The sequence below is a fragment of the Streptomyces sp. 4F14 genome (assembly GCF_048159485.1).
In the GTDB taxonomy this organism is placed as follows: domain Bacteria; phylum Actinomycetota; class Actinomycetes; order Streptomycetales; family Streptomycetaceae; genus Streptomyces.
In genome coordinates, this window is record NZ_JBLRVY010000032.1 from 1 (window position 1) to 55,966 (window position 55,966).

The 55,966-nt window shown below is 71.6% G+C and carries 52 protein-coding genes and 1 pseudogene (1 of these 53 cut by a window edge); 21 read left to right on the forward strand and 32 right to left on the reverse strand.

What is annotated here, in order from left to right; genetic code table 11:
- Positions 1 to 135: hypothetical protein (locus ACLZOT_RS39650; protein ID WP_416974139.1), on the forward strand; the 135-nt coding region annotated here is incomplete at its 5' end.
- Positions 136 to 206: 71 nt separating this feature from the next.
- On the opposite strand, the gene ACLZOT_RS39655 is transcribed toward ACLZOT_RS39650, so the two are convergent.
- Positions 207 to 1,298, reverse strand: a complete 1,092-nt coding sequence (locus ACLZOT_RS39655) for an epoxide hydrolase family protein (protein WP_416974033.1) — start codon at positions 1,296 to 1,298, stop codon at positions 207 to 209.
- A gap of 61 nt (positions 1,299 to 1,359) precedes the next feature.
- Between ACLZOT_RS39655 and ACLZOT_RS39660 the strand changes: the two genes are divergently transcribed.
- Positions 1,360 to 2,319, forward strand: coding sequence for a helix-turn-helix transcriptional regulator (locus ACLZOT_RS39660; protein ID WP_416974034.1), 960 nt, complete (start codon positions 1,360 to 1,362; stop codon positions 2,317 to 2,319).
- 56 nt (positions 2,320 to 2,375) lie between these two features.
- Here the strand turns inward: ACLZOT_RS39660 and ACLZOT_RS39665 are convergent, their stop codons facing one another.
- The 3 genes from ACLZOT_RS39665 to ACLZOT_RS39675 are packed head-to-tail and all read right to left on the reverse strand — an operon-like array spanning position 2,376 to position 4,268.
- Positions 2,376 to 3,161, reverse strand: a complete 786-nt coding sequence (locus tag ACLZOT_RS39665) for a thioesterase family protein (protein WP_416974035.1) — start codon at positions 3,159 to 3,161, stop codon at positions 2,376 to 2,378.
- A 53-nt stretch (positions 3,162 to 3,214) separates the two neighbouring features.
- Positions 3,215 to 3,541 (reverse strand): branched-chain amino acid transporter permease, encoded by a 327-nt coding sequence (locus tag ACLZOT_RS39670; protein WP_416974036.1) that lies wholly within the window; start codon positions 3,539 to 3,541, stop codon positions 3,215 to 3,217.
- Positions 3,534 to 4,268, reverse strand: coding sequence for an AzlC family ABC transporter permease (locus tag ACLZOT_RS39675; RefSeq protein WP_416974037.1), 735 nt, complete (start codon positions 4,266 to 4,268; stop codon positions 3,534 to 3,536). Before ACLZOT_RS39675 ends, ACLZOT_RS39670 begins: the two co-directional genes overlap by 8 nt.
- Before the next feature lie 79 nt (positions 4,269 to 4,347).
- Here ACLZOT_RS39675 and ACLZOT_RS39680 point away from each other — a divergent pair, with 79 nt between their 5' ends.
- Together ACLZOT_RS39680 and ACLZOT_RS39685 are read left to right on the forward strand one after the other, a co-directional pair.
- Positions 4,348 to 4,788 carry an Lrp/AsnC family transcriptional regulator gene (locus ACLZOT_RS39680; RefSeq protein WP_416974038.1) on the forward strand — a complete coding sequence of 147 codons (441 nt, stop codon included), beginning with the start codon at positions 4,348 to 4,350 and terminating at the stop codon, positions 4,786 to 4,788.
- A gap of 16 nt (positions 4,789 to 4,804) precedes the next feature.
- The gene (locus tag ACLZOT_RS39685; protein WP_416974039.1) at positions 4,805 to 5,518 is read left to right on the forward strand and encodes a hypothetical protein; all 714 of its coding nucleotides are present in this window, start codon (positions 4,805 to 4,807) and stop codon (positions 5,516 to 5,518) included.
- An 8-nt stretch (positions 5,519 to 5,526) separates the two neighbouring features.
- Here the strand turns inward: ACLZOT_RS39685 and ACLZOT_RS39690 are convergent, their stop codons facing one another.
- The 3 genes from ACLZOT_RS39690 to ACLZOT_RS39700 all read right to left on the reverse strand — a co-directional run bounded on the left by ACLZOT_RS39690 (position 5,527) and on the right by ACLZOT_RS39700 (position 10,259).
- A complete protein-coding gene (locus ACLZOT_RS39690) occupies positions 5,527 to 7,527 on the reverse strand; it encodes a non-reducing end alpha-L-arabinofuranosidase family hydrolase (protein WP_416974040.1) in 2,001 nt (666 codons plus the stop codon).
- Between the two features lie 70 nt (positions 7,528 to 7,597).
- Complete coding sequence (locus ACLZOT_RS39695; protein ID WP_416974140.1) at positions 7,598 to 9,196, reverse strand: glycoside hydrolase 43 family protein; 1,599 nt, start codon at positions 9,194 to 9,196, stop codon at positions 7,598 to 7,600.
- Between the two features lie 259 nt (positions 9,197 to 9,455).
- Positions 9,456 to 10,259, reverse strand: coding sequence for an IclR family transcriptional regulator (locus ACLZOT_RS39700; RefSeq protein WP_416974041.1), 804 nt, complete (start codon positions 10,257 to 10,259; stop codon positions 9,456 to 9,458).
- A 242-nt stretch (positions 10,260 to 10,501) separates the two neighbouring features.
- Between ACLZOT_RS39700 and shiA the strand changes: the two genes are divergently transcribed.
- The 3 genes from shiA to ACLZOT_RS39715 are packed head-to-tail and all read left to right on the forward strand — an operon-like array spanning position 10,502 to position 14,670.
- A complete protein-coding gene (gene shiA / locus ACLZOT_RS39705; protein WP_416974042.1) occupies positions 10,502 to 11,866 on the forward strand; it encodes a shikimate transporter in 1,365 nt (454 codons plus the stop codon).
- A gap of 28 nt (positions 11,867 to 11,894) precedes the next feature.
- Entirely contained in the window at positions 11,895 to 12,917 is a 1,023-nt protein-coding gene (locus tag ACLZOT_RS39710; RefSeq protein ID WP_416974043.1) for a zinc-dependent alcohol dehydrogenase, read from the forward strand.
- Positions 12,910 to 14,670, forward strand: a complete 1,761-nt coding sequence (locus tag ACLZOT_RS39715; RefSeq protein ID WP_416974044.1) for a bifunctional sugar phosphate isomerase/epimerase/4-hydroxyphenylpyruvate dioxygenase family protein — start codon at positions 12,910 to 12,912, stop codon at positions 14,668 to 14,670. Before ACLZOT_RS39710 ends, ACLZOT_RS39715 begins: the two co-directional genes overlap by 8 nt.
- A 3-nt stretch (positions 14,671 to 14,673) precedes the next feature.
- Here the strand turns inward: ACLZOT_RS39715 and ACLZOT_RS39720 are convergent, their stop codons facing one another.
- From ACLZOT_RS39720 to ACLZOT_RS39765, 10 genes are all read right to left on the reverse strand, one after another.
- Positions 14,674 to 15,183, reverse strand: coding sequence for a hypothetical protein (locus ACLZOT_RS39720; RefSeq protein ID WP_416974045.1), 510 nt, complete (start codon positions 15,181 to 15,183; stop codon positions 14,674 to 14,676).
- Between the two features lie 82 nt (positions 15,184 to 15,265).
- A complete protein-coding gene (locus ACLZOT_RS39725) occupies positions 15,266 to 16,057 on the reverse strand; it encodes an SAM-dependent methyltransferase (RefSeq protein ID WP_416974046.1) in 792 nt (263 codons plus the stop codon).
- Between the two features lie 87 nt (positions 16,058 to 16,144).
- Complete coding sequence (locus tag ACLZOT_RS39730) at positions 16,145 to 18,907, reverse strand: family 78 glycoside hydrolase catalytic domain (RefSeq protein ID WP_416974047.1); 2,763 nt, start codon at positions 18,905 to 18,907, stop codon at positions 16,145 to 16,147.
- Positions 18,904 to 20,196, reverse strand: a complete 1,293-nt coding sequence (locus ACLZOT_RS39735) for an MFS transporter (RefSeq protein WP_416974048.1) — start codon at positions 20,194 to 20,196, stop codon at positions 18,904 to 18,906. Before ACLZOT_RS39735 ends, ACLZOT_RS39730 begins: the two co-directional genes overlap by 4 nt.
- 110 nt (positions 20,197 to 20,306) lie before the next feature.
- Positions 20,307 to 21,341 (reverse strand): LacI family DNA-binding transcriptional regulator, encoded by a 1,035-nt coding sequence (locus ACLZOT_RS39740; RefSeq protein WP_416974141.1) that lies wholly within the window; start codon positions 21,339 to 21,341, stop codon positions 20,307 to 20,309.
- Positions 21,342 to 21,409: 68 nt separating this feature from the next.
- The gene (locus ACLZOT_RS39745; protein ID WP_416974049.1) at positions 21,410 to 22,432 is read right to left on the reverse strand and encodes an ABC transporter permease; all 1,023 of its coding nucleotides are present in this window, start codon (positions 22,430 to 22,432) and stop codon (positions 21,410 to 21,412) included.
- 3 nt (positions 22,433 to 22,435) lie between these two features.
- Entirely contained in the window at positions 22,436 to 23,956 is a 1,521-nt protein-coding gene (locus ACLZOT_RS39750; protein WP_416974050.1) for a sugar ABC transporter ATP-binding protein, read from the reverse strand.
- A gap of 54 nt (positions 23,957 to 24,010) precedes the next feature.
- A complete protein-coding gene (locus ACLZOT_RS39755) occupies positions 24,011 to 25,054 on the reverse strand; it encodes a sugar ABC transporter substrate-binding protein (protein ID WP_416974051.1) in 1,044 nt (347 codons plus the stop codon).
- 166 nt (positions 25,055 to 25,220) lie between these two features.
- Positions 25,221 to 26,543: an amidohydrolase family protein gene (locus tag ACLZOT_RS39760; protein WP_416974052.1), complete on the reverse strand. Its 1,323-nt coding sequence runs from the start codon at positions 26,541 to 26,543 to the stop codon at positions 25,221 to 25,223.
- Positions 26,540 to 27,772 carry a CoA transferase gene (locus ACLZOT_RS39765; RefSeq protein ID WP_416974053.1) on the reverse strand — a complete coding sequence of 411 codons (1,233 nt, stop codon included), beginning with the start codon at positions 27,770 to 27,772 and terminating at the stop codon, positions 26,540 to 26,542. Before ACLZOT_RS39765 ends, ACLZOT_RS39760 begins: the two co-directional genes overlap by 4 nt.
- A 47-nt stretch (positions 27,773 to 27,819) precedes the next feature.
- Here ACLZOT_RS39765 and ACLZOT_RS39770 point away from each other — a divergent pair, with 47 nt between their 5' ends.
- Positions 27,820 to 28,875, forward strand: coding sequence for an enoyl-CoA hydratase/isomerase family protein (locus tag ACLZOT_RS39770; RefSeq protein WP_416974054.1), 1,056 nt, complete (start codon positions 27,820 to 27,822; stop codon positions 28,873 to 28,875).
- Here ACLZOT_RS39770 and ACLZOT_RS39775 read toward each other — a convergent pair.
- The 6 genes from ACLZOT_RS39775 to ACLZOT_RS39800 are packed head-to-tail and all read right to left on the reverse strand — an operon-like array spanning position 28,823 to position 34,392.
- On the reverse strand, positions 28,823 to 29,698 hold the full coding sequence (locus ACLZOT_RS39775; RefSeq protein ID WP_416974055.1) for an SDR family oxidoreductase: 876 nt from the start codon (positions 29,696 to 29,698) through the stop codon (positions 28,823 to 28,825). The two genes, ACLZOT_RS39770 and ACLZOT_RS39775, sit on opposite strands and share 53 nt — an antisense overlap.
- An 11-nt stretch (positions 29,699 to 29,709) precedes the next feature.
- Positions 29,710 to 30,642, reverse strand: a complete 933-nt coding sequence (locus ACLZOT_RS39780; RefSeq protein ID WP_416974056.1) for an acyl-CoA dehydrogenase family protein — start codon at positions 30,640 to 30,642, stop codon at positions 29,710 to 29,712.
- A gap of 4 nt (positions 30,643 to 30,646) precedes the next feature.
- The gene (locus ACLZOT_RS39785; protein ID WP_416974057.1) at positions 30,647 to 31,771 is read right to left on the reverse strand and encodes an acyl-CoA dehydrogenase family protein; all 1,125 of its coding nucleotides are present in this window, start codon (positions 31,769 to 31,771) and stop codon (positions 30,647 to 30,649) included.
- Positions 31,771 to 32,508 carry an enoyl-CoA hydratase family protein gene (locus ACLZOT_RS39790; RefSeq protein ID WP_416974058.1) on the reverse strand — a complete coding sequence of 246 codons (738 nt, stop codon included), beginning with the start codon at positions 32,506 to 32,508 and terminating at the stop codon, positions 31,771 to 31,773. Before ACLZOT_RS39790 ends, ACLZOT_RS39785 begins: the two co-directional genes overlap by 1 nt.
- 10 nt (positions 32,509 to 32,518) lie before the next feature.
- Positions 32,519 to 33,595, reverse strand: coding sequence for an NAD(P)H-dependent flavin oxidoreductase (locus ACLZOT_RS39795; RefSeq protein WP_416974059.1), 1,077 nt, complete (start codon positions 33,593 to 33,595; stop codon positions 32,519 to 32,521).
- 14 nt (positions 33,596 to 33,609) lie between these two features.
- A complete protein-coding gene (locus tag ACLZOT_RS39800) occupies positions 33,610 to 34,392 on the reverse strand; it encodes an SDR family oxidoreductase (protein ID WP_416974060.1) in 783 nt (260 codons plus the stop codon).
- A gap of 101 nt (positions 34,393 to 34,493) precedes the next feature.
- Between ACLZOT_RS39800 and ACLZOT_RS39805 the strand changes: the two genes are divergently transcribed.
- Entirely contained in the window at positions 34,494 to 35,351 is an 858-nt protein-coding gene (locus ACLZOT_RS39805; protein ID WP_416974061.1) for a CoA transferase subunit A, read from the forward strand.
- The gene (locus ACLZOT_RS39810) at positions 35,348 to 36,091 is read left to right on the forward strand and encodes a CoA-transferase subunit beta (RefSeq protein WP_416974062.1); all 744 of its coding nucleotides are present in this window, start codon (positions 35,348 to 35,350) and stop codon (positions 36,089 to 36,091) included. The genes ACLZOT_RS39805 and ACLZOT_RS39810 overlap by 4 nt, the downstream gene beginning before the upstream one ends.
- Here the strand turns inward: ACLZOT_RS39810 and ACLZOT_RS39815 are convergent.
- From ACLZOT_RS39815 to ACLZOT_RS39825, 3 genes are all read right to left on the reverse strand, one after another.
- Positions 36,081 to 36,713, reverse strand: a complete 633-nt coding sequence (locus ACLZOT_RS39815; protein WP_416974063.1) for a TetR/AcrR family transcriptional regulator — start codon at positions 36,711 to 36,713, stop codon at positions 36,081 to 36,083. The two genes, ACLZOT_RS39810 and ACLZOT_RS39815, sit on opposite strands and share 11 nt — an antisense overlap.
- A 76-nt stretch (positions 36,714 to 36,789) precedes the next feature.
- Positions 36,790 to 37,536, reverse strand: a complete 747-nt coding sequence (locus tag ACLZOT_RS39820; RefSeq protein WP_416974064.1) for an SDR family oxidoreductase — start codon at positions 37,534 to 37,536, stop codon at positions 36,790 to 36,792.
- A 51-nt stretch (positions 37,537 to 37,587) separates the two neighbouring features.
- The gene (locus tag ACLZOT_RS39825) at positions 37,588 to 39,732 is read right to left on the reverse strand and encodes a beta-glucosidase (RefSeq protein WP_416974065.1); all 2,145 of its coding nucleotides are present in this window, start codon (positions 39,730 to 39,732) and stop codon (positions 37,588 to 37,590) included.
- 230 nt (positions 39,733 to 39,962) lie between these two features.
- Between ACLZOT_RS39825 and ACLZOT_RS39830 the strand changes: the two genes are divergently transcribed.
- On the forward strand, positions 39,963 to 40,328 hold the full coding sequence (locus ACLZOT_RS39830; RefSeq protein WP_416974066.1) for a DUF6479 family protein: 366 nt from the start codon (positions 39,963 to 39,965) through the stop codon (positions 40,326 to 40,328).
- A 76-nt stretch (positions 40,329 to 40,404) separates the two neighbouring features.
- On the opposite strand, the gene ACLZOT_RS39835 is transcribed toward ACLZOT_RS39830, so the two are convergent.
- Entirely contained in the window at positions 40,405 to 41,265 is an 861-nt protein-coding gene (locus ACLZOT_RS39835) for a fructosamine kinase family protein (protein ID WP_416974067.1), read from the reverse strand.
- Between the two features lie 80 nt (positions 41,266 to 41,345).
- Between ACLZOT_RS39835 and ppk2 the strand changes: the two genes are divergently transcribed.
- Both ppk2 and ACLZOT_RS39845 read left to right on the forward strand, forming a co-directional pair.
- The gene (ppk2, locus tag ACLZOT_RS39840) at positions 41,346 to 42,143 is read left to right on the forward strand and encodes a polyphosphate kinase 2 (protein WP_416974068.1); all 798 of its coding nucleotides are present in this window, start codon (positions 41,346 to 41,348) and stop codon (positions 42,141 to 42,143) included.
- Between the two features lie 145 nt (positions 42,144 to 42,288).
- Positions 42,289 to 43,809 carry a long-chain-fatty-acid--CoA ligase gene (locus ACLZOT_RS39845; protein WP_416974069.1) on the forward strand — a complete coding sequence of 507 codons (1,521 nt, stop codon included), beginning with the start codon at positions 42,289 to 42,291 and terminating at the stop codon, positions 43,807 to 43,809.
- Positions 43,810 to 44,188: 379 nt separating this feature from the next.
- Here ACLZOT_RS39845 and ACLZOT_RS39850 read toward each other — a convergent pair whose 3' ends face one another.
- Positions 44,189 to 44,761: a histidine phosphatase family protein gene (locus tag ACLZOT_RS39850; RefSeq protein WP_416974070.1), complete on the reverse strand. Its 573-nt coding sequence runs from the start codon at positions 44,759 to 44,761 to the stop codon at positions 44,189 to 44,191.
- Between the two features lie 106 nt (positions 44,762 to 44,867).
- Here ACLZOT_RS39850 and ACLZOT_RS39855 point away from each other — a divergent pair, with 106 nt between their 5' ends.
- Positions 44,868 to 46,046: an acyl-CoA dehydrogenase family protein gene (locus tag ACLZOT_RS39855; protein ID WP_416974071.1), complete on the forward strand. Its 1,179-nt coding sequence runs from the start codon at positions 44,868 to 44,870 to the stop codon at positions 46,044 to 46,046.
- Between the two features lie 116 nt (positions 46,047 to 46,162).
- Here the strand turns inward: ACLZOT_RS39855 and ACLZOT_RS39860 are convergent, their stop codons facing one another.
- Positions 46,163 to 46,537: a winged helix-turn-helix transcriptional regulator gene (locus ACLZOT_RS39860; protein WP_416974072.1), complete on the reverse strand. Its 375-nt coding sequence runs from the start codon at positions 46,535 to 46,537 to the stop codon at positions 46,163 to 46,165.
- A gap of 100 nt (positions 46,538 to 46,637) precedes the next feature.
- Between ACLZOT_RS39860 and ACLZOT_RS39865 the strand changes: the two genes are divergently transcribed.
- Positions 46,638 to 47,291, forward strand: a complete 654-nt coding sequence (locus ACLZOT_RS39865; protein ID WP_416974073.1) for an FMN-dependent NADH-azoreductase — start codon at positions 46,638 to 46,640, stop codon at positions 47,289 to 47,291.
- 92 nt (positions 47,292 to 47,383) lie between these two features.
- On the opposite strand, the gene ACLZOT_RS39870 is transcribed toward ACLZOT_RS39865, so the two are convergent.
- Positions 47,384 to 48,355 carry a hypothetical protein gene (locus tag ACLZOT_RS39870; RefSeq protein WP_416974074.1) on the reverse strand — a complete coding sequence of 324 codons (972 nt, stop codon included), beginning with the start codon at positions 48,353 to 48,355 and terminating at the stop codon, positions 47,384 to 47,386.
- 93 nt (positions 48,356 to 48,448) lie between these two features.
- Entirely contained in the window at positions 48,449 to 48,673 is a 225-nt protein-coding gene (locus ACLZOT_RS39875) for a hypothetical protein (RefSeq protein WP_416974075.1), read from the reverse strand.
- Positions 48,674 to 49,448: 775 nt separating this feature from the next.
- Here ACLZOT_RS39875 and ACLZOT_RS39880 point away from each other — a divergent pair.
- The 4 genes from ACLZOT_RS39880 (at position 49,449) to ACLZOT_RS39895 (ending at position 54,804) form a co-directional block, all read left to right on the forward strand.
- A complete protein-coding gene (locus ACLZOT_RS39880; protein ID WP_416974076.1) occupies positions 49,449 to 49,880 on the forward strand; it encodes a MarR family winged helix-turn-helix transcriptional regulator in 432 nt (143 codons plus the stop codon).
- Positions 49,881 to 50,146: 266 nt separating this feature from the next.
- Positions 50,147 to 50,926: an SDR family NAD(P)-dependent oxidoreductase gene (locus tag ACLZOT_RS39885; protein WP_416974077.1), complete on the forward strand. Its 780-nt coding sequence runs from the start codon at positions 50,147 to 50,149 to the stop codon at positions 50,924 to 50,926.
- A 295-nt stretch (positions 50,927 to 51,221) separates the two neighbouring features.
- Positions 51,222 to 54,581, forward strand: coding sequence for a type 2 lanthipeptide synthetase LanM family protein (locus ACLZOT_RS39890; RefSeq protein WP_416974078.1), 3,360 nt, complete (start codon positions 51,222 to 51,224; stop codon positions 54,579 to 54,581).
- An 82-nt stretch (positions 54,582 to 54,663) separates the two neighbouring features.
- Positions 54,664 to 54,804 carry a hypothetical protein gene (locus tag ACLZOT_RS39895; protein WP_416974079.1) on the forward strand — a complete coding sequence of 47 codons (141 nt, stop codon included), beginning with the start codon at positions 54,664 to 54,666 and terminating at the stop codon, positions 54,802 to 54,804.
- Positions 54,805 to 54,846: 42 nt separating this feature from the next.
- Here ACLZOT_RS39895 and ACLZOT_RS39900 read toward each other — a convergent pair whose 3' ends face one another.
- A complete protein-coding gene (locus ACLZOT_RS39900; protein WP_416974143.1) occupies positions 54,847 to 55,173 on the reverse strand; it encodes a hypothetical protein in 327 nt (108 codons plus the stop codon).
- Between the two features lie 286 nt (positions 55,174 to 55,459).
- On the opposite strand from ACLZOT_RS39900, the pseudogene ACLZOT_RS39905 reads away from it, so the two are divergent.
- Positions 55,460 to 55,758: pseudogene (locus ACLZOT_RS39905) on the forward strand (hypothetical protein); the annotation flags it as partial.
- A protein-coding gene (locus tag ACLZOT_RS39910) for a GntR family transcriptional regulator (RefSeq protein ID WP_416974080.1) crosses the window boundary here: on the forward strand, positions 55,739 to 55,966 show its start. The gene runs 501 nt beyond the window's last position; only the first 228 of its 729 coding nucleotides appear in the window; the start codon lies at positions 55,739 to 55,741; its stop codon lies off the right edge, out of view. The pseudogene ACLZOT_RS39905 and the gene ACLZOT_RS39910, both read left to right, overlap by 20 nt.

The window sequence follows — 55,966 nt, forward strand, 5'->3', positions numbered from 1 at the left end:
GCCGAGCGTCTGCCGGCCGCGTTGTTGCAGGGGCAGCGGGACTACTTCGGGGCGCACACGTACGGGCGGGTCGACAAGCCGGGTGCGTTCCACACGCACTGGGCGGACGCCGAGCGGCCCGAGACCGAGGCGTGAGCGCCGTTACGAGCTGAACTGAACGCCGTCTCCTGGGATGTCCGCCCGGGAGACGGCGGTGTTTTTGTGGGTCAGGCGAGGTTGCCGAAGAACGCGCGCAGGTCGTCGGCGAGCGGCTGAGGCGCTTCCCAGGCGGTGAAGTGGCCGCCGGAGGGCATGTCCGCCCAGTGCTGGAGGTCGAGGGAGCGTTCGACGAGGCTGCGGGGCGGGTGCTGGAGGTCGGCGGGGAAGTGGGCGAACCCCACGGGGACGGTCGCCGGGGGCTGGGACAGGATCTCCGGGAGCGTGGTGGCGTTCTCGTAGTAGTAGCGCGCCGAGGACGGCCCGGTCTGTGTCACCCAGTACAGGGTCAGGTTGTCCAGGATCGCGTCGAGGCCCAGCGCGGTCACGGCGTCGCCGTCGGACCAGGACTGGTACTTCTCGAAGAGCCAGGCGGCCAGCCCCGCCGGGGAGTCGTTGAGGCCGTAGGCGAGGGTCTGCGGTTTGGAGGACTGCACCATCTGGTAGGCGCCCTCCTGCCGCGCCCACTCCTGGGCGTCCTGGAGGAACTGCCGCTCGGCGTCGTCCAGCGTGGAGGGGTCGAGGAAGGTGTGCCAGAACGGCAGGTCCGTCAGGTGCAGACCGGTCACACGGTCGCCGTGGCGCCGGGCGACGGCCTCGCCGATCTGTGCGCCGCAGTCGCCGCCGTGGACGCCGTACCGCTCCAGGCCCAGCCGCTCCATCAGCCCGGCGAACAGCTCCGCGACGCGGGCCGCGCCGACGCCGGGGCCCTGCGGCCGCTCCGACAGGCCGAAGCCGGGGATGCTCGGCACGACGAGGTCGAAGTCGTCCGCCAGCAGGGGCAGGATCCGCTCGAAGCGCAGGAACGAGTCCGGCCAGCCGTGCAGGAGGAGCAGCGGCGGTTTGCCGCGGGTGCCGGCGCGTACGAAGTGGATGCCGTCCCAGGTGAAGTGGTCCAGCCGGTTCAGCCGTGCCTCGCTGGCCTTCCAGTCGTGGCGGGCCCAGTGGTCGACCAGCTCGCGCAGCGCGGACGGGCTGGTCCCGCGGGACCAGTCGTCGGCGACCGCGTCCGGCCAGCGCGTGGCCGCCAGCCGCTCGCGCAGCCGCGCCAGCTCCTTGTCGGGGACGTCGATGGTGTACGGAAGGGGTTCGTTGCCGCTCATGCCGTCCATGCTCACACCCAATGCGGAAGAATAGCTTCCGCAACTCGGTACGATATGTTCCATGGCCGCCACCTCCGAACGCACCCTGCGCCTGCTCGCGCTTCTCCAGGCCAGGCCCGTGTGGTCCGGCGACGATCTCGCCCGGCGCCTGGAGGTCACCTCCCGCACCCTGCGTACCGACGTCAACCGGCTGCGGGACCTCGGCTACCGCATCGAGGGAGTGCCCGGCACGGGCGGCGGCTACCGCCTCGGCTCCGGCGAGAGCCTGCCCCCGCTGCTGTTCGACGGCGACGAGGCCCTCGCGCTGCTGATGGGACTGCGCCAGGCCGCCGGCCAGGACGAGGCCGCCGAACGCGCCGCCGCCAAGATCGTGCGGCTGTTGCCGCCGCGGCTGCGCGCCAGGGCACAGGCCGTCGCCGAGTACACCGCCGGCTCCGCCGATCACCACGCGGCCCCGGCCCCCGACCTGGTCGCCGCCCTGGCCACGGCATGCCGCGAGCACACCCGGATACGCGTCGAGTACCGCTCGCGCACGGGTGTGGACACGACCCGCGAGGTCGAGCCCCACCGCGTCGTCGGCGCCCGCCGCCGCTGGTACCTCCTGGCCTGGGACACCACCCGCGACGACTGGCGCACCCTGCGCCTGGACCGCATGCGCCTCACCGCCACGATCCCCGTGCCCCGCTTCGAGCCCCGCCCCCTGCCCGCCGCCGACATCGCGGCCTACGTCCTCGACCGCGTCGACCGCACCCCCTGGCCCTACCAGGCCGAACTGATCGTCGAGGACACCGCCCAGCGCCTGGCCGACCGGCTGCCCCCCAACGCCGTCGTCGAACCGATCACGGCCACCACCAGCCGCGTCACCCTCTCCGGCGACTCCCCCCGCCACATGGCCCCCTGGCTCGGCCACCTCGGAGCCGGCTTCCGCCTCGCCCACCCCGACCGCGACACCGAACTCGCCGCCGAGGTCCGGCGCATCCACCACCGCTACGCCGCGGCCGTCGGCGCAGCCCCGGTCTGACTCCCACGCTCCACCACGCGGAACACGCCAAGGCTGGGCCGTCCTGGGGAACGCGGTCAGCTCCCCGGCGCCGGCCTCACCGTCAGGATCTGCTGCGCCTGCCCCACCGGCCCCTGGACGTCGTACAGGACCGTGCTGGTCAGCCCCTGCCCCGTCGGCCCGAACGTGACGGTCGTGTCGAGGCCCGTCCACGGCCCCTCGGGCTGCCGGTGGAGGTGGACCGTGAGGTCCACGTTGGGGAACATCCACTCCGTCGGGTGACGGCGTACGGCGACGCCGTTCGCGGTGTCGACGAGCGTGAGGAAGGAGGTCAGCGCGCTGACCGGCTCACCGGCGACGAGGGTGTGCGGCGTGGAGATCCAGGCCGTCCCGCGCCCCGGCACCGGCGGCTCGGGCATCCGTACGTCGAGCGAGGCGACGTACCCGCCCGGCCACATCTCGGCCATCGGCCAGGTCGGCAACGACTCGGGCGGCGGCAGGAGTTGACCCGTCCCGCCCGCCACCGAGGCCGTGTCGACGGCCGTCAGCAGCCAGCCCCGGGCCCGGACCACCGGGCGGTCCGCGATGCGGACGACGGCCTCGATCAGCTCGATCGTGCGGCCCGGCCGGACCGTCTCCACGACGACCTCGCACTCGTCCAGGGCGAGTCGGCCCAGGATGTCGTAGCTGACGCGGGACAGGAACAGGCCGGGCCGGTCCGCGAGGTGCTGGTCCATGGCGTGGACGATCAGACCGCCCAGCGGACTGAAGTGCTGCTCGTCCGGCGCCCAGGCACCCTGCGCGTGGTGCGTCGGCTTGAAGCGGTGGTCGTCGATGCGCTCGTAATAGCTGCCGGGGGTCAAGGCGGGCCTTCCTCAGTAGTGACTCGGTGGTGACTCAAGTGACTCAGTGGTGACTACATCATGTTGAGCAAGGCTACGTACACGGCCGTCCCGAGGCCCACACTGAGGATCGTCCGGCGGCCGAACGCCAGATGGACGACGACGGTGACGGCGACCGCGAGCAGCGCGTACCCGGCGCCGTGCGGATCCTGCGTCACCGTGCCGTGCAGCGCGGTCACCGCGAGGACCAGCAGGATCCCGACCGGCATCCACACCGCGAGCCGCGCCACCAGCGGCGAGTCCCGCAGCCGGCCCAGCAGCGCGAACGGCAGGGCGCGCAGGGCGAAGGTGATGCCGAAGGTGATCGCGAGGACGGCCAGCAGGTAGGGCGTACTAGGCACGGGCGGCCTCCCGGGTGAGGGCGTGACGGGCCAGCAGGAGGCCCACGAACAGCAGCAGCGCGGTGAACAGGGCGACCCCCGGCGTCAGCAGCAGCGCGAGCGCGGCACTCGCCCCCGCCAGCAGGACCGACGGGATCTCGGCGCGCGAGCGGAACGCGTCCAGCGTCAGCACCGTGAACAGCGCGCACAGCGCGAACTCCAGGCCCTTCACCGGAGCGGGTAGCGCGCTCCCCAGCGCCACGCCGAGCAGCCCGCCGCCGACCCAGTACGCCTCGCACGCGACCTGCATCGCCAGCAGCCGGGGCGCCGACCGCTCCCGCTCGGGCAGGGACGCGCTGACCGCGTACGCCTCGTCGATCATCGCGTAGACCGCGTACACCCTGGCCAGCGGGTGTCTGACCACGTGCAGGGGGAACGAGAACGCGTAGAACACGTGCCGGAAGTTCACCACCAGGACGGTCACCGCGATCGCCGCGAGCGGGGTGACGCTCGCGACCATGCCGACCAGCAGGAGTTCCAGGGAACCGGCGAAGGCCGCGAGGGAGAGCGCCGGGGTCAGCCACCAGGGGAGGCCGGCCTGGAGGATCAGGAGGCCGAGGGCGATGCCCAGGGGGAAGATGCCGAGGCCGGCGGAGAAGGAGTCGCGGATGCCGTCGGCGATCTGGCGGCGGGTGACATCGCGTCCGGATTCTTGCGGTGTGACGATCTGATCGACAGGTGGCTGCACCCCTCCATGGTCCCGTGAAACGCGCGACAAGTGGTTGCGAAAATTGCCCTGTGGCCCCTCCGTGGCGCAATCTTCTTCCATGGATGCGATCGATCTGGCAATCATCTCCGAGCTGGAGCGGGACGGCCGCCTGAGCAACGTCCACCTCGCCGCCCGCGTCGGCCTCACCACCGGCCCCTGTCTGCGCCGCGTCCAGCGCCTGGAGGCCGACGGGGTCATCCAGGGATACCGCGCGGTCATCGACCCCGCCGCCCGGGGCCGTACCTTCGAGGTGCTCATCGACCTCAGCCTGGAGTCCCAGGACGCGGCGACCGTCGAACCCTTCGAGGAGACCCTCGCCCGGGCGGAAGAGGTCCTGGAGCTGCGGCGGCTCTTCGGCGCCCCCGACTATTTCGTCCGGGTGGCCGTCGCCGACCTCGCCGCGTACGAGACGTTCCTGAGCCGCAAGGTCATGACCATGCCGGGGATCAGGAACGTCGTCTCCCACTTCACGATGAAGACGATCAAGCGTGAGCCCTGACGGCTACAGTGCCCGGATGCACGGGAGTTACCGGACAGGCAGGCTCTGGGCCGCGGTGGGGATCTCCTTCGGCGCGCTCGTCGTCGGATCGCTGGTCGCGCTGGCCGGGATGCTGGAGTTCGACGAGGAGTGCATGCAGGGGCTGACCAAAGGGCCCGGGCAGCTGCTGCGGACCCGCTACGAGGCGTTCCCGCCGGCCACCGTCTGCGAGTTCGAGCGCGGGGACGTGTCGTCCGTCGGCGGCCACGGACCGCTCAACGTGCTGATGTGGGCCGGGATGCTGGTCCTGGTGACCTGTCTGCTGGTTGCCCTCGTCGCCGAGTGCCTGGAACCCCCGCTCGGCGGCCCGTTCGTCGAACCGATGACCAGGGCCGAGAAGGCCGGGCGGACCCGGGCGGTGTTCTTCGTCCTCGGCTCCGTGTTCGTGCTCGTGTACGGGCTGGTGGGCTGGCAGTTGCTCGCGGGCCCCTCGTCGGCCTGCTCCCGGGGCGGGGACTGGGGGAGCAACCCGCCGACGACCCTGGACCCCACCTTTCTCCCACCCCAGGCGACCTGCCGGTACACCAGCGGCATGACGAGCCGCCTGAACCCCGAGTGGGCCGCGTCCCTCGCGACCGAACTCGCCGTGCCCGCACTGCTCGCGGGAACCGGCCACGCCCTCGCCCGGCGCCGGCTGAACGAGGAACGCCGTACGGCCCCCGACCGGAGCCGGGAGCCGCAGGCTTCGTGACCCGCCGGTCAGCAGGCCGAGTTGGTCTGGGTGAGCAGGCCCAGCCGCCACGGGAGGCTGTTGTAGTCGCCTGTCGCCCCCGGGTTCATGCCCTGGTACAGGTACTGGAGACGGCACGACGGGATCGTCAGCGTCTGGTCGTACCCCACGCGGATCATCTCGCCGTGGCTGATGTCACGTGTCCACGCGCCCGCCGGGAACGTCACGTTGTTCGAGCGGGCGAAGGGGTTCGCCTCCGACGCCGCGAGCTGCGTCCACGGACCGGCGATGCCCGGCGACGTCCACGAACGGAAGTACCGCTTCCCGTCCGAGCCGATCGCCTCGATCAACAGCAAGTACTGGTTGCTGCCTTGGACCTTGTAGACGTTGCTCGCCTCGAACATCGCGTACTTCGAGTCCTGGGCGGCGATGACGGTGTTGGTGAAGCCGTTGGGGAACTGGCCGACGGTGGTCTGCGACCGGTAGAGGTGGCCGTTGTCGTCGGAGGAGAAGAGGTAGCAGTTGACGGCGTCGCAGATCACCCACATGTCGACCCAGTACCCGTTGCCGATGTTCTGCCGGATGATGTCGGGCATCGACGCGTAGAAGTTGCGCGGCGCGCTCCAGCCGTTGGGGTTGGAGATGTCGGAGTTCGTGGAGAAGGACGCGTTGCCGGTCTGGTAGACGAGGTACCACAGGCCCTGCGGGGCGTAGTAGAAGACCTGTGGCGCGGCCCGGTAACCCGCCCCGATCGGGGTGCGGTCCAGGTAGTGGTGCGTGGCGTTCGCCGCCTGCGACCAGTCGGTGAAGTTCAGATAGACCAGGTTGTACCCGGCACTGCTCGCGACGCTCGCGAACACGTGGTACCTGCCGTTGTAGTACACGACCGAGGGGTCCTTCAGCCCGGCGACGCTGTGCGTCGCGTCGGACTTCGGCGACATCAGGATCCCGCTGGAACTCCACGCGTAACTCCCGGGCAGAGCAGCCGCGTCGGCGCTCCGGGCGGCCGTCGGCGTCCCGCCCATCGCCGTGAGCACCGCGTTGTACGCGGGCTTCTTCGCCCCGTTGTTGTCGAAGAGCAGCGGATTCTGCCCGGTACGCCACGAGTCGCTGTCCCGGATCCCCCACACGGTGATCCCGTTGCAGCGCGGCACGTTGAGGCAGGCGCGCACGGAGTTGGCGTACGCGGTGGTCCCGGCCTGCGCGATGTCGAGTTCGGTGATCTGTACGTCGACCCCGAGCGCGGCGAAGTTCGCCAGCGTGGTCTGGAACGTGGACGGCGGACCGCCGGCGCCGAAGTGGGCCTGGAAGCCCACGCAGTCGATCGGCACGCCGCGGGACTTGAAGTCGCGGACCATGCGGTAGACGCCCTGCGTCTTCGCCGCGTTCCAGTCCTCGATGTTGTAGTCGTTGTAACAGAGCCTGGCCGCCGGATCGACGCCGCGCGCGGTGCGGAACGCGGTCTCGATGTACCCGTCGCCCAGCACGTTCTGGAAGACGGTCGCCCGGCGTCCGCCGCTGCCGCCGTCCGCGAACGCCTCGTTGACGACGTCCCAGGAGTGGATGCGGCCCTTGTAGCGGTTCGCGAGCTGCGTGATGTGGTTGTTCATGACACTGCGCAGGGTGTTCGCGTCACCGATCGAGCTGACCCAGCCGGGGAGTTGGGAGTGCCACACCATCGTGTGGCCGCGCAGCTTCTGCCCGTGGGACGACGCCTGGTTCGCGATCTGGTCCCCGGGGCCGAAGTTGAACGAGCCGCGGGAGGGTTCGACCGTGTCCCACTTCATCTCGTTCTCGGCGGTGACCTGGTTGAACTCCCGGTTCAGGATGGTCGAGTACACCGACTGACTCAGCTTGTACCCGGCGATCGCGGCACCGAAGTACCGCCCCGACTGGGCGGCTTGGGCACCCAGCGTGGACGCTTTGATCGCGGGCGCGTCGTCCGGTACGGCCGCGGCCGTACCGCCGGCCAGCAGCGTCACCGCCGCCAGCGCGCCCAGCAGGGCGGGTTGTCGTGTGCGGAGATTCATGGTTCTCCTCGTACGGGGGGATGCGGGTTCCTTGCGGGATGCGCCGTTTCCTTGCGGGACGTGCCGTACGTCAGGGCACCGACACCTCGAACCGCGGGACGCGGACCGAACCGCCGAGCGCCCGGGTCGCGTGGTTGAACAGGGCGAAGCGGTAACCCATGAAGAACTGCCAGGCGTTGCCCATCGAGAAGGCCGGGCCGAGCCGGGTGAAGCTGACGCCGTCGAGGCTGTAGGAGAAGGTGCCGGAGCGGGCGGCGCCGGGCCGGATGTCCGCGTTCGCGCGCAGCCAGAGCCTGCCCGCGGTCAGGGGTACGCTCGCCGCCTCCGTGCCCGTCCCGGTCGTGTTCCAACTCCCGTCCATCGTCAGCCCGTTCACCATCACGAGCCGCGTCGCCGCCCCCTCCCGCTTGACGCCGATCCACGCGGAGGAGTCCCGCAGCAGCGCGAGCCCGGCGCGGTCGCCGTCGCGCATCGCGGCGATGTCCAGGGTGACGGTCGCTGTCGAACTCGGGCCCTGGATACGGTGGGTGAGGGTGTTGCGGGCCCAGTACAGGTCGTTCGTGACCGTCGCCGTGGACAGCGTGAGGCCGTTGTTCACCGACCACTTGGTGTTGTCCGGGTTGTGGTTCCACTCCCACTTCGGCTTCAGCGCCGTACCGTCGAAGGTGTCGACGCCGATCATCGGGGTGACCTGGCGCGGCGGGGTGGGCAGGGTGGGGCTCGGATACGTCGATCCCCAGGCGCCGCCCACGAGTTGGAGCACCGGCCAGCCGTCCGAGGTCCAGGTGACCGGCGCGAGGACCGGGATGCGGCCGCCCGGGTAGGCGTCCACGAAGGCGAGGTAGTACCAGGCGCCGGTCTGCGTCTGGACGAGGCCGCCCTGATGCGGCACCCCGCCGCCGGGCACCGGGCCCGGCAGGTTCAGCAGCAACTGCCGTAGCGTGTACGGCCCGAAGGGGCCGCTGGTCGACTTCAGGACGTACTGGCCGTTCGCCGGGCGGGTCAGGAAGATGTAGTAGTTGCCGCCCACCTTGTAGAACCGGGACCCCTCCAGCGTCCCGATGCTCGCCGGGGTGCTGAACACCTGCTGCGCGCGCACCTGGCTGCGGCCGTCCGGCGCCAACTGGGCGACGCTGATGGTGGTGTTGCCGTACGCGACGTACAGCGTGTCGTCCGTGTCGACCAGGAGCCCGGCGTCGTAGTACACGTTCCCGAGCGAGGCGAGCTGGCTCCACGGGCCCTCCACCGAGGGCGCCGAGTAGAGGTACGTCCGCGCGAAGTCGATCTGGCCCAGCCAGTAGAAGGTGCGGTTGCCGGGGCGGTAGGCCAGGGACGAGGCCCAGACGCCGCGTACGTACCCCCGGGCGCCGTTCAGGTCGTACTTGGCGCCGAAGTCCAGGCGGGGGACCGAGTGGCCGGCGAACTCCCAGTTGACGAGGTCGTACGAGCGGAGGATCGGGGCGCCGGGGGAGTAGTGCATCGTCGAGGCGGAGTAGTAGAAGGCGTCGCCGACGCGGATGACGTCGATGTCGGCGAAGTCCTGCCACAGCACCGGGTTCGTGTAGGTCGCCGCCGCTTCGGCCGTGCAGGGGAGCGAGGCCGCCGCGAGCAGACCGGCGCCGCCCGCGAGGGCTCTGCGGCGGCTGATCTGCTGTCCCGGCCATGACATGCGGTTCGCGGATGCTCCGGTGTCGTCCATCTGCTCCTCCAGTGGGGGGTGGGAGCGCTCCCACCCTCGGGCGGGCTTCCGGGCTGTTCAGACGGGGTGCGCGGGGGTGTCCGGGTCTCGCCGGGCGTCGCGTCGTTCGCATACACGAACGACGGACAGAGCGTCGGACGGTTCGGATGATAGGTGCCTCAGGGGGAGCGTCAATACCTCGCGTACCGTCGAACTTTTTCGGAGCTGCGGCGGGCGATGGGGGAGGGCCTCAGCCCGCGTTCCCCAGCGGGTGGCTGAAGCCCTGGTCCGAGATGAGGCGGGCGCCCTGGGCGAGTTCGGCGGCGAAGCGCTCGATCGACTCGTACGGGAAGCGGTGCGTGGGGCCGCTCAGGGAGAGGGACGCGGCGACCTTGCCCGTCCGGCCGGTGATCGGGACGGCCACGGCGGTGAGGCCCTCGTCGAACTCGCTGGAGCTGACGGCGTATCCGCGGTCCGCCGCCTCCGCCGCCCAGGTCCTCAGCCGGCCGGCGAGGGGTTCGCCCTGGGGGGAGGCGGCCGCGACGCGGCGCAGGAACGCGTCGGGGGCGTCGCGCAGGAGGATCTTGGAGGAGGCGCCGGCCCACAGGGGCTGTTCGTCGCCGACGTCCACGACGTGGCGCAGGGGGTGGGGGCTCTCCTCGTGGGCGACGCAGATGCGGTGCACGCCCTGGGCGACGAACAGGTTGACGGTCTCGCCGAGGCTGTCGGCGAGGTCGCGCATGACCTTGCGGGTCTCCTGCGGGACCTCCCACTGGCTGCGCGCGAGGTAGGCCCAGCGCCACAGGGCCGGGCCCGCCGTGTAGCCGGCGGGGTGGGAGCCGAGCAGGCCGGTCTCCTCCAGGGTCTGGACCAGGCGCAGCGCGGTGGTCTTGGCGAGGCCGGTCGCCTCGGTGACCTCGCGGAGGGTGACGACGGGGCGGTCCTCGCTGAGGAGGTTGAGGATGTCGACGGCGCGGCGGACGCTGCGGACGCCGGGGGCGTGGGTGTCCGGGGTGTCCGTGTCGGGGGTGCGTCCCTCGGCGTCCGTGCTCATCAGTGGTCTCCCCGTCGGTCCGGTCCGGTTCCTCGCGCACCCCGACCGTAGTCCGCCCTGCGGACCCGCCGCCCGGCGATGTCCAGGAAATCTTGCCGCAACTCTTGATGGGCGCAAACCGCCCCACCTATCGTTCCGCTCAACGGATCAGATAGTCCACTGTATGGACCAAAGGATCTGTGGGGTGCCGCGCCCGCTCGCACGGCACCCGGTCCCCGCTCACCCGACGGAGTGTGTGAGAGATGAGCAGCATCCGGCCTGACGCCCCGCACGGCGCTCCCCACCGTGCCCTTGCCAGACGCGCGGCCCTGGCGAGCTTCATGGGCGCCGTCGTCGACTGGTACGACTTCTTCCTGTACGGCATCGTCGCCGGCCTCCTCTTCGGCGACCTCTTCTTCCCCGACGCCTCCCCGGCCGTCGGCACCCTCGCCGCCTGGGCCACCTTCGGCGTCGGCTTCCTCTTCCGCCCCCTCGGCGGCATCGTCTTCGGGCACTTCGGCGACCGGCTGGGGCGCAAGCGGATGCTGGTGCTGACCATGCTGATCATGGGCGTGGCCAGCACCCTGATCGGCGTCCTGCCGACGTACGCGCAGGCCGGGATCTGGGCGCCGATCCTGCTGGTCCTGCTGCGCGCCACGCAGGGGTTCGCGGTCGGCGGCGAGTGGGGCGGGGCCGCGCTGATGGCCGTGGAGAACGCGCCCCGGAAGTGGCGGTCGCTGTACAGCAGCGGCGTCCAGGTGGGCGCGTCCTTCGGGCTGTTGCTCGCGACGCTGGTCACCAAGCTGATGTCGTCGACGACGTCGGAGGCCGCGTTCCGCGCGTGGGGGTGGCGGATCCCGTTCCTGCTCAGCGCGCTGCTGGTGCTGGTCGGGCTGGTGATCCGGGCGAAGGTCGAGGAGTCGCCGGTCTTCACCGAGCGGGTCGCCGGGCTCTCCGGGACGGTCCGGCCGAAGGTGCCGCTGGTCGCGGCCGTGCGGTCCAACCCCGGCGGGTTCTTCGCGATCATCGGGCTGCGGTTCGTGGAGCTGTTCACCTTCTACGGGGTGACGACCTTCGGACTGGCCTACGGCACCGACGAGTTGGGGCTCGACCGGGACAGTCTGCTCGACGTGAACCTCGCGGTCGGCGGGCTCGCCGTGTTCACCATCCCGGCGTTCGCCTATCTCGCGGACCGGTACGGGCGGCGGCGGATCTACGTCGCGGGCGGGGTGACCGGCGCGCTGAGCGCGGTGCCGTACTTCTGGGCGATGGAGTCGGGGTCGATGCTCATGATCGTGGTCTGCGCGGTGCTGCTCGTGAACATCGGGCACGACATGGCCGTCTCCGTCCAGCAGTCGCTGTTCACCGACATGTTCGGGCCCGAGTACCGCTACAGCGGGGCGGGTGTGGGGTACCAGCTCGCGAGCGCCGTGGGCGGCGGGTTCACGCCGCTGATCGCCGGGGTGCTGGTCATCTGGGCCGGGGGCGGGTGGTCGCTGGTCGCCGGGTACGTCGCGGCGGGGTGTCTGGTCTCGGCGGTGGTGGCCTGGCGGATGCGGGGTGCGGCGGCGGAGGCGGTGTCCGAGGAGGTGACGCCGGTAGAGTTGGCCGTAGAACGGAACGTTTGATCCGTCTAGTGGTTTGCTGGAGGTCTTGATGAGGGCGGCGGTTCTGGTGGCGCCGGAGCGGGTCGAGCTGGTCGACGACTGGCCCGAGCCCGGGGCCGGGAGTGGTCCAGGTGACGTGGTGGTCGCCGTGGAGGGGGTGGGGCTGTGCGGGACCGACCTCGCGGTGTTCCACGGGCGGCGGGAGGTGCCGGCGTATCCGTGGGTCATGGGGCATGAGGGGTTCGGGCGGATCGTCGCCGTCGGAACGGACGTGGTGGACCGTCAGGTGGGCCAGCGGGTGGTCATCGAACCCAATTACGCCTGCCTGAAGTGTGCGGACTGCTCCACGGGGTTGACGTCGGCGTGCCCGCACCGGGCGATCGTCGGACTGAACAGCCCCGGCGTCCTCGCGGAACGGGTCGCGGTTCCGGCGGGCTTCGCGCATCCTGTCGTGGCCGCCGGTTCCCTGGGCGGGGGCCCGGCTGCGACCGACGGGCGCCTCGCCCCCGCCGATCTCGCCTGCGCCGAGCCCTACGCCGTCGCCCGGGCCGCCGTCCGCCGCAGCGGGGTGACCTCCGGTGACCGGTGCCTCGTCGTCGGCGCGGGTGCGCAGGGGCTGCTGCTCTGTCTGGTCCTGGTCCGCCTCGGCGTCGTCCCCGTCGTCACGGAACCCCATGCCCGGCGCCTGGAGCGGGCCGTACGGCTCGGCGCGGTCGCGGACGACGGGCGCGCGGGGTTCACGTACGTGTTCGAGACGTCCGGGTACGCCCCCGCGCTGCGCCCGGCCGTCGACCGCGCGGCGCCGGGCGCGACGGTCGTCCTGGTCGGTCTCAACCCGGCGCCGCTGCCGTTCAGTACGGACGACGTCGTGCGCCGCCAGCTGGTGGTGCGCGGTTCGATGATCTACGACCACCCCGGCGACTTCACCGCGGCCGTCGCCGAGTTGGCGAGTGCCCGCCCCGGCCGTGTCGTCGAGGCGGAATTCCCCCTGGCCGCAGCGGAGGAGGCGTTCGCGGGCGCCTCCTCGCGGGCCGGCAAGACCTGGATCCGGATCGGGAGCGACCATGCGTAAGTCCATCGCCACCGTCTGCCTCAGCGGCACCCTCACCGAGAAACTCGCCGCCGCCGCCCGCGCGGGCTTCGACGGCGTCGAGATCTTCGAGAACGACCTCCTCGCCAGCCCCCTCACCCCCGAGGAGATCGCCGCCCGGGCGGCCGACCTGGGTCTGACGATCGACCTCTACCAGCCGATGCGCGACATCGAGGCCGTCCCCGAGGACCTCTTCGCCCGCAACCTGCGCCGCGCCCGCCACAAGTTCGACCTGCTGGGACGCCTCGGCGTCGACACGGTCCTCGTCTGCTCCAACGTGTCCGTACTCGCCGTGGACGACGACGAGTTGGCCACCGCCCAGCTCGCCCGGCTCGCCGACGCGGCCCAGGAGTCCGGCATCCGCGTCGCCTACGAGGCGCTCGCGTGGGGGCGGCACGTCGACACGTACGACCACGCCTGGCGGATCGTCCGCGACGCCGGCCACCCCTCCCTCGGCACCTGCCTCGACAGCTTCCACATCCTCTCCCGGGACGTCGACCCCAAGGGCATCGAGGACATCCCCGGCGAGAAGATCTTCTTCCTCCAGCTCGCCGACGCGCCCGTCATGGCGATGGACGTCCTCCAGTGGAGCCGCCACTACCGCTGCTTCCCCGGCCAGGGCGGCCTGGACGTCACGGGGTTGCTCCGCCACGTCCTCACCACGGGCTACGCCGGACCCCTCTCCCTGGAGGTCTTCAACGACGTCTTCCGCCAGGCCGACGCCGGCCGCACCGCCCTCGACGGCATGCGCTCCCTGCTCGCCCTGGAGGAGAGCGCGGGCGCCTTCCGCCTCCCGGCTCCCGTGCCCGTGACCGGAGTCGCCTTCGCCGAACTCGCGAGCAGCGACCCCCAGCCCACCGAAGACCTCCTGGCCGCCGTCGGCTTCACCCGCACGGCCCGCCACCGCACCAAGCCGGTCGGCCTGTGGGAGCGCGGCGAGGCCCGCATCGTCCTCAACTCCGCGACGGAGCGCACCGGCACGACCCTCTCGGCCCTCGGCCTGGAGTCCACGGAGCCCGCCGCCTCGGCCCGCCGCGCCGAAGCCCTCCTCGCCCCCACCCTCCCCAAACACCGCACCGCCCACGACGTCCCCCTCGACTCCATCGCCGCCCCCGACGGCACCGAGGTCCTCTTCTGCGCCACCCGCCGTCCAGGGCTGGCGAGCTGGACGGACGACTTCGTCTTCACCGGAGAGAGCGGGGCGGACGGCCGACTCGACCACCTCGCCCTCACCCAGCCCTGGCACCACTTCGACGAAGCGGTCCTCTTCCACCGCACGATCCTCGGCCTCAGCCCCCACGAGACCGTCGAACTCGCCGACCCCTACGGCCTGTTCCGCAGCCGCGCCCTCTCCGCGTCCCCCTCCGGGCCGCATCTCGTCCTCAACCTCGCCCCGACCCCGGAGGCCGGCGCCCGCGCCCGCCATGTCGCCGTGGCCGTCGACGACCTGGTGACGACGGCCCGCGCCTTCCACGCCTCCGGCGCACCCCTGCTCCGCGTCCCCGGCAACTACTACGACGACCTCGCGTCCCGGTTCGACCTTCCCGCGGCCGAGCTGGAGACCTACCGCGAACTCGGCATCCTCTACGACCGTGACGAACACGGCGGCGAGTTCCGGCACTGCTACACCGCGACGGTCGGGCAGGTGTTCTTCGAGTTCGTCCAGCGCGACGGCGGCTACACCGGATACGGCGCCGCGAACGCACCGATCCGGCTGGCGGCCCAGCGCAGGTGACCGTCAGTCCGTCGTGGTGCCGCGCGGCTCGCCGCGATACGGGATCCACCGGTAGCCGGGCCGGAAGACCTCGTAGTGGGCGCCGAGGCCGAGTTCCGCGTGCACCTCCTCACTGAGCACGAGGCCATGGATGCTGCCGTCGTTCAGTTCCTCCGACCACTCCCTGAGTTCGGCGGGGTCCACGAAGTGTTCCGGATTCCAGCCGACCTGGGCGGCGACGTATCCGTGGAACGTCCCCAGCAGGTCGTAGAGCTGCTGGCCCAGTTCGGTCAGCTCCGCCGCGGTGAGCTTCTGCCGGGGGAGACTTCCGTCCAGGGTGCAGTGCCAGCTGACGGCCACGGGCAGGATCGACAGCTCGATATGCCCCTCCGAGTCCGTCAGCACCGGCCGGTGGAGAGGGATCTGATGCCCGCCCGCGGAAAGCGTCGTCCGCGTCGGCCTCGTACGAGCGGCGGCCTCCGCCGCCTCGGCATTGTCACCGAAGTTCACCACCAGTTCGAAACAGAGCGCCACTGTCCGTCTTCCTCCCTGACTCCACGGTTTCATGAGGCCCGTGCTCCGGTCACGGTCCCCGGCTTCCCGGCGGACGGCCTCCTCATTCCCCCGCCGAGGGCGGCTTCCGGGCCACCGCCCCCAACTGGGGGACGACCATGGGCTCTTCGCCGGGTCCCGGCCGCCACAGGGAGCAGGACACGAGCCCGGGCTCCAGGAGCGTGAGGCCGTCGACGTAGCGGGCGATCTCGTCGGCGCCGCGGGCGGTGACCGGCGGTTTCGCGTTGGCGTTCCAGAAGGCCATCGCCTCCAGCTGGAGGGCGCCGCCGAGGTCGCGTTCCGTGGTGGGGTGGGTCAGGACGAGGAAGCTGCCGGGGGCCAGGGCCGTCAGGAGGCGGTGGGTGACGGCCCGCGCCTCGTCGCCGTCGAGGACGAAGTTGAGGATGCCGAGGAGCATCAGCGCGGTGGGCTCGGTCAGGTCGAGGGTGCGTGCGGCGGCGCGCAGAATCGCGTCCGGGTCGTGCACATCGGCGTCGACGTAGTCGGCGGCGCCTTTCGGGGTGCTGGTCGGCAGGGCGTGGGTGAGGACGAGGGGGTCGTTGTCGACGTACACGACCCGTGACTCGGGGGCGACGCGCTGGGCGATCTCGTGGGTGTTGTCCAGGGCCGGCAGGCCGGAGCCGATGTCGAGGAACTGGCGGATGCCGTGCTCCTCGGCCAGGCAGCGTACGGCGCGGCCGAGGAACTCCCGGTCGGCGCGCGCGATGTCGCGGATCACGTGGATCATTCCGGCGACGTGCTCGCCCACCTGCCGGTCGACCTCGTAGTGGAACTCGCCGCCCTGCCAGTAGTTCCACACGCGGGCGTTGTGCGCGGTCCGGGTGTCGGCGCTCACGTCGTCTCCCTCTCCTCGCACCCCCAAGGACCGTACGGAATCAGGTACTTGGGGGCGCCACGACACATCGGTGGGCGTCATTGTGCCTCACGTCGGAGGCAGCAGCGCGAGGGCCTCCTCCACCGCCGCGAGGATCTCCACGGGCGCCTTGTCCAGCGGCTCCCGCAGCGCGCGGCCGGTCCTCCAGCGGGTCGTCCGGCGGAACGCGTCGGCGCGGGACGCGTCGATCCCGCGGATCGCGTCGAGCACGGCCCGGTACGCCCTCGGGTCGTCGACGATCGTGGCCAGGCTGCTGCCGAGGCCGAGCGGGCGGCGGACGGAGACGGGGCGGGGATGCTCCTCGACCCACCGGTGGGTCCCGCTGCCGACCTCGTACCGCCGGCCGGAGGGAAGGTCCACCACGCCCCGTGTGTTCGGCGGGATCTCGGCGTGGAAGTGCACGCGGGTGCCCTCGCGGCGCCAGCCCGCGCGGGCCGGCCCGTACGGCGTCTCGTGCCAGGCCGACGCGTCGTCGAGGTCGTCGAGCAGGGTGGGGGAGACGTGGACGGCCCGGTAGCCCGGCTCCAGCGCGGCGAGTCCGGCGACCCGGCGGTGCAGCCAGTCGGCGACGCCGCCGAGGGCGTAGTGGTTGAACGACGTCATCTGCCCGGGGTTGACGGAGCCGTCGGGGAGCATCGAGTCCCAGCGTTCCCAGACCGTGGTCGCCCCCATGGTCACCGGATAGAGCCAGGAGGGGCACTCGGTCTGGGTGAGCAGCCGGGACGCCGCGTCCGTGTGCCCGGTGGAGGCGAGCGCCTCGCAGATGACCGGCGTCCCGACGAACCCGGTGGTGATGCGGTAACCGGCCGCCCGGACCAGCTCCCTGAGCCGGTCGCCCAGCGCCTGCCGCTGCCCGTCCCCCGCGAGGCCGAAGGCGAGGGCGAGGGCGTAGGCGGTGGGCGCGTCGGACATCATGCGCCCGCGCGGGGTGACGTACGCGTCGCGGAAGGCGTCAGCGACGCGCGCGGCCAGGTCGGTGTAGCGGCGGGCGTCGGTGTCCCGGCCGAGGAGGGCCGCCGCCTTCGCGGTCAGGGCCGCCGAGCGCTGGAAGTACGCGGTGGCGACGATCCCGGCGTCGGTCTTGGCGTCACCGGGGCGCTCCGGTGGCGCGTCGGGGTCGAGCCAGTCCCCGAACTGGAGCCCCTCCTCCCACAGCAGCGTGCTTCCCGCCCGGGCGTGCACGACGTCGACCCAGGCCGCCATGGCCTCGAAGCAGCGCCGCAGGACGTCACGGTCGGCGAAGCGTTCCCACAGGACGTCCGGTACGACCGTGATGGCGTCGCCCCACGCCGCCACCGGCTGGAAGAGGCCCGGCACCTGCGGGATCACGGCGGGCACGACCATCGGCACGACCCCGCCCGCCGCGGTCTGCTCCAGCGTCACGTCGTCCAGCCAGGACCGCAGGAACGCGTCGCAGTCGTACAGGAACGCGGCGGTCGGCGCGAAGACCTGGATGTCGCCGGTCCAGCCGAGGCGTTCGTCGCGCTGCGGGCAGTCGGTGGGCACGGAGAGGAAGTTGCCGCGCATGCCCCACACGACGTTGTCGTGGAAGCGCTGGAGCAGCGCGTGCGAGGTGGTGAATCCGCCGGTGCGCGGCATGTCGGTGTGCAGGACGGCCGCGGTCACGTCCTCGGCGGCGAACTCCCCGGGCCAGCCGTCGATTTCGACGTACCGGAAGCCGTGGAAGGTCCACCGGGGCTCCCACACCTCCGCACCGCCGCCCCGCAGGACGTACCGGTCGGTCGCGGCGGCGTTGCGCAGCGGCCGGGTCCCCAGCTCCCCGTCCTCCAGCACCTCCGCGTGCCGCAGCGTCACCGTGTGCCCGCGCTCGCCCCGCACCCGGATCCGGACCCGCCCGACGAGGTTCTGCCCGAAGTCCAGCACGGTCTTCCCGCCGGGCGTGGTGAGGACCCGCTCGACCGGCAGCCGCTCGACGACCCGTACCGGCGGCAGCGTACGAGGAGCCGGCGTCACATCGGGTACGGCGATCAGCTCGACCGCGCTCCACGCACCGGCGTCGACCTCCTCCCGGCGGGCGTCGTACGTCTCCCCCTGATAGAGGCTCGCGGACACCACCGGCCCCGGGGCCCAGCTCCAGCGCTCGTCGCTGACGACGGTCTCCACGGACCCGTCCTCGTACTCCAGCGTCACCTGGACGGCGGCGGCGGGTGCGCCCTCGTAGAAACGGCGCGCGGCGTCGCGGAAGCCGTACCGCTCCGTGTACCAGCCGCCGGTCAGGACGACGCCCAGGGTGTTGGCACCGGCGACGAGGTGCTCGGTGACGTCCGCGACGTCGAGGGACAGCCGCCACTGGTAGCTGGTCCAGCCCGGCTTGAGTTCGGCGTCGTCGACCGGTACGCCGTTGACGTGGACGTCGTAGGCGCCGAACGCGGTCGAGTGCAGCAGGGCACGCCGGACGGGACCCCGTACGGCGAACGTCCCGCGCAGCAGCTGGGGTTCCTCGGCGCCGGAGCCGACGAAACGGGCCCGCCAGCCGGACAGGAACCCGGCGGTGACCGGGGCGTCGGCGCTCCAGGCGGAGGCCGGGCCGTCGACGCCGTGGACCCGTACCCGTACGGTCGCCGATTCGCCGGCGGCGAGGGGCTCGAAGGGCCAGTCGACGAGGACGGAGTCCGGGCCGTCGAGGGTCACGGTGGACGTCACGCCGGCCCGGGTGACCGAGACGTCGGCGGCCCGCTGGGACCAGCCCGGCAGTCCGGTCGCGGTCTTCCAGGTCAGGGGCGGGCGCGGGTCCGGTACGAAGGTCTCGTCGGTGTAGCCGACGCGTACGGCCTGGACGCGGGGACTCATCGGGCCTCTCCCGTCACCGTGGCGGACAGCGGACGGGCGGCGGTGGCCGGCCGAGGGCGGCGCAGGATGAGCAGGCCGACGGCTCCCGAGACGAGCGCGAACAGGGCGAGCAGGGAGAACAGGCCCGACGGGCTCCAGTCGATCAGCGCCGGGGTGACCAGCGCGAACCCGGCCGCCGCGAAACGGGCGACGGCCATCGTGGCGCCCTGCACGGTGGCGCGCGCGTTGACCGGGAACGACTCCTGGGTCCACACCTTGTACAGCGCCTCGCCGATGAACGGGAACGCGAGGTTGTACAGGACCAGCGCGGCGATCATCGCGGGCAGGACCTGGCCGCCCGTCACCGCGATCAGCATCTGGCAGGCGGTGAACACCGCGACCCCGGCGGCGAAGAAGCGGCCGCGCCACCGCGTGTCCGCGATCCGCGTGAACACGATCGTGCCCGCGAGGCCGATGAGCGTCGTGAAGAAGGACAGCGCCGTCGCCGTGGTCTGGGAGGTGCCGCCGACCGTGACGAGGAAGTAGGTCTTGAAGGAGCCGAAGGTGTTCGCGACCAGGGTGAAGAACAGGTAGAACAGCGCGGTCGCGACGATCGTGCGGGCGAACTCCGGGCGGCGGAAGAGGGTGCGTACGGGCAGGGCCCGCGCCGGGTCGACGCCGTCGGCGGTGTGCCGGTGCGCCGCCTCGGACTCCAGGTCGCGGAACGCCGGGTAGAACGAGCGGAAGACGAAGGTCAGGACGGCGAGCACGGCGAGGACCGCGAAGATCAGGCGGATGCCGAGCACGTCCAGGCCGGACACGGCGAAGCCCAGCAGGGTGGTGGTGACCACGCCGGCGGTCCACATCACGTGCGTGAACGCGACCAGTCTGCCCTGGGCGCCCTCGGGGGCCCGCTCGGACAGGACGGCGATCGACGTCGGCAGGTCCGCCCCGGCGGCGACGCCGATCACGATGACTCCGGTGACCAGGACGGCGGCGTTGGGCGCGCACGCCACGGTCAGCGCGGCCGCCGCGTACAGCAGGATCGTCAGGGAGAAGACGCGGCCCCGGCCGACGAGGTCGGCGAGGCGGCCGCCGGTCAGCGCGCCGACGGCGATGAACAGGGTCAGGGACGAGCCCAGCACGCCGACGGTCCAGACGCTGAGGCCGAAGCTCTCCTTCCACAGGGCGAGGCCCAGGCCGACCGAGATGATCGCCCCCGAGTCGAGGAAGGACGCCATTCCGGCGGCCACGGCCAGCATCCAGTGCCGGCGGTCCAGCAGCGGTGACGTCGTCGTCGGGTCCGCCATGGGGCTCTCCGTTTCACGGTAATACGATTTACTAGTGACGCCGGTATGAGAGCACGGGGAGCCTCCTGTCGGTCAAGAGGTCGGCAAGTAAATTAGTGAATCGATTTACTTCATGTCTTCGCGGTGGAGGCGCGGACCACCAGCTCGGGCGTGAACTCGATCCGCTCCGCCACCCGCCCGGAGTCCTCCGCGCCCGGTGCGCGCAGCCCGGCGATCTCGTCGAGCAGCAGCTTCGCCGCCGCCTCGCCCAGGCGCGCGTGCGGAGTCCGTACGGACGTCAGGGGGACCACCGTCGACTGGGCGAACTCGATGTCGTCGTAGCCCACCACCGCGATGTCCTGCGGCACGCGGACCCGGCCGCCCGCCACGAAGGACTGGATGATGCCGATCGCGAGCAGGTCGTTGGCGCAGAACAGCGCGTCGGGCCGGTCGGCCGGGGCCCGCTCGGCGAGGCGCTCCGCGCAGGCGATACCCGCCTCCACGGTCCGCTCGGGGACCGGCACCAGCTCCAGGGCGGCCCCCGGGACGTCCTCGATCACCGACAGGGCGCCCCGCTGCCGGTCGGCGATCTGCTGGAGATCCGGGGACGAGGCGACGAACCCGATCCGCCGCCGGCCCAGCTCGACCAGGTGCCGGACCGCCAGGCGGGCGCCGGCCACATGGTCGGTGGACACGGACGCCTGCGCGGGCGAGACCGCGTGGCGGGCGCTCAGCACACTCGCGATACCCCGCCGCCGCAGCCGCGCGAGCTCGTCCTCCACCTCGCCGACCGGCGCGACGATGATCCCCGCGACCCGCTGCTGCTCGAACAGCCGCAGATACTCCCGCTCCCGCTGCCGCGAGCCCGCGTCGTTCGCCATCAGCAGGTACATGCCCTCGGCCGACACCCGCTGCTCGATCGCCGTCGCGATCTCCGGCGTCGTCGCGCTCGCCAGCTCGAACGCCAGATAGCCGACGACCGGACTCGTCCCGGTACGCAGCATCCGGGCCGCGTCGTTGGGCACGAACCCCAGCGTCTGCACGGCCTGCCGGATCCGTTCCCGGGTCGTGTCCGAGATCTTGTGGGGCTTGTGGAAGTAGTTCGAGACCGAGGACTGCGAGACCCGCGCGAGCTCGGCGACGTCCCGAATCGTGACCTTGTTCAGCGGTCCTCCCGGCGTCGGTGGTGTTCGTGCCGGTCATCGTAGTGCGGGCCGGTTCGCTCGCGTTCAGCTCACTCCTGCTTCTCCCCCGACGCGAAGCGCGACACGATCAGGGCGACGATGATGATGACGCCGTTGAGGAACTGGTTCCACAGGGGCGGGACCCCGGCCAACGTCATGACGTTGACGACGAGTTGGAGAGTCAGTACGCCCGTGAGGGCGCCGAAGACAGAGCCCTTGCCGCCGTTGAGGCTGACACCGCCGATGACGGTCGCGGCGAAGACCTGGAAGATCCAGCCGCTGCCCTGGGTCGCGGAGATGGACCCGTAGTGGCCGCTGTAGAGGATCCCGGCGAACGCGGCGAGCACGCTCCCGGCGATGAGGACGATCCAGACGATGCGGTCGACGCGGATACCGGCCGTACGGGCCGCCTCCTGGTTGCCGCCGATCGCGTACAGGGCCCGCCCGTGCCGCAGCCAGGCGAGCGCCCCGCCCCCGAGGGCGAACAGCACCCCGCACACCCAGACGGCGGCCGGCATCCCGAACCAAGACGTACGCCCGAGGTACGTGAACGACGGCGGCAGGTCCACGATCGACTGCCCGTCGGACAGGGCGACCTGAAGCCCGCGCAGCATGGTGAGCGCGCCGAGCGTGACGATGAACCCGTTGAGCCGCAGCTTCAGGATCAGGAACCCGTTCACGGCCCCGATCACCGCGCCCACCAGCAGGCACAGCGGGATCGCCGTCCAGCCCGGCAGCAGATCCACGCCGTTGAACCGCCCGCCGCTGCTCGGCAGGACCAGCCAGACCGCGATCACCGGAGCCACCCCGATCGTGGACTCCAGCGACAGGTCCATCCGCCCGCTGATCAGGATGAACGTCGTCGCCAGTACCAACAGGCTGAGTTCCGTGGACTGTTGGAGCACCCCGATCAGATTGTCGGAGGTGAGGAACGCGGGCGAGACGATGAACCCGATCAGCATCAGGACGAGGATCACCGGTACGAGCGACAGGTCCCGGAAGCGGCCCAGATCGAGCCGGGTGCGCCCGGACGCCTTCGCCCGAGGCGGCGTCACTTCGGTGGTCACGGACATGGTCTACCTCCCCACGGCGTCGGCGACGCCCTCGATGGCGGCGACCATCTCCTCGTCCCGCCACCCCGGCGCGAACTCGGCGACCACCCGCCCGTGGAACATGACGACGACCCGGTCGCACACCCGCAGATCGTCCAGCTCGTCGGAGACGATCAGCGCGGCCTTCCCGCCGTCGGCGATCCCCCGCACCGTCCCCAACAGGAACTCCTTGGACCGCACGTCGACCCCGTTCGTGGGCCGGATCGCGACCAGCACCTCGGGGTTCGTGGCCAGCGCCCGCGCGACGACCACCTTCTGCTGGTTCCCGCCGGACAACGCGGCGACCGGCGCCCGGGCCCCCGGCGTCTTGATGTCCAGCTCCCGGATGACCCGCTCCGCGAACTCCCGTGTCCGGGACGGCAGTACGGTCCCGAACGGCCCGAGCTGATCGGTCACCGTCAGCGTCGCGTTCTCGGCGACACTCCGCCCGGTGACCAGCCCCTGCGCATGCCGGTCCTCGGGCACCAGCCCGACCCCGGCCCCCAGCGCGGACGGCACACTCCCGGTCCGCACGACCCGCCCGCGTACGGCGACCTGCCCGCCCCGCGCCTTGTGGAGCCCCGCGATCGCCTCACCGACCTGCACGTTCCCGCTCGCGGCGGACCCGGCGAGCCCGACGACCTCACCGGACCGCACGGCCAGGGAGAGGTCCTCGCAGACCCCGGGGAGCGTGAGACCGGAGACGGTCAGCAACTCGGCGGAAGCCGTCGAGGCCCGCTTCCCGGGCGGCGCGACCGGCAGCTCCGCCGACTCGCCCGTCATCGCCTCCACCAGCTCCCGGTGCCCCAACTCGGCGACGGGCGCGGTCAGGACGTGCGTCGCGTCCCGGTAGACGGTGACCGTCGTGCACAGGTCGTACACCTCCTGGAGGTGATGCGAGATGAACAGGAACGCGACCCCCTGCTCCCGCAACTCCCGCAGTTTCGCGAACAGCCGGGCGATACCGCGCGCGTCGAGCTTCGCCGTCGGCTCGTCCAGGACGATGAACCGCGCCCCGAACGACAGGGCCCGCGCGATCTCCACGAACTGCCGCTGCTCGACGGTGAGTTCCTTCGCCTGGACCGCCGGGTCGACGTCGACCCCGTACTCGGTCAGCAGCTCCTGCGCCCGCTCCCGCAGCTGCCGCCACCGGATCGGGCGCAGCGCGCTGTCGCTCTGCCGGTTCAGGAAGAGGTTCTCGGCGACGGTCAGCTCGTCGAGGATCGTGGAGCGTTGGTACACGCAGGCGACCCGGGAACGCCACGCCGCGAGGTCGCCCGGCGCCGGCGCCGGGGCACCGGAGAAACGCAGGGCGCCCGCGTCCGCGCGCTGGATGCCGGTCAGCAGGGAGACCAGGGTCGACTTGCCCGCGCCGTTGCGGCCGACCAGGGCGTGGGCCTCGCCCGGGGCGACGGCGATGTGCGCGTCGCGCAGGGCGACCGTCGCGCCGAACCGTTTGGAGACGCCGATGGCCTCGGCCACCGGGGTGGGGCTGGTGTCGGTCATGCCGTTCCTTCGCGTCAGCTTCCCGCTTCTTCCCGCCTCTTTCCTCTGCTCGCCTCAGCCGATGCTGTTGCCCCACAGGGTCTTGTCGTCGACGTTCGCCTTGGTCACCAGCGGCGCCGGAAGCTGGTCCTCAAGTCCATTGGGGATCTTGATGATCGTGGAGCCGTGGTCGGTCGCCCCCGGCGCGAACGTCTTCCCCTCGGTCGCCGCCTTCGCGTAGTACAGCGCGTACTTGGCGTACAGGTCGGCGGGCTGGGAGACCGTCGCGTCGATCTGCCCCTTGCGGATCGCGTCGAACTCCTGCGGGATGCCGTCGTTGGAGACGATGCTGATGTGCCCCGGCTGCCCGGCCGGCTTCAGCAGCTTCTTCTGCTCCAGGAGCGCCAGCGTCGGCTGGAGGAAGACACCGCCGGCCTGCATGTAGATGCCGTTCAGGTCCGGGTGCTGGGCCAGCAGCGACTGGAGCTTCGCCGAGGCGACGTCGCCCTTCCAGTCCGTCGGCAGCTCGAACACCTGGATCTTGGGGAACTTGGCCTTCATGCACGCCGCGAACGCCTCCGAGCGGTCCCGCCCGTTGATGGAGTCCAACGCCCCCTGCAGCTCGGCGACCTTCCCCTGCCCGCCGAGCTGCTTGCCGAGGAACTCGCACGCCTTCGTGCCGTACGCCCGGTTGTCCGCGCGCACCACCATGTACACGTCGCCCTTGTCCGGGCGGGTGTCGACGCTCACCACCGGGATCTTCGCCGCCGACAGGCTGTCCAACGTGGAGGCGATCGCGCCCGTGTCCTGCGGCGCCATCACCACCGCCTTGGCGCCCGTGTTGCGGAACACCTGGACGTTCGCGACGAGTTTGGTCACGTCGTTCTGCGAATTGCTCAGCGGCAGCGCGTCGATGCCGTCCGCCTTGATGTCCTTCTTGAGGTACTGGGCGTAGGAATTCCAGAAGTCGGAGTCGGAGCGCGGGAGATCGATCCCGACGGGCGACTTCCCGCCCGACGAGGACGAGTCCGAGCTCTCGCGGTTGCAGGCGGTGGCGAGAGCGAGCACCGCGAGGACGGCGGTGGCGGCGGCGGTCGAGCGGATACGAGCGGGCGTCATTGCCGTGATCTCCCCTGAGCCGTGATTCCTCCGATGTATCTCGGAATGCCGAGGACGTTACGATGCCGTCGCCCGCAGTGACAAGACTCGCGTCGGCTTCAATTCGGCTAACGGACATGAACGTTTGGGGAGCGCCCGGACGGGTGATCACTCCTGGTGGATCTCGCTACACATCCGATGACTGTCCCGCGATGAACGTCCGCCGCACGAACTCCGCCGAAGGGCGGGCCAGCGCCTCCCCGAGCGGCACCCGCAGCAGCACGAGATCCGCCGCCCCGCCGGGCACCACCCCGGGCGTGCCCGCCAGATACCCGGCGAGCGCCTGCGCCCCCGTCACCCGCTCACCCGCCCCGACGACCCTCCCGTCCGGCGCCCGCCGCTCCATCGCCGCCCGCATCACCGCCCACGGGTCCACCGGCCCGTACGGCGCATCGCTCGACAACGCGACCGGTACCCCGGCCCGCAGCAACGACCCGTGCCGGTAAAGGCAGTTGTACTGACCGGCAGGCGTACCGTCGAGGAACACGTCCCCCCGGTCCACGAGAAAACCGGGCTGAGTCACGACCCGCAACCCCAGACTCCGTACGACACCGAGGGCGCCCTCCGGGACCAGCGCCGCGTGTTCGAGCCGGTCGCCGGGGAGGGGGCCGGCCTGCTGGAGGGCGGCGAGGAGCAGGGCCAGGGAGACGTCGGTGACGGTGTGGACGGCGACCGGGCGGGCCTTGCCGTGAGCCTCCGCGATCTCGGCGACCAGATCGGGGAGTTCGGGCAGCGCGGAGTCGGGGAGGACTATTTTCCACGGCAGTCGAGGCGTCGACCCCGGCGCACCGAGCATGACCAGCCGCTGCGGCAGCCGCCCGCTCGCCCTCTCCTCCTCCAGCGCGGCGACAGCACCGGGCGACAGGCGCGGCGTCGCGTCCGTGACGGCCGTGATCCCGTACCCGGCGAGCCGCCGCCCGACCTCCGCCAACGACGGCACGGGCTCCGCCGGAAGCCGCCCCCGCAGCCAGTCGTCCGCCCGCCACAGCCGCCCGGTAGGACGCCCGCCGGCGTCACGCTCGACCCCCGGATGATCCGCCCGATCGAGCCCGACAGCCGTGCAGGCAAGGGAGTTGAGCATCCACAGGGCCCCGCTGCGATGCTGCACACGGACAGGTACGTCGGCCCGCAGCGCGTCCAGCGCCACGGCGTCCAGCTCCCCGCCGAACCGCACCCCCCTGACCCACCCGTGCCGATCGGGCACCGCCTTCCGCAGCGCCTCCCCGATCCCCCGGGCGCAGTCCACCGAGGCGAAGGACGCGGCCAGCGCGAACAGGTGGAGATGATGGTCCGTCAACCCGGGCATCAGCGCCCCGCCTTGAGCCTCGACGACCTCCTCGCCGGGTTCCCGCGACAGCCGCGCGGCGACGTCCACGACGATCCCCTTCCCGACCCGTACGTCGGACCGCCGGCCGTCGACCTCGGCGTCCCGGATGAGCAGCCCGGTCACGGGGCGTCGATCCCCAACTCGCCCAGCACCCGCGCGGTATCGGCTCCACCGGCCGCAGCGGCTCGCGTCGGCCGGCGTGGGTGCGGTGGGCGGAGCGGGTGGGTCGTGGAACCGCAGTCAACCGCCCAACTGCCGTTGCTGCGAACGATGTTCGGCACCTCGCCCGGCGCGGAGAGGGACGTGGAGACCGCGTCCCCGCCCGGTGTGGAGAGGCATGTGGACACCACGTCCCCCATCGCCACGTCCCAGACCACGCCCCGCGCCTCCGACAGCACCAGCGCCGCCGCCAGCAACCCCGTCAGCGGGTCGGCGATCGCGTCCCCCACGAACACCGGCGCTCCCGACCCGTCGGCCGCCACCAGCCCCCGCCCGGCCGCCACGTCGTCCCCGAACCCCACCCGCCCCGACCCTCGCCCGTACGCCGTGATCGACACCCATACGCAGCCCCGCGCCGCCTCGGCCGCCGCGTCCAGCCCGAACCCCTCCAGCGCGCGGGGCCGGGACGCCTCGATCACCACGTCGGCGCGGGCCACCAACTCCCGTAGCGCGGCGCGTCCTTGCGGGGCGGCGGGGTCCAGGACGACCGACTCGTGGCCGGCGTGCAGCAGGTCGTAGAAGGCGGGGTCGCCGAAGCGGGCGCCGTCCGGGCGGGACGGGGTCTCGACCTTGACCACCCGGGCGCCGGACAAGCCCAGGAGGTGCGCGCAGAGGGGGCCCGCCCAGAGGGCGCTGAAGTCGACGACGAGGAGATCGGTGGCCGGGTGGGGGCGGCCGGGGAGAGGGCAGGCGCGGTCGGGGCGGGGGGTGACCGATCCGCCTGCCACGCCGAGGAGTTCGGCACGTTCGTCGAGTTCCGTTCCGTCGTGCGCGGCGAGCCAGGCCGCCAACTCCGGGTGCCCGAAGTCCCGTTCGATCAGCGCGCCCCACAGCAAGGGGTCGTCCGGCCTCGCGACGGACACGGCGGCCCAGCCGTCCCGTGTCGGCAGGAGGCGGCAACTCCCGCCCACCGAAAGGCGGCCACGCCGGCCCCGGCCGGACAGCGCGGCCCGCTCGGCGAGGAGCCGGGCGCCGTCCAGGCGGGGGCCGCCGGCGGCGGCGATGTGGTCGGTGAGGCGGGACGCGAACGTGGCGGCTCCACCCGGCGGCAGCAGAGGCGGGCCGTCGGCGTGACCGGTCAGCAGGGGCACACCGCTGCGCGCCCAGTCCTCGGCTTCCGACCGGTCGATCATGTCCGGATGCTAGACCCGACCGGGGTGCGGCGACCACAGTGAACACCGTGATCTCTGTTGCCGACCTCGCGGCGGGCGCCGCCGACTTCGACCTCCTCGACGAGGACGGGCGCCCCCGTCGGCCCCTGCTGGTCGTGGACCTGGACCGTCCGGCGACACAGGCGGAGGTGCGGGAGGCCGGACGCCGGGCGCGGGACGGGGAACGGCTGCTGGTCGGCCGTGGCGCGCGGGCCGGGCACGCGTTGTCGGAGGCGCTGGACCTCACCGTCGTACGTGCGGGGGACGGGCAGCGCGACGCCGTCGTGGTCGATGATCCGCAGGCGGAGGCGGAGGTGCTGCGTGAACGGGTCGGCGTGCAGCCGCAGGCCGCTCTGACACTCCGTCAACTCCTGCGGATGGACCTGCCGGTGCGGCAGGCGCTGGAGGCGGAGTCCCTCGCGTACTCCACGCTGCTCGGGGGGTCGGGCTTCCGGACCTGGCGGGAGAGCAGGGCGGCACGCGTGGTCCCGCTCGCCGAGGAACCGGTACTGGTGGACCGCGAGGGCGGTGTCCTGCGCATCACCCTCAACCATCCCGCCCGCCGCAACGCCCACAGCGCGCAACTGCGGGACGCCCTGACCGCCGCCGTGGAGCTGGCGGTTCGGGATCTCACCATCCGCGAAGTGCTCCTCGACGCGAACGGGCCCGGGTTCAGTTCGGGCGGAGACCTGGACGAGTTCGGCACCGCCACCGACCTGGCCACGGCCCACCTGATCCGCGTCAGCGCGGGCGCCGCGCGCCGACTGCACACCGTCCGGGACCGGTTGACGGCTCGCCTGCACGGTCACTGCATCGGCGCCGGCATCGAGCTGCCGGCCTTCGCGGGACGGGTGCTCGCGGCCCCCGGCACGCGCGTCCGGCTCCCGGAACTCGACATGGGCCTGATTCCCGGCGCCGGCGGGACCGTGAGCATTCCACGCCGGATCGGGCGGCACCGGACGCTGTATCTGGCGCTGTCCGGGCGGGAGCTGGACGCCGGTACGGCCCTGGAGTGGGGGTTGGTGGACGAGGTCACGCCCCGTACACCGGCGCCGGATCCGGCGCCCGCGTCAGCAACTCCCTGACCGCCGGGCCCACTTCACCCGGAACCCAGCGCCGGTCCCGCTCCACCCGGGGACCGTGCTGCCAGCCGTCCGCGACGCTGAGCACCCCGCCCTCGACCTCGAAGACACGGCCCGTCACCTCGCCCGACCCGGCGGACGCCAGCCACACCACGAGCGGTGACACATTGCCCGGGTGCATCGCGTCGAACCCCGTCTCCGGCGCCCGCATGCGCTCCGCGAACACCGGGACGGCCTCGGTCATCGGGGTCCGGGCGGACGGGGCGACAGCGTTCACCGTCACGCCGTACCGGGCGAGTTCGGCCGCCGCGACGACGGTGAGCGCGGTGATGCCGGCCTTCGCGGCGGCGTAGTTGCCCTGGCCCACGCTGCCCAACAACCCCGCCCCTGATGAGGTGTTGACGATGCGGGCGGCGATCGGGTGGCCGCTCTTCGCCTGGTCCCGCCAGTAGGCGGCGGCGTGGCGGAGAGGGGCCGCGTGGCCCTTGAGGTCCACCCGCAGGACGGTGTCCCAGTCGGCCTCCGTCATCGAGACCAGCATGCGGTCCCGGTTGACGCCCGCGTTGTTGACGAGCGCGTGCAGCGCCCCGAACTCCTCGACGGCCCGGCGGATCAGGGCCTCGGCGTACGCCCAGTCACTGACGTCCCCGAGGTCGGCGACCGCCGTGCCGCCGTTCGCGGTGATCTCCTCGGCGACGGACTTCGCCGCCGCGCCGAGGTCGTTGACGACGACGGCGGCACCCTCGGCGGCGAGCGCGAGGGCGTGCTCACGGCCGAGGCCCTGGCCCGCTCCGGTGACGACGGCCACCCGGTCCTGACAGATCACGACACGACTCCTCAGCTCTCCGAGAGGCCCAACCGCCCGGCGATCAGGGCCCGATGCTCCGCCGGGCCACCCCAGTCCGCCGCCAGGGCCCAGGCCCGCTTGGCGTACCGGTGCAGCTCGTACTCCGTGGTGTAACCGATCGCCCCGTGGCACTGGATCGCCGCCCGCGCGGCCCTGCGCGCCGCCTCCGACGCGAGGACCTTCGCCGCCGACGTCCGGACCTGCGCGTCCCTCTCCCCGGCCGCCTGCGCCCACCCGGCCGCGAGCACCGACGCCCGCGCGAACCGCAGCGCCACCACCACCTCGGCCAACGCGTGCTTCACCGCCTGGAACGACCCGACCGGCACCCCGAACTGCTGCCGCTCCCGCACATAGCCGACGGTCAGCTCGACCATCCGCGTCCCGAGTCCCACGAGGAGCCCGGAGGTCGCCAACACCCCCCGCTGCCGGGCCACTTCGATCTCGGCGGGGTCGTCGGTGAGGGGCACCCCGCCCCGCGCGGGGTGAGTGACGCGCGCCAACTGCCGGGTCGGGTCCACTGATTCGACGGGCTCGATGCCCAACGCGTCTCGCGGGAACAGGAGCAGCCGACCGGCGTCCTCGACGACGACGAGATCCGCGCGGGCCGCGAACGGGACCGGCGCGTTCTCACCGAAGGACACGGTCAGCAGCGCCGAACCGGCCAACACGTCGGCCAGCACCGGGAGTCCGGCGAGCAGCGGGGCGCCGACCGCGATCGTCTCGGCGGCCGGAACGGGCACCCCGCTGTGCCCGAGCGTCTCCATCAGCGGCGGCAGACAGTTCTCGTCGAGCCCCGCCTCCCCGGGCACGAGCGCCCCCAGCACCCCCACCTCGGCGAGCATCCGCCACACGTCGGGCTTGGCCAGCACCCCGCCGGCCGCCTCGGCGAGCGCCGCGTCCACCTCGGCCACGGAGAAACGCATCCGCTCACCTCCTGGGCAGCCCGAGCAGCCGCTCGGCGACGATGTTGCGCTGGATCTCGTTCGTGCCGGCGTAGATCGGCCCGGCGAGCGAGAAGAGGAAACCCTTGCTCCACGGCCCCGCCAACTCGGCCTCGGGGCCCAGGAGTTCGGCGGCCGTCTCGTGCAGGCGCACATCCAGCTCGGACCAGAACAGCTTGTTGAGACTCGCCTCGGCGCCGGTCTCACGGCCGTCCACGATCGCGGTGACCTGCTCCAGGGTGAACCACTGGTACGCCTGCGCGTCGATCCACGCCCGCACGACGTCGTCCCGGTGCGCCCCCGCGCCCACCGTGCGGGCCAGCTCCACCAGCCGGTCGGCGGTGTGCAGGAAACGGCCGGGGGAGCGCAGGGTGAGGCCGCGTTCGGAGCCGGTGGTGGCCATGGCGACCGTCCAGCCCCGGCCGGCCTCGCCGAGGACATCGGAGTCCGGTACGAAGACGTCGTCGAGGAAGACGTCCGCGAACCCCTCGTCCCCGTCGAGGCGTTGGAAGCCCCGGACCGTGACGCCGGGGGCGTCGAGCGGGACCAGGAAGTAGGTGAGGCCGTGATGCCGGGCGGCGTCGGGGTCGGTGCGGAACAGGCCGAAGAGGTGGGTGCAGAAGGCGCCGCGCGTCGTCCACGTCTTGTGACCGGTCAGGCGCCAGCCCCCGTCGGTCCGGACCGCACGGCTGCGGATCGCCGCCAGGTCGCTGCCCGCCTCCGGCTCCGACCAGCCCTGCGCCCACAGATCCTCGGCCGCCGCCATCCGGGGCAGGAGCCGGGCCCGCTGCTCGGGGGTGCCGTACCGGAAGAGCGTCGGCGCCAGCAGGAAGATGCCGTTCTGGGTGACCCGGGCCGGAGCCCCTGCCCGGTGGTACTCCTCCTCGAAGATCAGCCACTCCCACAGCGACGCCCCGCGCCCGCCGAACTCCTCGGGCCACGAGACGACCGACCAGCGGGCCGCGAACAGCTCACGCTCCCAGGCGAGATGGGCGATGAAACCCTCGCGGGTGTCACCGGACGGGAGCGGTCGCGGCGGCACGTGCGCGGCCAGCCAGTCGCGGGCCTCCCGGCGGAACGCCTGCTCGGCGGGGCTCCAGGTCAGATCCATCAGCCCTCCAGCCCGAACCGCTCCTGCCGGGTCACGCCCGACAGGTTCATCTCGTACGTGAACCCCTGCTCGAAGCGGTAACTCCGCTTCACGTCCCACAGATCGATCCCGTTGAACGCCTCCTTCGCCGCCCGGATCACCGCCGGATGCTTCCCGGCGATCTCGGCGGCCACCTCCAACGCCCGCGCCCGCAACGCGGGTTCGGGCACGACGTCCAACACCGAGCCGTACGCGTGGAGTTCGGCGGCCGTGGCGGTCGCGCACGTGTACATCATCGCCCGCGCCCGATGCGCCGGCACGAGCCGCGAGAGGTGCGTGCCCGCGCCCAGCGCTCCCCGGTCCACCTCGGGCAGCCCGAAGTAGGCGCTCTCGGCGGCGACCACGATGTCCGCGTTGCCGGCCAGCCCGACCCCGCCGCCCAGACAGAACCCGTGCACGGCGGCGACGACGGGCACCGCGCAGTCGTACACGGCGGCGAACGCGGCGAAGCAGCTCCGGTTCACCTCGACGATCGCCTCCTCGGCCCGCAACTCCTTGATGTCCACACCGGCGTTGAAGCCCCGCCCCGCCGAGCGCAGCACCACCACCCGTACGGCGGGATCGCGGCCGAGGCCCGTCACCGTGTCCGCGAGGGCGTACCAGCCCGCCACCGGAAGGGCGTTGACCGGCGGCCGGTCGACGACGACCTCGGCGACGCCCCGCTCGTCGACGGTGGCCGTGATGAACTCGGCACCCATAGCTGTCCCTTCAGGTGACAGGCCGCGTATCGCTGGAGAACTCCGTGAGCCGCGCGAGGGCCGCCTCCGCCTCGGCGACCATCCGCTCGATCAGCTCCTGACAGCTCGGCAGGTCCTCGATCACTCCGGCGACCTGCCCCGACGCGAGCGTCCCGAGGTCCGTCCGGCCCTCGACCATCGACGCCCGCAGCATCATCGGCGTGTTCGCGGCCATCAGGACCTGCGACCACCCGAGGCCGTGACCGCGCCGCATGGCGAGCCCCTCACGGACCATGTCCGGCCACGGGATGCCCGAACTCCGGTGAAACGCCGAGGCGTTGCGCACCGACCTCCAGGCGCGTCCCCAGGCCCGCTCCCGCAGCAGCCGTTCGGCCAGCTCCGTGCGCAGCACCCGCTGCGGAACCCCGTCGAGGACCCGTGTCACGACCGTCCCGTCCACGCCCCGCCGCAGATACTCGGCCTTCACCGCGTCCGGCACCGTGCTGTCCCTGGTCAGCAGGAACCGCGTCCCCATCGCGACCCCCACCGCCCCCATCGCGAGCGCCGCCACCAGCCCCCGCCCGTCCCGGAACCCGCCCGCCGCGATCACCGGCACGTCCACCGCGTCCACGACCTGCGGCACCAGGATCGACGTCGGCACGCCCCCGGTGTGCCCGCCCCCCTCACCGCCCTGCACGACCACGGCGTCCACCCCCCAGGCCGCCACCTTCTCCGCGTGCCGCCGCGCCCCCACCGACGGTACGACGACGAGCCCGCCCTCCTTGAGCCGCCGGATCACCCGCTCCTGCGGCGCCAGCGCGAACGACGCGACCCGCACCCCCTCCCGCACCAGCAACTCCCCGCGCTCCAGCACGTCCGGCGCGTCCCCGCGCAGGTTCACCCCGAACGGCGCGTCGGTCCGCTCCCGCACCGCCCGGATCGCGTCCCGCGTTTCCGCCAGCGAGAGCGTCGCGCCCGCGAGGATCCCGAGCCCCCCGGCCGCCGCCGTGGCCGCCGTCAGCTCGGGCCCGCTGACATACCCCATCCCGGTCTGCACGATCGGATACCGCACCCCGACCAGCTCGCACAGCGGCGTACGAAGTCCCACAACAGGCCCTCCCCTCACGCGTGTTGACTGCTGACGGAGACGACCTCACCGGTCAGGTACGAGGCGTAGCCGCTCGCGAGGAACACCACCACGTTGGCCACCTCCCAGGGCTGAGCCGCCCGCCCGAACGCCTCCCGGTCCGTCAACCGCTCCAGCACCTCGGCGCTGGTGACCTTCTCCAGGAACGGGTGCAGCGCGAGACTCGGCGACACCGCGTTCACCCGGATCCCGTGCCCCGCGAGGTCCAGCGCCGCGCACCGCGTCAGCGCCATCACCCCGGCCTTCGCGGCCGCGTAGTGCGCCTGCCCCTCCTGCGCCCGCCACCCCACCACCGACGCGTTGTTGACGATCACCCCGCGCCGCCCGCCGCGCACCATCCGCCGCCCGGCCGCCCGCACGCACCGGAACGTCCCGGTGAGCGTCACGTCCAGCACCCGCGCCCACGCGCCGTCGTCCATCTCCAGCACCGAACACGTCCCGCCGAGACCCGCGTTGTTGACCATCACATCGACACCGCCGAACACGTCGGCGGCATCGAGGAGTCGCTCGACCTGTTCTTCGACCGTCACATCGCATACGGCGGTCGCGACCCGGTCCGCGCCGAACTCCTTCGCCAGCGCCTCGTGCGCCTCGGTCAGCCGCCGCTCGTGGACGTCGCCCAACACCACGGCGCGCGCGCCCTCTTCGAGACACCGCCGTACGACCGCAGACCCGATCCCCGCGCCGGCGGCGGCCGTGACGACCACCGTCTTCTGTGCGAGGAGCCCATGACCGGGCACGTATTCGGGAAGGTCCATGAGCCCCCCTGCTTGTCCGGAGCCGGAACGGCGATTTACCGTAACCCACCAAGCGTTTGTTTGGTAGGACACGGTCGACGCCGAACCCCGAGAGGGTCAACATGGCTGACAAGACAGTGCGGTTGGAGGAGTTCGCCGGAGTCGTCGAGTCCGGCATGACGATCGGCATCGGCGGCTGGGGCTCCCGCCGCAAACCCATGGCGCTGGTCCGGGAGATCCTGCGCGGCGACGCCCGGGACCTGACCGTCGTCACCTTCGGCGGCCCCGACGCCGGACTGCTCTGCGCGGCGGGCAGAGTCCGCAGACTCGTCTACGGATTCGTCTCGTTGGACTCCATCGCCCTCGACCCCCACTTCCGCGCCGCCCGCGAACGCGGCGAGATCGAGACCGCCGAGTACGACGAGGGCATGGTCGTCACCGGCCTGCGCGCGGCGGCGAGCCGGCTGTCGTTCCTGCCGACCCGGGCCGGACTCGGCTCCGACGTCCTGGCCATGAACCCGGACCTCAGAACCGTCGACTCCCCCTACACGGGCGAGGAGTACGTCGCGATGAAGGCGCTCCCGCTGGACCTCGCCCTGATCCACATGAACCGCGCAGACCCCGCCGGGAACGCCCAGTACCTGGGCCCCGACCCGTACTTCGACGACCTCTTCGCCCGCGCCGCCGACCGCTGCTACGTCAGCGCCGAACGCGTCGTCCCCGACCTGCTCGCCGAAGGCACCGCCCAGACCCTGCTGCTCAGCCGCATCTTCGTGACCGGCGTGATCGAGACGCCGAACGGCGCGCACTTCACGTCCTGTGTGCCGGACCACCCGCGCGACGAGGCGTTCCAGGCCCACTACGCGGCCTCCGCCAAGGACCCCGGCGCCTGGGAGCTGTTCCGCAAACGGTTCCTGGACGGCGACGAACACGCCTACCAGCAGGCCGTCACCGACTTCCACACCGAGGAGGCGCGATGATCACCCGCGCGGAAGTGTGCGCCGCCGCCTGCGCCGACACCTGGCAGGGCGCCGGTGAGATCCTCGCGCACGCCGTCGGCCTGATCCCGATGATCGGCGCCCGGCTGGCCCGCCGCACCACCAGCCCCGAACTGGTCCTCTCCGACGGCGAGGCGTACTGCATGAGCGAACCCCCGCCCCTCGGAGGCACGGCCGCCGACGGGGGAGTGGTCGAGGGCTGGGTGCCGTTCGGCCGGATCTTCGACCTCGTGGAGAGCGGACGCCGGCAGAGCATGATGGGCGCGAGCCAGATCGACCGCTACGGCAACCAGAACATCTCCGCCGTCGGCAACTGGCGCAAACCCGCACGCCAGTTGATCGGCGTACGCGGCGCACCCGGCAACACCGCCAACCACCGCACCGACTACTGGGTGCCCCGGCACTCCCCGAAGGTGTTCGTGGAGAAGGTCGATGTCGTCTGCGGCGTCGGCAACGACCGCGCGGAGAAGCTGACGTTCCATCACCTCGGCGTCGTCGTCACCGACTTGGCCGTCCTCGACTACGGCGACGACGGACAGCTGCGCATCCGCTCCGTGCACCCCGGCGTCACCGTCGACGACGTCCGCGCCCGCACCGGGTTCGCGCTCGACGCGACCGGCGTCACCGAGACCCGGCTCCCCGGCCCGGCCGAACTGCGCCTGATCCGCGAGGAGATCGACCCCCGGGGCCTGCGCAGCCGGGAGGTCCCCGTCACTCCGTGACCAGACCCCCGTACAGGATCCTCAAGTACTGCTCGGACACCGCCTCGTGGCGGAACTTGCCGCGCGGGCGGTACCAGCGCACCGAGCACCACACCGTGTCGCGGATGAAACGGTAGGTGAGGCGGGCGTCGACGTCCGCGCGGAACGCCCCGGACTCCTGGCCGGCGGTGATGGCCCGCAGCCAGATCTTCTCGATCTTGCGGCCCCACTGCTCGACGTACGCGAACCGGGGCAGGCCGGTCAGGGCGGCGGACTCGTTCTGGTAGAGGGCGACCGCCGCCGGTGTCTCGTGTATGACGGCGAAGGAGTGCTGGACGAGCTGGTCCAGGACCCGGCGCGGGTCCTGCTCCGCCTTCTCGATCGCCGCGAAACGCTCCAGCAGGCGGCCGAGGAAGTCGCGGAGGATCTCGTCGAGCATCTCCTCCTTCGACGCGAAGTGGTGGTACAGGCTGCCCGAGAGGATGCCCGCCTCGTCGGCGATGTCCCGGACCGTGGTCTGGGTGTAGCCGCGCGAGGCGAACAACGCGGCGGCGATCCCCAGGAGTTCGGCCCGGCGGTCCGAACCGGCCCTGGGGGAGCCCCCGTTGTCTGCCGCCGTGCGGACGGGGCGTCTCACCGCCATGTCGTCGTTCCTTCCCGCCTCGCCCGGTACAGCGCTCTTGTCCCGGGGGCGCTCAGCATAGCGATCAAGGCTCGCGTCACGCGTTCGGCGTGTGCCGCAGGAACCCCGGCCACTCGCCGCCGCCGTCCACGTTCAGCACCGCCCCCGTCACATGCGCGGCCAGCGGAGACGCCAGCAGCACACACGCGCCCCCGACATCCTCCGGGCGCGCGAACACGCCCCGGGGGATCGTCGCCGCGACCCGCGCGACCTGCTCCGCGTCGCCGTAGTGGTCCATCGACCCCGGCGTCTCCACCAGCCCGCAACTCACCGCGTTCACCCGGACCTTGGGCGCCCACTCCACCGCCAGCGACGCCGTCAGGCTCTCCAGCGCCGCCTTCGCCGCCCCGTAGACGGCCGTCCCCGGACTCACCCGGCGCGCACTGATCGAGGTCACGTTCAGGACGACCCCGCCGTCCGCCATCACCGGGAACACCGCCCGGCACACATAGACCGGCGCCAGGAAGTTCAGCTCGGTCACCTTGCGGTGGAAGCCGGGGGAGGCGCCCGCGAAATCGGCGTACGGGGCGCCGCCCGCGTTGTTGACGGCGACGTCCACCCGGCCGTGACGCCGGGCCACGTCCTCGATCCACCGCTCGACCTGGTCCGGGTCGCGGACGTCCAACCGGCTGAAGTGCGCCGGGAGTTCGGGCGGCTCGCTGCGGGCGCACACCTCGACGTGCGCGCCCGCCTTCAGGAACATCTCCGCGATCCCCGCCCCGACCCCGCGCGTGCCTCCGGTGACCAGGACGACCTTTCCCGACATGTCCAACTGGAGGGCCATGCCGACACAGTAGCCATGCCGACCAAGCAAACGCTAGGTTCGGTACGGTGGCTACGCCTCCATCAGCTGCGCCAGCAGCTCCTGCGGGACCGGCTTCGGCAAGAACCCCTGGAACTGTTTGAACGGCATCGACCCGATCATCCGCAGGACGTCGTCCCCGACCATCGCCCCGCCCTCCAGTGCCTCGCGCAGCGCCGGACCCGCGACCGCGTGACCGAACCACTCCTCCACCGGCGAATCCAGCGTCAGCGGACGGGAGTAGTCGTCCCCCTCCAGCTCCAGGGCGGCCGAGGCGAGCACCACGTGCGCGTTCTGCCCGAGCTGTACCTCGTACCGGCCCGCCGTCACCGTCCAGTCCCCGCGCTCGATGTCCCAGAACGCGAACGCCCGCCGGTCCAGGGCGACTTCGACGGTCGTACTCTCGCCGGGCGCCAGTGCCACCTTCGCGAACCCGCGCAGCTCCCGTACGGGGCTCAGTACCGGACGGGGCGCCGGGGCGACGTAGATCTGCACGACGTGCTTGCCGTACCGGCCCCCGGTGTTGGTGACCGTGACCGACGCCGTCGCGGTGTCCGCGCCCGTCGCCGTCACCCGGAAGTCCGTGTGCTCGAACGACGTGTAGCTCAGACCGTGCCCGAAGGGGTGCCGGACGGCCACCTCGGCGGTCTCGTAGTACCGGTACCCGACCATCACGCCCTCCCCGTAGCGCACATGCCCTTGCCCGCCGGGGAAGTTGAGGTACGCCGGGGTGTCCTGGAGGCGGAACGGGACCGTCTCCGCGAGCCGCCCCGACGGGTTCACGCGGCCGGTGAGGACGTCCGCGATGGCGCCCCCGCCCGCCTGGCCCGGCAGCCACGCCTCGACGACGGCGTCGACACCGTCGTACCAGCCCTCCAGGCTCACCACGCTGCCGTTCAGGAGGACGACCACCGTACGGGGAGCGGCTGTTGAGACCGCGCGGATCAACTCCAGCTGGTCGGCCGGGAGGTCGATGTGGGTGCGGTCGAAGCCCTCGGACTCGTCCTCCTCGCGCAGACCGGCGAAGACCACGGCGAGGTCGGCGTCGGCGGCCTCGGCCGGGGAGTCGGTGAAGTCGACGCGGGCGTCCGGGAGTTCGGCGCGGAGTTCGTCGAGGGGGCTGTCGACGCGGGTGGCGTTGACGTGGGAGCTGCCGCCGCCCTGGTAGCGCGGGTGCCGGGCGAACTCGCCGAGGACCGCGATCCGGGCGGTCGGCGGGAGGGGGAGCGTGGCGTGGTCGTTCTTGAGGAGGACCAGGCAGTCGGCGGCGGCCTCGCGGGCCAGGGCGTGCTGGGCGTCGAGGTCGACCGCGACGGGGGCGGCCTTTGTACGGACCCGGCGGACCAGGTCGCGCAGGCGGTCCAGGGCGGTGTCCACGGCCGCCTCGTCCACGCGGCCGTCCCGCACCGCCTGCTCGACCTCCGCGTCCGAACGGCCGCCCGTGCCGGGCATCTCCAGGTCGAGGCCCGCGATCAGCGAGGCGACGCGGTCGGCCACCGCGCCCCAGTCGGAGACGACCAGGCCGTCGTACCCCCACTCCTCGCGCAGGATCTCGGCGAGGAGGTGGTGGTTCTGGGTCGCGTGGACGCCGTTGACCCGGTTGTACGCGGCCATCACCGTGGCCGGGCGGGCCTCCTTCACGGTCCGCTCGAACGCCGGGAGGTAGATCTCCCGCAGGGTGCGCTCGTCGACGTCCGCGCTGACCCGCATGCGGTCGGTCTCCTGGTTGTTCGCCGCGAAGTGCTTCACCGACGCGCCCACGCCCTGGCTCTGGACGCCGGTCACGTGCGCCGCGCCGAGTACGCCGCTGAGCAGCGGATCCTCCGAGAAGTACTCGAAGTTGCGGCCGCACAGCGGGGAGCGCTTGATGTTCACGCCGGGGCCGAGCAGGACGTCCACGCCGAGCGAGCGGGCCTCCCGGCCCAGGGCCTCGCCGACGCGGCGCAGCAGCTCCGGGTCCCAGCTGGAGGCGAGGGCCACCGCCGGGGGGAAGCAGGTCGCCGGTTCGCTGTCGTAGACCGCCGTCGCCTCGCCGGTCTGCTTGCGGACGCCGTGCGGGCCGTCGCACAGGAGGAGGGAGGGGAGGCCGGCGTCGGGCGCGTCGACGGTCGTCCACATGTCGTGGCCGGAGAGGAGGGAGGTCTTCGTGGCGAGGTCGAGGGGGGTGGGGCGGTCCATGTGCGGGTCCTCACGGGTGGCGGGCGTGGGTGAGGCCGACTCTAGGTGGGAAAAGTGAGCGGCGCTAGGTTTTCGCGGGGGTGGGGATCAAGAACCGACCTCGCCGTGTCGTGCCTTGCCGTGCCGTGCCGTGCCGTGCCTTGCCGTGCCGAAGCGGTGCGGTCCGGGACGCGGGCCACCTGGTCGGCCGGCGGAGGGTTCGGCTCCTGTTTCGGGGGTATTCGTCGGATATGAGTACCGCATCCGTCATGCTGGCCGCCCCGAGCGGCCTGCTCAGCCTGGCGTTGTTCGCGGTCGGCGTGGCCATCGTGGCCATGCTGCTGGGTGCGTTCTGGCTGGGCGCGCGTATCAGGGACCGCGAGCCTCCGTGCCCGCGCCCCGAGGAACAGCCGCACCTCCCGCCGGAAGGCGCGGTTCACGAGATCCTGGAGAACCGGGAGCCCGACGAGGTGCCCAGGGTCCAGAAGGGCGGCCACGCCCTCACTCCGTACGAACTCACCAACATGCAGACCAGGGCCAGCGCGTCGAAGAAGCGGCGCAGGTGGTCGCCGGGGTCCAGTGGATCCTTCGGCGGCGGGGGGCTCGGCGCGCACTGACCGCTCGGGGAGCCGGGGTGGGGTGAGGGCAGGAGGCGAACCGCCCCTCACCCCACCCGCCGTACGCGTCGGCCCCTCACCCCACCCGCCGCGCCGCCTCCACCGCCTGCCCCGCATACGCCCCGCCGAACAGCACCACATGCACCATCAGCGGAAACAGCTGGTGCGCCCCGACCCGCCCCCGCCACCCCTGCGCCAGCGGTGCCACCTCCTCGTACCCGGCGAGGATCTCCTCCAGGTACGGGCACCCGAAGAGCCGCAGCATGGCGAGGTCGGTCTCGCGGTGGCCGCCGTGCGCGGCGGGGTCGATGAGCCAGGCGTTCCCGTCGGTGTCCCACAGCACGTTCCCGTTCCAGAGGTCGCCGTGCAGGCGGGCCGGGGGCTCGGCGGGCCCGGCGATGGCGGGGAGCCGGTCGCAGGCGGCCTCCACCTCGGCCGCGTCGCGCGAGACCATCGCCCCCTGGTCGACGGCGGCCCGCAGATACGGCAGCACCCGGTGCTCGGCGTACCACCCGGCCCACTCGACGCCGGGGACATTCCGCATCGGGGCGAGCCCGATGTACGCCTCACCCGGCCCGCCCGGCGGCCCCGCGCCGTACGCCGGTGCCCCCGACGCGTGCAGCGCCGCGAGCCCCCGCCCGAGAGCGACCGCGCCCCCGAGGCTCGGCCGGCCCGGAGCCACCCACCGCGTCACCAGCCACGGCGCCTCGTCCCCGTACACCTCGTCCCCGTACACCTCGGGCACCGCCACCGCCCCCGCCGCCCCCAGCCACCGCAGACCGGCGGCCTCGGCGCGGGCCGCGCCGGGAGCGTCGGCGCGCTTGACAGCCACCGTGCGGCCATCGGCGAGAGCGACCTCGGCGACCGTCCCGGACAGGGGGCGGACGCGGCGGGCGGGACTGCCGGTGAGGCGGGCGGCGGCGAGACGGGCGTCCATATGGCTGCCAGCGTACGACTCCCCGAGAGCCCCTCCTTAGACTTCGGGCGTTCACCTGTGCGGCGGCGGAAAGAGGCGGTATGAAAGCGGCGGGTCCCCTCAAGCGGAAGGCGTACGAAAGTGAACTGCTGCGCCTCCAGACCGAGTTGGTGAAGCTCCAGGAGTGGGTGCGGGCGGAGGGCGCGCGGCTCGTCGTCGTGTTCGAGGGGCGGGACGCGGCCGGCAAGGGCGGCACGATCAAGCGGGTCACCGAGCACCTCAACCCGCGTGTCGCCCGGGTCGTCGCGCTGCCGAAGCCGACCGAGCGGGAGCGGACGCAGTGGTACTTCCAGCGGTACGTGGAGCACCTCCCGGCGGCCGGGGAGATCGTCCTGCTCGACCGGTCCTGGTACAACCGCGCCGGGGTCGAGCACGTGATGGGGTTCTGCACGAAGGAGGAGTACCAGCGGTTCCTGCGGCAGTGCCCGATCTTCGAGCGGATGCTCGTCGAGGACGGGATCATGCTGCGGAAGTACTGGTTCTCGGTGAGCGACGGCGAACAGCAGGACCGCTTCCGCAAGCGGCTCGACGACCCGGTGCGGCGCTGGAAACTCTCGCCGATGGACCTGGAGTCGATCACCCGCTGGGAGGCGTACTCACGGGCCAAGGACGAGATGCTGGTGCACACCGACATCCCGGAGGCACCCTGGATGGTCGTGGAGAGCGACGACAAGAAGCGCGCCCGCCTCAACATGATCGCCCACCTGCTCGGCTCGGTGCCCTACCACGAAGTCCCGCTGCCTGTCCTGGAGTTGCCGGAGCGCCCGCCGTCGACCGGGTACGTCCGACCGCCGCGCGACCTCCAGAACTACGTCCCCGACCATGCCGCAAGCCTGTGACCTGCACACACCTTTGACACCAAGATCCTTGCGACCGCGAGGTCCGCTCAACTAGCGTCCGTTGCCGGACGGTTCGTGTGGACCGTCCGCGTTGATCCTGAGATGAGGGAGGCCGTATGCCGTGCCAGTGGACGGCGGACGGATCATGACCGCGTACAACCTCGCCGGGTTCCTGGAGGACTCGGCCGCCCACCACCCGGAGCGCACCGCGATCGTGTTCGGCGAGCTGCGGCTGTCGTACGCGCAGGTCGACGCGGCCGCCGCGCAGGTCGCGAACCTGCTGGTGGAGTCGGGGATCCGGCCCGGCGACAAGGTCGCCCTGTCGATGCCGAACCTGCCCTACTTCACCTTCGCCTACTACGGCATCCTCAAGGCGGGCGCGACCGTCGTCCCGCTGAACGTGCTGCTCAAGCCGCGCGAGGTGGCCTACCACCTGAAGGACTCCGACGCGAAGGCGTTCATCGCGTTCGCGGGGACGCCCGAACTGCCCATCGGGGAGTACGCGCGCGAGGCCGTCGGCGAGGTCGACGGGGTCGAGCTGTTCGTCGTCGACCCGACGGGCGAACTGCCGTGGGCGGGGCGCCCGCCGGTCTTCGCGACGGTGGAGACCGACGAGGACGACACGGCCGTCATCCTCTACACCTCCGGGACGACCGGCCGCCCCAAGGGCGCCGAGCTGCGCCACCGCAACATGCGCGACAACGTCCTCATCGACGAGGAGCTGTTCGGGGCGTCCGTCGAGCGGCCGGACACGTTCCTGTGCGTGCTGCCGCTGTTCCACTCCTTCGGGCAGACCGTCATCCAGAACGGCGCGCTCGCGTACGGCGGGACGATCGTCATGCTGCCCCGCTTCGAGCCCGGGGCCGCGCTGAAGCTGATGCTGTCCGAGAACGTCACGTTCTTCGGGGGCGTCCCCACCATGTACTGGGCGCTGCTCGGCGCGCTCGACGACTCCGTGGACGTCGAGACCCTCGCCCGTAATCTCCGGGTCGCCGTCTCCGGCGGGTCCGCGCTGCCGCACGAGGTGCACCGGGAGTTCGGGGAGCGGTTCGGGGTGACCATCCTGGAGGGGTACGGGCTGTCCGAGACGTCCCCGGCCGCCTCGTTCTCCCGGCTCGGGCAGGAGCCCCGCGTCGGGTCGATCGGCGTGCCCGTGCCCGGGGTGGAGATGCGGCTCCTCGACGGTGACGGGTCTCCCCTGGAGGGCGGGCCCGACGCGATCGGGGAGATCGCCATCAAGGGGCACAACGTCATGAAGGGCTACTACAAGCGGCCCGACGCGACCGCCGAGGTCCTCACCGACGGCTGGTTCAGGACCGGTGACCTCGGGCGGCGGGACTCCGACGGCTTCTACTACATCGTCGACCGCGCCAAGGACATGATCATCCGGGGCGGGTTCAACGTGTACCCCCGGGAGATCGAGGAACTCCTCATGGAGCATCCCGCGGTGTCCCTGGTCGCCGTCATCGGCGTGCCGCACGCCTCGCTCGGCGAGGAGATCAAGGCCGTCGTCGTCCGCAAGGCCGGGGCCGAGGCGACCGGGGCCGAGCTGGTGGAGTGGGCCAAGGAGCGGCTCGCGGCGTACAAGTACCCGCGGGTGGTGGAGTTCGTGGACGCGCTGCCGATGACGTCGACGGGCAAGATCCTCAAGCGCGAGATCGGCTGAGACGCGGGGCGGCGGGGGCGGGGAGGCCGGGTGGGGTGACGTGTACGGGGTGCCCCCCCCGGCAGGGTGACCTGAGCGGGGTCGCCGGCTCGGGTGACCTGGGCGGGGTTGCCCGGTCGGGTGGCGTGAGCGGGGTTGCCGGGCGGGGTGATCTGGGCGGGGTGACCGCGCGGGGTGGCCTGAGCGGGACTGTCGGGTCGGGTGATCTGGGCGGGGTCGCCGGGCCGGATGGCCTGAGCGAGGTCGCCGGGCCGGATGGTCTGTGCGTGGGGAGCCTCGCTCAGGTCATCCCACTCGCAGGTTCCATCGGCCGCTCCTGCCGTTGGCCTCCATCCGTGCCAGCGGCTCGACGTCGACCCGTCAGGGAGCCTTGCCCAGGTCACCCCACCCGTAGGTTCCACCGGCCGCTCCTCCCGCTGACCTCCACCCGCGCCAGCGGCTCGACGTCCACCCGCCAGAACGCCCCCTCCGGCGCCCCCAGCACTCGTACGACGACGGCCCGCACCACCTCCGGCTCGACCACCGCGACGGTCCGCCCGGACATCTCCGCGGCCCCCTCCAGCCACCCCCCGACCCGCGCGCAGAACTCCCGCACGGACTCCCCGCCGTGCGGAGCCGCCCCCGGATCGGACAGCCATGCGGCGAGCGCCTCCGGCTCGCGGGCCCCCACCTCCGCCACCGACTCCCCGCGCCACCGCCCGGCGTCCAGCCCGGCCCACTCGGCCACCTCCACCCCGCCGTGCCCGCCGTGCCCGTCCAGCCCGAGCGCGGCGAGCGTCTCCCGGCACCGCGCGCTCGGCGAACACCAGACCCGCTCGGCGACCGGCACCCCACCGGCCGCGGCCCGCGCCGCCCGCACCCCCGCCGGATCGAGCGACCCCCCGTCGTCGAACCGCGCCGCACGCAGGGCGGGGGAGAGAGCGGGGGCGATCAGGTGCAGGCGGTGCGTCATGCCCCCATGGTGCCGCCCCCCACTGACAACGCGATCCGCCATTCCTTATTTCTGCAACACGTTCTACCGTGTGCGCCCTCAGGACACCGCCCACCCAGGAGGCGCCGTGCACCTCGACCAGACCCCCGAAGAACAGCGGCTGCGCGCGGAGTTGCGGGAGTACTTCGCGGAGTTGGTGCCCGACAACGCCTACTCCCGGCACGCCGACCCGGTCGGCGCGAAACGCTTCTACCGGGAGACGATCCGCCGCCTCGGCACGGACGGCTGGCTCGGCGTCGGCTGGCCGAAGGAGTACGGAGGCCGGGGCCTGACCCCTGTCGAGCAGTTCGTCTTCTTCGACGAAGCCGCCCAGGCGGGCGTACCCCTCCCGCTGATGGCCCTCAACACCGTCGGCCCGACGATCATGCGCTACGGCACCGACGAGCAGAAGGCGTACTTCCTGCCCCGCGTCCTCTCCGGCGAGATCGACTTCGCCATCGGTTACAGCGAACCAGGCGCGGGCACCGACCTCGCGGCGCTGAAGACGCGGGCCGTACGCGACGGCGACGAGTACGTCGTCAACGGCCAGAAGATCTGGACGACGAACGGCGACACCGCCGACTGGATCTGGCTCGCCACCCGCACCGACCCCGACGCCCCGCCCCACAAGGGCATCACGATGCTGTTGGTCCCCACCACCGACCCCGGCTACTCCTGCACGGTCATCCGCACCCTCGCCTCCCACGACACCACGGCGAGCTACTACGAGAACGTCCGTGTCCCCGTCACCCACCGCGTCGGCGCCGAGAACGAGGGCTGGTGCCTGATCACCAACCAGCTCAACCACGAGCGCGTCACCCTCGCCGCCCACGGCACGATGGCGATCCGCGCCCTCGCGGACGTCCAGCGCTGGGCCGGCGAGACCAAACTCGCCGACGGCCGCCGCGTCATCGACCTCCCCTGGGTACGCCGCCGCCTGGCCCAGACGCACGTCAGACTGGACGCCCTGAAACTCCTCAACTGGCAGATGGTGCAAGCCGTCCAGAACAACACCCTCACCCCCCAGGACGCCTCCGCCGTCAAGGTCTACGGCTCCGAGGCCCGCCGCGACGCCTACGCCTGGCTCCTGGAGATCGTCGCCGCCCCCGGTGCCCTCCAGGAGGGCTCGGCCGGCGCCGTCCTGCACGGCGAACTCGAACGCGGCTACCGCTCCGCCGTCATCTTCACCTTCGGCGGCGGCAACAACGAGATCCAGCGCGAGATCATCACGTGGATCGGGCTGGGGATGCCGAGGGTACGGCGGTAGCCCGATGTAGCCACAGCCGTCAGTTGTCGCTCACCGGGGACGCCGGTGATTGGGAGGGCCGGGGAGTCGAGATCGGGAACCCCGTCCCGCCGCTGAACAGGCATGGGCCGGCCGTGCTAGCTCCGCGCCGTCCAGGCGCACGGCTCGGTCTTCGGCAGATGGCTGTCGGACCATTCCTTGAGTTCCCGCAGTGCCGGTCTCAGCGCCGCCCCCGCTTCGGTCAGCCGGTAGGTGACGCGCAGCGGCGGCCCTTCGTCGACCTCGCGCACCACCAGTCCGGCCGCGCCGAGTTCGGTGAGCCGGTCGGAGAGCATGCGCTCGCTGATGCCGGGAATCGCCCTGCGCAGCTCGACGAAGTGCGCGGGATGCGGCATCAGGACAGCCACGATCACGCCGTTCCACCGCTTGCCGAGCAGGGCGAACACGCGGCTGATGCCTTCGTCGACCTGCTGGCACTTCTGCGCGACGTCGTTGCCCTGCTGCTCCGCCATGAGCACCAGGGTACCGGGCCGGGATAGGGGGTGAGAAAAAGTAAGTGACTGTGATATCTGTAGTCGAGTACGAAAACGAAGCGACCCTCTGGAGCTTGCCATGGCTACGCTGCTGCACCTGGACTCGTCCGCGTTCCCCGCCGGTGCCTCGTCATCGCGCGCGGTGACGGAGACCTTCCGCAAGGCATGGGAGGACCAGCACCCGGACGGCACGGTCGTCTACCGCGACCTGCACGCCGATCCCGTACCGCACATCGGCGCCGCCGCCTACACCGCCGGCTTCGCCGACCCGGCCACGCACACCCCCGAGCAGGCCGCGGCCTTCGCCGAGCGGGAGAAACTCATCGTGGAGCTGGAGCGGGCCGACGCGATCCTGATCGGCGCCCCCATGTACAACTTCTCGATCCCCTCCACCCTCAAGGCGTGGCTGGACAACGTCATCCTCATGGGCCGCACCGCCTTGACCGAGGACTCGAAGACCAAGGGCACCCCGGTCGTCGTCGTCGCCAGCCGCGGCGGTTCCTACGCCCCGGGCACGCCCCGCGAGCACATGGAGTACGTGCAGAACTATCTGACGGCGCTCCTGTCCACCATGCTCGGACTGGAGGTCGACTTCATCGTCCCGGAACTGACACTGGCCCCCACCAACCCCTCGATGAGCGAGCTGATCCCCCTCGCGGAGGCATCCCGGGCCAAGGCGTTCGACGACGCGGTCGCCAAGGCCAAGACGCTGGCCGCGCACCTCGCCGCGTAGCCCGCCGGAAAGCGGAACGCCGACGACGGCTGCACCCGGCCTCGGAAAAGGGAGTTCGGCAGCGGCTCCTCCTCGGCGCCGACGCTCCGTGGTCAGCGGTAGCCGTAGGCGTCCAGGACGGCGCCGTACCGTTCCTCGAAGAGTTTCTCGTGTTCTGGCGTGAAGTGCTCCCGCCAGGCGCCGATCCGTCCCCGGTGGAACGAGTACGCCTGGTCGTTGAAGAGATTGCCGACGAGCGCGGCGTGATCATGCTCGGAGCTGTTGCCCGTACCCAGGAAACCGGCGATGCGCAGGACTGCCGCCGACTGGCGTTCTCGCGAGCCGCCGCCGTGCGGGCCGACGAGTTCCTCGAAGGAGACCTTGCAGACAGCAGGGTGACGTAGGAGCCACAGCCCTCGTTCGAAGGCGTCGGCGCCGGGGAAGCAGGGGTCGGTGAGGGCGATGGTCAAGCGCTCCTCGAAGCTGCTCGCGGCCTTGAGGACATCGCTGTAGATCCGGTGGTCGGTGAAGCGGCCGACTCCCCGACCGGTCTCGCCGCACAGGAAGTTGACCATGGAGAGAAGCACATCGCGCGGATCGCGGTAGTTGAAGACGATCCGAGGGCTTCCCGTGTCCAGCCACTCGTTGAGGAATGCCTCGTCGGCCCGGTGCGGGTCCAGCTGGTGCAGAAACCAGCAGACCCCCGGGGGAGTGTCCGCGAAGCGGAGGGCGGAGGTCCGCGCCAGCACCCTGGACACGAGTTCCTGTGGCGGAGCCTCCTCCGCCGGGCCCCGCCAGGGAATGCCGAGCCTGTGACGCCAGGCGGCGTAGAAGGCGGTGACTCCCTCGGTGACGGCCGCGTCCACCGCGGCCCGGTCCGTGCTCGTGGTGAGTCCACGCAGTTCGTCTTCGTCGTACACCGCCGTCAGGACCCGCCACAGCGTCTCGCCCTTGAGGCTGGGCCAGGTGTCGACGGCGGCCGAGATCTCCCCGTGCAGGGAATAGCCGAACCCGGTCATCACCTCCTTCAAGAGGTGTGTCCCCGCTTTTCGCAGGGACACCACGAGGGCGTGCGTCATGGCCATGACGAGCAGTCACCGTCTCTTCCGTCACATGCGGTTGGGCAACGCACCGGGCCGACCTGTTCGGCCGGCCCGGTGGTTTATCGATCGCTTTGGTCAGTGGCAGCGCCCCGGGGTGTTGGCACCCGGCTCGCAGTAATCCTGAGTGCCGACAACGGTGCCCTCGGCCAGGGCTTCCCTGAAGGCGTCGCTGGCGACGACACGGGAAGCAGACCGCTCGGTTGCCTCTTGCGGAGAGGCGGCGAACGCGGTGGAGGGTACGAGCAGCGCGATGGTCGCGGCACCCGCAGCGGCGGCGATCGCTGACACAGAGGTCCTCATGAGAGACCTTTCGGTGGGGGGTGAGCATGGCGTCGATGAGGGCTGATAGGGCACGGATACCGGAACTCGCAGGCTATGAAAGCCTGTTACCGACCCAACGGCTCATGACTGGGCATCATCAAAGCATAATTATTTGAGAGTTCAAGTGGCTTGAAGCAAAGGAAATCCCGACGGGAGGCGGACCGGGCCGGACTCCGACCGCTGCGGCTGCTCCGATGACGAGCATGGGGCAAGAGGACTCACCGGCAACCCGCTCGTGGAGCAGCAGGGGGGACGCGCTATGCGCATAGCCATGCTCGTGGTCGTGGCTGCGACCGCCGCCCTCCTGTTCGGAACCGGGCCGACCGCTGCCACCGCCTCGCCCGGCTCCGGCACCACGCGCGGCTCGGCCCCAGGCGCCGGACAGCCCTTCGCGGACCAGGCCGCGAAAGCGCACTTGACGAAGGCTCGGATCACATGGGTCCAGGCGAAGGTCGACTACGACCTGCACCCCCCTACCGCCGACCCGGAACGGACCGGGAAGTTTCTCGTTCGGTCGGCGGGCAGGCGCCATCCGGCTCGGGCCGCGTGGAGGACAGTTCCTTCGGCAGTCGGACCGTCTCGAACGGCAGACCGCGCGGGGCGTCCCTGGGCGGGAAGCGACACGGCCTCCTCAAGGTCTCCAGGGTGAGTGCGTCCTCGCGCCTGACGGGCTGATGGTGGCGCGGGGTATCAAGGACTTGATGCACGTTCTGTGTTGTATTGTCGTTGCGTGGAGAGGGATGGCGAAGGGCCGGTGTCCGCTGACGCACTGGACCGAGTGCTGTGGGTGCTGAGGCGGACGGAGTTGGCCGTGCAGGCCCTCAAGGAGCAGCGGCTGCGCCCGCTCGGCATGGCGCCGGCGCATTATTCGCTCCTGATCGCCCTCCAGAGCGTTCCGGGCATCACCGGCGCGGAACTGTCCCGCCGCCTGAGCGTCACCCCACAGGCGGTGGCCTCACTGTTGACCCGCCTGGAGGCGCGGGGGCAACTGGAACGACGAGTTCACCCACGCCACCGGCATGTGCAGGAACTGCACCTCACCGAGGCCGGCCGGGACGCCCTGCGCCAGGCCGATCCCGTGATCGCGGAGATCGACCAGCAGGTCAACGGGAAGCTGGGCCCCGAAGGCGTCGCGCAGTTGAAGACGCTGCTTGAGCAAGTGGCCGACGCCGTACGGGAGACGTGACCGGCGGTACCGCGTCGTCACCGCGCGAACACCGCCGTCGAGAACCATCGGGAACCTGGCTGGCCCTCTGTTCGATGGGGGTGGTCACGGTGTACGTCGCCCGCAACGCCTCGCCGTCCTGCGTTGCACCCAGACCCCCCTCGGCGCAGCGGCGGTACCGCCACCTCTCCTTTCCCCTTCGCGGTGCCCCTTCACGCGGCAAGAGCGAGATGCTTGATGAGTATCAACCACTTGACACTCATCAAGTGATGATCGAGCCTGGACGCATGCCTCGCCCCGCATCACTCGTCACCGGCGCCTCCTCCGGAATCGGCGCCGCCTACGCCCGCCTCCTCGCGGCCGATCACGACCTCGTCCTGGTGGCCCGGCGCGCGGACCGGCTCAACCGACTGGCCGACGAACTCCGCGCGATCGGTGCCACGGTGGAGGTCCTGGTCGCCGATCTCTCCTCGCCCGACGGACTCGACGCAGTGACCTGCCGCCTCGCCGCAGGCGACATCCGGCTGCTGATCAGCAACGCCGGAGCCGGCGGCTACGCCCCGCTCACCGATGTCGCCCCGGCCGAAGTGGACCGGCTGCTCACCCTCAACGCGGTCGCCCCGATCCGGCTGGCACGCGCCGCCCTGCCGGGCATGCTCGCCGCGAACGAGGGCGCGGTCGTCACCGTGGCCTCCCTGCTGGCGTTCAGCGCCGACGGGAACGACCCGCTCCTGCCGCGCCGCACCCTGTACGCGGCTGCCAAAGCGAGCACGGTTACTTTCACCCGCACACTGGCGGACGAGCTCGCGGGCACAGCTGTGCGCGCGCTGGTGGTGTGCCCCGGCATGGTCGCCACGGAATGGAACGGCGGCTCCGGTCGGCGCATCCCCTCGGCGATGTCTCCGGAGGACGTGGCCTCGGCCAGCCTGGCGAGTCTGCGCTTGGGCGAGACCGTCTGCGTCCCCGGCCTGGAGGATCAGGGTGCCGCGCTGAAGGCCCTGCGAGAAGCGGAAAGCACCCTGATGAACCGCGGCGCCCGCCCGTTCCCCGCAACGCGATACCAGTAGTCAGCACACTCTCGCGGAGGCGGCCCCGCGGCGCCCGTCATCGACTTCCCTTCCTGCATCTCCGACCTCACCGCCAAGATGCTCGACCCTGACACCTGCATCGCCGACATGGACACACGACGGCTTCCCTCTCGGTGAATGGCTCTATCGACAGCGCGAACTTGCGACAAAGACCAGCAAGGAGCAGACCGGCAGGACTCCGGCCCCGTGGAAACCGGCGCACCCGCAGCGTCATGCGAAGGCCCCCCGCGCCCCCATCTCTCCCCCCACCTTCACTCCGCAATCTGGAGCTCCGATGGTTGAATCGTTGTCGGCGACCGACCCCGCGGTCACGCCCGACGTACTGGGTGTCCCCTGGGAGCTGGCTGCCTACATGCCGGAACGAGCCGGCCATGTCCCCCCGGAACTGACGGACCGGGTGCGGGGGAGTGCGCGGTTCGACGACTGGAAGCGCATGGTGCCCTTTCGGGGTACGCCACCGGACGTCGAGGCGGCACTGTCGCCGTTCGGGACGGGCGCAGACGAACTGACCGCCCTGCTCGGTGAGACACCGGAGTCGTTGCGGGAGCGGCTGGGGAAGCCACCGCAGTGGACCGACGACTTCGCCGGCGCCTGGGAGAAGTTCCCGCCGGGCAGCGACAGTTGGGGTTCGCTGCCTGAGGGTCCGGGGTTTCTGGAAGTCGCCCGGCCGCTGTTGGCCCAGGCCCGGGAGGGCCTGCTGACCGACCTCGCACCGCTGGCCGACCGGATCGCGGCCGTCCCGGAACTGGCCCGGCTGCCCGAACTCCTGGCGGACTCACTGCCGTTGCACGCCTTGCGGCTCACCGTCCGGCGCATGTGCGTGCTCGAACTCAACGTGGCCCGGGTGGCGGGCCGGCTGGCGGGCGACAGCACCGAGGACCGTTTCCGGGAATTCTGCGGGTTGTTGCGCGACCCGGAGTACGCGCTGGCTCTGTGGCGGGAGTACCCCGTGCTCGCCCGGCACCAGGTGGAGTTGCTGAACGGCTGGCGCAAGGCCCGGCTGGAGTTCGCCACGCACCTGCTGGCCGACTTCCCCGCGCTGGCGGACACGGTGTGGGGCGGCGATCGGCCGGGCGACATCGAGGCGGTCGACTTCGGCGCTGGGGACACCCACCGGGGCGGCCGTTCGGTCGCGGTCACGCGGTTCGAGAACGCCCGGGTCGTGTACAAGCCGCGTGCCCTCGACGGCGACCTGGCCTTCAACCGGTACATCGAGTGGTTCAACGGCTGCCGACCGCGCCATCGACTGCGCGTGCCGAGGGTACTCAGCCGATCGGACCATGGCTGGAGCGAGTTCGCCGAACACACGGCGTGTGCCGACGCAGGCGAGGTATCCGCTTTCTACTGGCGTACCGGCGCGTTGCTGGCGCTGCTGTACAGCCTCAACGCCAGGGACTTCCACCTGGAGAACGTGATCGCCGCGGGCGACTGTCCGGTGGCGATCGACTTGGAGGCGCTGTTCCATGTGGGGCAGGGCGGGGCCCACGGTCGGCCGGGGCCCGCGGACCCGGCCGCCGAGGCGCTGGAGTCGTCGGTGATCGGTGTCGGGCTGTTGCCGAAGCCGCTGGTGGTGCGGGACGAGGAGACCGACCGGTTCCACCTGGTCGACACCAGCGGGATCGCAGCGGCCGAGTGGGTGTCGAGCGCGGCCCCGGTCGCCGTCGCGGAGGCCGCGGGCACCGACGAGATGCGCATCGTACGCAGGCACATCACGCACCCGGGCGCGGCCAATCGCCCCCGACTGGCCAACGGCACCCGCCCGGACCCCGCCGCCCACCGTGAGCAGGTGATCGAAGGCTTCACCTTTGCCTATGAGCGCATACGAGCGGACCGCGCGGAACTGTTGCGCCCGGGTGGGCTGATCGACGGCTTCCTCGGGGCGCGGATGCGCCTCATCCTCCGTCCGACACGGACCTACGCCCGGCTCCTGGAGGAGAGCACACACCCCGACTTCCTGCGGGACGCACTCGACCGGGACCGTTCCCTGGCCCGCCTGTGCCAGGGTCTCGCCGACCGCCGGGACCGCCTCCCGCTGATGGCCGCCGAGATACGGGCGCTGCGCGGTGGGGACATCCCCCTCTTCACGACCCGACCGGACTCCCGCGACGTCTGGCTGGACGACGGCGACCGCGTCCCTGCCGTACTCCCTGTCCCGCCGATCGATGCCGTACGCGACCACGTCCGACGGATGGGCGACACGGACCTGGCCTTCCAACTACGCATGATGGAGACCTCCTACGACATCGCCGGGGCGGCCCAGCGACCTGGGCCGGCCGTCCCGGCCGCCCGGCCGGTCCCGCCCGACGGAGTGTCGAGCGACGAACTCGTCGGACACGCCGAGGAGATCGGCCGACGGCTGATGGACGTGGCCCTGCGGGACGGTGACCGTATCGGCTGGCTGGGTCTGTCCTGGGCCGACGAGAACCACTGGCGGATCGCACCGGCGGGCCCCGATCTCTATCAGGGCCTGCCCGGCATCGGCATGCTGCTGACCTACCTGGCCGTCGAGACCGGGCGTCCGCTGTGGGCGGAGCAGGCGAGGCTGGTCGCGGGCACGGTGGCAGCGCGGTTGCGGACGTTCGTCGACACCTTCGAGACTCCCCGCCCCGGAACCGACCCGAGTAACAGGACGGGCTACTTCGGAGAAGCCGCAGGGGCGGTCAACTTCCTCCTCCACGCGGGACAGGCGCTCGGCGACAGCGAACTCCCGCTGGTCGGTCACGCCCTGCCGGTACTGGCACAGCTCCTGCGGTACGACAGGGACCACGACGTGGTGGCGGGCAACGCCGGCCTGCTGCTGACCATGCTGGCGGTGCACGAGGTACTGCCGTCGGCCGGAGCGCTGCCGATCGCGCAGGCATGCGCGGACGAGCTGATCGAGCGTCGGGTGCGGACGGAGCACGGCTGCGGTTGGCCGGGCCCGGCCGCACCCGGGATCCCGCTGGCGGGAATGGCCCACGGCACCGCCGGTATCGCGCTGGCCTTGGCCCGGCTGCACCGGATCGCCCCGGACCAGCGCCTCGTGGACACCATCGAGGCCGCGCTCCACCACGAGAACTCCCTCTACGACCCCGGCCTCGGCAACTGGCGTGACCTGCGCAGCCTGCCGGATCACATGAGAGCCGGCTCGACCCACGCCTGGTGCCACGGCGCTCCGGGCATCGGGCTCGCCCGCCACGAGATGCTCACCTGCGACCCCGACAGACTCCTGCCCGAACAACTGCGCAGAACTCTGGAGGCGGACCTCGCCACCGCGCTGGACGCGACCTGGCGCGCTATGGCCGGACCCGCCGGTTACGTCGGCGTGGGCAACCACAACATCTGCCACGGCGACCTGGGCAACGCCGAACTCCTCGTGGTCGCAGGGCGGACGGCACGACATCCGATCCGGCCCGAGCGACTTGTCGCTGCTGTCCTGGCCGATGTCCGCCGACGCGGCTGGCGATGCGGGCTGCGTACCGACAGCAGCGCGGTCGGCCTGATGCCGGGAATCGCCGGTATCGGCTACCAACTTCTGCACTTCGCCCGCCCCGACAGAGTCCCGTCGATTCTGCGCATGCAGCCGCCGAGGACCGGGACAGCTGTTTCCGCGCCCACTCAGGAGATATCCGCCGTATCGAATGGGAATTCCTAGGAATTTCCCCACAGATTCCACTGGAGCCGTACGAGAATGGCTGCGGTGGTACCCCATGGAAAATCCAGAAAGAGGTACTGATATGAATGAGACGTACATCCGTATCGCATTGACCGGTGACGCGAACCCGGCCGGCACCGTATCCCTTGAGGACGACACCCTGGAAGACCTCGCGGGCCTCACCATCACCGACAACCCCACCTGTCACCCCATCTGCGGCTGACTCGAATCCGTCGGCAGCGCCGCCCGGCACCGGGCGGCGCTGTCACCTTGAGGTGGTCCAGGCTGAAGACGGTGCGCTGGAAGAAGTCGCCGCCCTACGGACCGTCGGAGTACTGGTCGAGGGAGACGATGAACTCGACCTCGGTGGCCCGTTCCGAGGCCGGTAGAGGGAGCGGTCGTACATCAGGGAGGGGTCGTCGTGTGCGGTGCCGGCGCGGTCGTGGCTTTCTGGTGCGGGGCCGGTGACCGCACCCAGGTTCGGCTGGGCCACCGCGCCCGGGGCGCTGCCGATCTGGCGGAAGGTGTTGTTGCCGGCCGCCGTCCTGCCCGCGAGCTGGTACGTCACGGAGGTCACGGCGGTGGCCGCCATCGGCGTCGAGGGTGGTCAAGGACAGCAGGGACGCGGCGACGACGATCGTCGAACTCAGGCGGCCGACGAGATTCTGAAGGCCGCGGCGAGTCTCTTCGCGTCAATGTCAGGCTGTTGGCGATCGGTGGGCGTGCACGGGCCGAACTCGCCTGTGGTGTCGAGCCGATCTGCCGTGTGCTGACCTGGCACGGCTGCATCGGCATCGCCGGCGCGGTGCACCGCAAGAAGGTGATCACCACTCTCCCCGACCCGGCCGTCGGCTGGTCGATGTCGGCGAGGGCAGCAGTTCCCCTCCGCCGCCCACCTCGCCGCCTACGCCGGTCTCGCCCCCGGCAACTCGAACGGGCCTTCTTCCTGTCCGCCTTCGCGGCCCTGGCCGACCCGGCGTCCCGCACCTACTACGACAAGAAGATCGCCCGGGGAAAGCACCACACCCACGCCCCCCTCTGCCTCGCGAGCCGACGTGCTCTTCTCAGCCGTCACCGACACCGGTGGGCGGTGGACCGGTCGGATGACCTCGCTAGTCTGTATACACAGGTGTGCGGCATGATCGACGAGGAGTTCCGTGGCTCGGGCAACCGGTAAGAGCGAGGCGGTCTACGAGCGGCTGAAGGGAGACATCGAGTCGTTGCGGCTGCGGCCGGGGGCCAGGCTGAGCGAGGTGCAGCTGGGTGAGGAGCTCGGTGCCTCGCGGACGCCGGTCCGGGAGGCGATCCGACGGCTGGCCCGTGAGGGGCTGGTCGATTTCGCCCCGGGGGAGGTGGCCCGGGTGGCCGCGATCTCGCTGGGCGGG

Coding starts and splice junctions, on each gene's coding strand:
- ACLZOT_RS39870 (WP_416974074.1), bottom strand. CDS start 48,355: ATGGCCATGACGCACGCCCTCGTGGTGTCCCTGCGAAAAGCGGGGACA.
- ACLZOT_RS39785 (WP_416974057.1), bottom strand. CDS start 31,771: ATGGATCTGACCTGGAGCCCCGCCGAGCAGGCGTTCCGCCGGGAGGCC.
- ACLZOT_RS39695 (WP_416974140.1), bottom strand. CDS start 9,196: ATGTCATGGCCGGGACAGCAGATCAGCCGCCGCAGAGCCCTCGCGGGC.
- ACLZOT_RS39755 (WP_416974051.1), bottom strand. CDS start 25,054: ATGACGCCCGCTCGTATCCGCTCGACCGCCGCCGCCACCGCCGTCCTC.
- ACLZOT_RS39780 (WP_416974056.1), bottom strand. CDS start 30,642: ATGCGTTTCTCCGTGGCCGAGGTGGACGCGGCGCTCGCCGAGGCGGCC.
- ACLZOT_RS39890 (WP_416974078.1), top strand. CDS start 51,222: ATGGTTGAATCGTTGTCGGCGACCGACCCCGCGGTCACGCCCGACGTA.
- ACLZOT_RS39875 (WP_416974075.1), bottom strand. CDS start 48,673: ATGAGGACCTCTGTGTCAGCGATCGCCGCCGCTGCGGGTGCCGCGACC.
- ACLZOT_RS39900 (WP_416974143.1), bottom strand. CDS start 55,173: ATGGCGGCCACCGCCGTGACCTCCGTGACGTACCAGCTCGCGGGCAGG.
- ACLZOT_RS39655 (WP_416974033.1), bottom strand. CDS start 1,298: ATGAGCGGCAACGAACCCCTTCCGTACACCATCGACGTCCCCGACAAG.
- ACLZOT_RS39820 (WP_416974064.1), bottom strand. CDS start 37,536: ATGGCCCTCCAGTTGGACATGTCGGGAAAGGTCGTCCTGGTCACCGGA.
- shiA (WP_416974042.1), top strand. CDS start 10,502: ATGAGCAGCATCCGGCCTGACGCCCCGCACGGCGCTCCCCACCGTGCC.
- ACLZOT_RS39830 (WP_416974066.1), top strand. CDS start 39,963: ATGAGTACCGCATCCGTCATGCTGGCCGCCCCGAGCGGCCTGCTCAGC.
- ACLZOT_RS39685 (WP_416974039.1), top strand. CDS start 4,805: ATGCACGGGAGTTACCGGACAGGCAGGCTCTGGGCCGCGGTGGGGATC.
- ACLZOT_RS39680 (WP_416974038.1), top strand. CDS start 4,348: ATGGATGCGATCGATCTGGCAATCATCTCCGAGCTGGAGCGGGACGGC.
- ACLZOT_RS39825 (WP_416974065.1), bottom strand. CDS start 39,732: ATGGACCGCCCCACCCCCCTCGACCTCGCCACGAAGACCTCCCTCCTC.
- ppk2 (WP_416974068.1), top strand. CDS start 41,346: ATGAAAGCGGCGGGTCCCCTCAAGCGGAAGGCGTACGAAAGTGAACTG.
- ACLZOT_RS39860 (WP_416974072.1), bottom strand. CDS start 46,537: ATGGCGGAGCAGCAGGGCAACGACGTCGCGCAGAAGTGCCAGCAGGTC.
- ACLZOT_RS39715 (WP_416974044.1), top strand. CDS start 12,910: ATGCGTAAGTCCATCGCCACCGTCTGCCTCAGCGGCACCCTCACCGAG.
- ACLZOT_RS39790 (WP_416974058.1), bottom strand. CDS start 32,508: ATGGGTGCCGAGTTCATCACGGCCACCGTCGACGAGCGGGGCGTCGCC.
- ACLZOT_RS39895 (WP_416974079.1), top strand. CDS start 54,664: ATGAATGAGACGTACATCCGTATCGCATTGACCGGTGACGCGAACCCG.
- ACLZOT_RS39810 (WP_416974062.1), top strand. CDS start 35,348: ATGATCACCCGCGCGGAAGTGTGCGCCGCCGCCTGCGCCGACACCTGG.
- ACLZOT_RS39865 (WP_416974073.1), top strand. CDS start 46,638: ATGGCTACGCTGCTGCACCTGGACTCGTCCGCGTTCCCCGCCGGTGCC.
- ACLZOT_RS39805 (WP_416974061.1), top strand. CDS start 34,494: ATGGCTGACAAGACAGTGCGGTTGGAGGAGTTCGCCGGAGTCGTCGAG.
- ACLZOT_RS39710 (WP_416974043.1), top strand. CDS start 11,895: ATGAGGGCGGCGGTTCTGGTGGCGCCGGAGCGGGTCGAGCTGGTCGAC.
- ACLZOT_RS39730 (WP_416974047.1), bottom strand. CDS start 18,907: ATGAGTCCCCGCGTCCAGGCCGTACGCGTCGGCTACACCGACGAGACC.
- ACLZOT_RS39815 (WP_416974063.1), bottom strand. CDS start 36,713: ATGGCGGTGAGACGCCCCGTCCGCACGGCGGCAGACAACGGGGGCTCC.
- ACLZOT_RS39850 (WP_416974070.1), bottom strand. CDS start 44,761: ATGACGCACCGCCTGCACCTGATCGCCCCCGCTCTCTCCCCCGCCCTG.
- ACLZOT_RS39750 (WP_416974050.1), bottom strand. CDS start 23,956: ATGACCGACACCAGCCCCACCCCGGTGGCCGAGGCCATCGGCGTCTCC.
- ACLZOT_RS39765 (WP_416974053.1), bottom strand. CDS start 27,772: ATGATCGACCGGTCGGAAGCCGAGGACTGGGCGCGCAGCGGTGTGCCC.
- ACLZOT_RS39885 (WP_416974077.1), top strand. CDS start 50,147: ATGCCTCGCCCCGCATCACTCGTCACCGGCGCCTCCTCCGGAATCGGC.
- ACLZOT_RS39800 (WP_416974060.1), bottom strand. CDS start 34,392: ATGGACCTTCCCGAATACGTGCCCGGTCATGGGCTCCTCGCACAGAAG.
- ACLZOT_RS39660 (WP_416974034.1), top strand. CDS start 1,360: ATGGCCGCCACCTCCGAACGCACCCTGCGCCTGCTCGCGCTTCTCCAG.
- ACLZOT_RS39835 (WP_416974067.1), bottom strand. CDS start 41,265: ATGGACGCCCGTCTCGCCGCCGCCCGCCTCACCGGCAGTCCCGCCCGC.
- ACLZOT_RS39845 (WP_416974069.1), top strand. CDS start 42,289: ATGACCGCGTACAACCTCGCCGGGTTCCTGGAGGACTCGGCCGCCCAC.
- ACLZOT_RS39745 (WP_416974049.1), bottom strand. CDS start 22,432: ATGTCCGTGACCACCGAAGTGACGCCGCCTCGGGCGAAGGCGTCCGGG.
- ACLZOT_RS39690 (WP_416974040.1), bottom strand. CDS start 7,527: ATGAATCTCCGCACACGACAACCCGCCCTGCTGGGCGCGCTGGCGGCG.
- ACLZOT_RS39700 (WP_416974041.1), bottom strand. CDS start 10,259: ATGAGCACGGACGCCGAGGGACGCACCCCCGACACGGACACCCCGGAC.
- ACLZOT_RS39735 (WP_416974048.1), bottom strand. CDS start 20,196: ATGGCGGACCCGACGACGACGTCACCGCTGCTGGACCGCCGGCACTGG.